Origin of the sequence: Anaerolentibacter hominis, assembly GCF_032380675.1 — a bacterium.
GTDB lineage: Bacteria > Bacillota > Clostridia > Lachnospirales > Lachnospiraceae > Anaerolentibacter > Anaerolentibacter hominis.
Window position 1 is genome coordinate 1 of sequence record NZ_JAWDIX010000001.1, and the last position, 57,671, is coordinate 57,671.

Annotated in this window: 36 protein-coding genes and 1 other annotated feature (1 of these 37 running past the window's edge); of the genes, 32 read left to right on the top strand and 4 right to left on the bottom strand. The window is 45.8% G+C overall.

The genetic code is table 11. The features are described from left to right. Positions 1-540 (top strand): hypothetical protein (locus ABCW47_RS00005; protein ID WP_343207809.1); only part of this gene is annotated, 540 nt, incomplete at its 5' end. Positions 541-655: 115 nt separating this feature from the next. Here the strand turns inward: ABCW47_RS00005 and ABCW47_RS00010 are convergent. Then, positions 656-1,198 carry an NADH peroxidase gene (locus ABCW47_RS00010; protein WP_343207810.1) on the bottom strand — a complete coding sequence of 181 codons (543 nt, stop codon included), beginning with the start codon at positions 1,196-1,198 and terminating at the stop codon, positions 656-658. Positions 1,199-1,373: 175 nt separating this feature from the next. After that, positions 1,374-1,769: a Fur family transcriptional regulator gene (locus ABCW47_RS00015; RefSeq protein WP_343207811.1), complete on the bottom strand. Its 396-nt coding sequence runs from the start codon at positions 1,767-1,769 to the stop codon at positions 1,374-1,376. A 327-nt stretch (positions 1,770-2,096) separates the two neighbouring features. Here ABCW47_RS00015 and ABCW47_RS00020 point away from each other — a divergent pair, with 327 nt between their 5' ends. The 8 genes from ABCW47_RS00020 to ABCW47_RS00055 all read left to right on the top strand — a co-directional run bounded on the left by ABCW47_RS00020 (position 2,097) and on the right by ABCW47_RS00055 (position 23,197). Then, a complete protein-coding gene (locus ABCW47_RS00020) occupies positions 2,097-2,753 on the top strand; it encodes a hypothetical protein (protein ID WP_343207812.1) in 657 nt (218 codons plus the stop codon). Further along, positions 2,726-3,295, top strand: a complete 570-nt coding sequence (gene lepB / locus ABCW47_RS00025) for a signal peptidase I (RefSeq protein WP_343207813.1) — start codon at positions 2,726-2,728, stop codon at positions 3,293-3,295. The genes ABCW47_RS00020 and lepB (ABCW47_RS00025) overlap by 28 nt, the downstream gene beginning before the upstream one ends. Before the next feature lie 984 nt (positions 3,296-4,279). Continuing rightward, the gene (locus tag ABCW47_RS00030) at positions 4,280-19,075 is read left to right on the top strand and encodes a GLUG motif-containing protein (RefSeq protein WP_343207814.1); all 14,796 of its coding nucleotides are present in this window, start codon (positions 4,280-4,282) and stop codon (positions 19,073-19,075) included. Positions 19,076-19,088: 13 nt separating this feature from the next. After that, positions 19,089-19,595, top strand: coding sequence for a hypothetical protein (locus ABCW47_RS00035; protein ID WP_343207815.1), 507 nt, complete (start codon positions 19,089-19,091; stop codon positions 19,593-19,595). Further along, a complete protein-coding gene (locus ABCW47_RS00040) occupies positions 19,585-20,175 on the top strand; it encodes a hypothetical protein (protein WP_343207816.1) in 591 nt (196 codons plus the stop codon). Before ABCW47_RS00035 ends, ABCW47_RS00040 begins: the two co-directional genes overlap by 11 nt. A 48-nt stretch (positions 20,176-20,223) precedes the next feature. Beyond that, positions 20,224-22,020 (top strand): hypothetical protein, encoded by a 1,797-nt coding sequence (locus ABCW47_RS00045; protein WP_343207817.1) that lies wholly within the window; start codon positions 20,224-20,226, stop codon positions 22,018-22,020. After that, positions 22,004-22,522: a hypothetical protein gene (locus ABCW47_RS00050; RefSeq protein WP_343207818.1), complete on the top strand. Its 519-nt coding sequence runs from the start codon at positions 22,004-22,006 to the stop codon at positions 22,520-22,522. Before ABCW47_RS00045 ends, ABCW47_RS00050 begins: the two co-directional genes overlap by 17 nt. A gap of 93 nt (positions 22,523-22,615) precedes the next feature. After that, positions 22,616-23,197, top strand: coding sequence for a hypothetical protein (locus ABCW47_RS00055; protein WP_343207819.1), 582 nt, complete (start codon positions 22,616-22,618; stop codon positions 23,195-23,197). Positions 23,198-23,312: 115 nt separating this feature from the next. Here ABCW47_RS00055 and ABCW47_RS00060 read toward each other — a convergent pair whose 3' ends face one another. After that, a complete protein-coding gene (locus tag ABCW47_RS00060) occupies positions 23,313-23,855 on the bottom strand; it encodes an NADH peroxidase (protein WP_343207810.1) in 543 nt (180 codons plus the stop codon). Positions 23,856-24,346: 491 nt separating this feature from the next. Here ABCW47_RS00060 and rpmG point away from each other — a divergent pair, with 491 nt between their 5' ends. The 7 genes from rpmG to rplL all read left to right on the top strand — a co-directional run bounded on the left by rpmG (position 24,347) and on the right by rplL (position 27,878). Next, positions 24,347-24,511: a 50S ribosomal protein L33 gene (gene rpmG, locus ABCW47_RS00065; protein ID WP_343207820.1), complete on the top strand. Its 165-nt coding sequence runs from the start codon at positions 24,347-24,349 to the stop codon at positions 24,509-24,511. 28 nt (positions 24,512-24,539) lie between these two features. Further along, positions 24,540-24,755: a preprotein translocase subunit SecE gene (secE, locus tag ABCW47_RS00070; protein WP_343207821.1), complete on the top strand. Its 216-nt coding sequence runs from the start codon at positions 24,540-24,542 to the stop codon at positions 24,753-24,755. A gap of 17 nt (positions 24,756-24,772) precedes the next feature. Further along, complete coding sequence (gene nusG / locus ABCW47_RS00075) at positions 24,773-25,288, top strand: transcription termination/antitermination protein NusG (protein ID WP_343207822.1); 516 nt, start codon at positions 24,773-24,775, stop codon at positions 25,286-25,288. Between the two features lie 123 nt (positions 25,289-25,411). Next, the gene (gene rplK / locus ABCW47_RS00080; RefSeq protein WP_343207823.1) at positions 25,412-25,837 is read left to right on the top strand and encodes a 50S ribosomal protein L11; all 426 of its coding nucleotides are present in this window, start codon (positions 25,412-25,414) and stop codon (positions 25,835-25,837) included. 166 nt (positions 25,838-26,003) lie between these two features. Continuing rightward, positions 26,004-26,693, top strand: coding sequence for a 50S ribosomal protein L1 (gene rplA / locus ABCW47_RS00085; RefSeq protein ID WP_343207824.1), 690 nt, complete (start codon positions 26,004-26,006; stop codon positions 26,691-26,693). A 50-nt stretch (positions 26,694-26,743) separates the two neighbouring features. Beyond that, positions 26,744-26,893 (top strand) — a sequence feature (ribosomal protein L10 leader region). A gap of 71 nt (positions 26,894-26,964) precedes the next feature. Then, a complete protein-coding gene (gene rplJ / locus ABCW47_RS00090; protein WP_343207825.1) occupies positions 26,965-27,459 on the top strand; it encodes a 50S ribosomal protein L10 in 495 nt (164 codons plus the stop codon). Positions 27,460-27,509: 50 nt separating this feature from the next. Beyond that, the gene (gene rplL, locus ABCW47_RS00095) at positions 27,510-27,878 is read left to right on the top strand and encodes a 50S ribosomal protein L7/L12 (protein WP_343207826.1); all 369 of its coding nucleotides are present in this window, start codon (positions 27,510-27,512) and stop codon (positions 27,876-27,878) included. Between the two features lie 336 nt (positions 27,879-28,214). Here the strand turns inward: rplL and ABCW47_RS00100 are convergent, their stop codons facing one another. Further along, on the bottom strand, positions 28,215-28,448 hold the full coding sequence (locus tag ABCW47_RS00100; protein ID WP_343207827.1) for a hypothetical protein: 234 nt from the start codon (positions 28,446-28,448) through the stop codon (positions 28,215-28,217). Between the two features lie 632 nt (positions 28,449-29,080). Here ABCW47_RS00100 and rpoB point away from each other — a divergent pair. The 16 genes from rpoB to ABCW47_RS00180 all read left to right on the top strand — a co-directional run. Beyond that, complete coding sequence (gene rpoB, locus ABCW47_RS00105) at positions 29,081-32,938, top strand: DNA-directed RNA polymerase subunit beta (protein WP_343207828.1); 3,858 nt, start codon at positions 29,081-29,083, stop codon at positions 32,936-32,938. A 16-nt stretch (positions 32,939-32,954) separates the two neighbouring features. Further along, entirely contained in the window at positions 32,955-36,578 is a 3,624-nt protein-coding gene (rpoC, locus tag ABCW47_RS00110) for a DNA-directed RNA polymerase subunit beta' (RefSeq protein WP_343207829.1), read from the top strand. A gap of 356 nt (positions 36,579-36,934) precedes the next feature. Further along, entirely contained in the window at positions 36,935-38,173 is a 1,239-nt protein-coding gene (locus ABCW47_RS00115) for an ABC transporter substrate-binding protein (RefSeq protein ID WP_343207830.1), read from the top strand. A gap of 202 nt (positions 38,174-38,375) precedes the next feature. Beyond that, the gene (locus ABCW47_RS00120; protein WP_343207831.1) at positions 38,376-39,251 is read left to right on the top strand and encodes a branched-chain amino acid ABC transporter permease; all 876 of its coding nucleotides are present in this window, start codon (positions 38,376-38,378) and stop codon (positions 39,249-39,251) included. Positions 39,252-39,262: 11 nt separating this feature from the next. Next, complete coding sequence (locus tag ABCW47_RS00125) at positions 39,263-40,276, top strand: branched-chain amino acid ABC transporter permease (RefSeq protein ID WP_343207832.1); 1,014 nt, start codon at positions 39,263-39,265, stop codon at positions 40,274-40,276. A 20-nt stretch (positions 40,277-40,296) separates the two neighbouring features. Beyond that, positions 40,297-41,061 carry an ABC transporter ATP-binding protein gene (locus tag ABCW47_RS00130; RefSeq protein ID WP_343207833.1) on the top strand — a complete coding sequence of 255 codons (765 nt, stop codon included), beginning with the start codon at positions 40,297-40,299 and terminating at the stop codon, positions 41,059-41,061. A 20-nt stretch (positions 41,062-41,081) separates the two neighbouring features. Continuing rightward, the gene (locus ABCW47_RS00135; RefSeq protein ID WP_343209561.1) at positions 41,082-41,789 is read left to right on the top strand and encodes an ABC transporter ATP-binding protein; all 708 of its coding nucleotides are present in this window, start codon (positions 41,082-41,084) and stop codon (positions 41,787-41,789) included. A 42-nt stretch (positions 41,790-41,831) separates the two neighbouring features. After that, positions 41,832-42,344 (top strand): L-2-amino-thiazoline-4-carboxylic acid hydrolase, encoded by a 513-nt coding sequence (locus tag ABCW47_RS00140; protein WP_343207834.1) that lies wholly within the window; start codon positions 41,832-41,834, stop codon positions 42,342-42,344. Positions 42,345-42,358: 14 nt separating this feature from the next. After that, the gene (locus ABCW47_RS00145) at positions 42,359-43,636 is read left to right on the top strand and encodes an L-cysteine desulfidase family protein (protein WP_343207835.1); all 1,278 of its coding nucleotides are present in this window, start codon (positions 42,359-42,361) and stop codon (positions 43,634-43,636) included. 150 nt (positions 43,637-43,786) lie between these two features. Beyond that, a complete protein-coding gene (locus ABCW47_RS00150) occupies positions 43,787-44,932 on the top strand; it encodes a hypothetical protein (protein WP_343207836.1) in 1,146 nt (381 codons plus the stop codon). A 121-nt stretch (positions 44,933-45,053) separates the two neighbouring features. Next, positions 45,054-45,941: a 2-hydroxy-3-oxopropionate reductase gene (gene garR, locus ABCW47_RS00155; protein WP_343207837.1), complete on the top strand. Its 888-nt coding sequence runs from the start codon at positions 45,054-45,056 to the stop codon at positions 45,939-45,941. A 122-nt stretch (positions 45,942-46,063) separates the two neighbouring features. Continuing rightward, on the top strand, positions 46,064-46,984 hold the full coding sequence (locus ABCW47_RS00160) for a ketopantoate reductase family protein (protein ID WP_343207838.1): 921 nt from the start codon (positions 46,064-46,066) through the stop codon (positions 46,982-46,984). 21 nt (positions 46,985-47,005) lie between these two features. After that, complete coding sequence (locus ABCW47_RS00165) at positions 47,006-48,256, top strand: glycerate kinase type-2 family protein (protein ID WP_343207839.1); 1,251 nt, start codon at positions 47,006-47,008, stop codon at positions 48,254-48,256. A gap of 423 nt (positions 48,257-48,679) precedes the next feature. After that, positions 48,680-49,306, top strand: a complete 627-nt coding sequence (locus ABCW47_RS00170) for a hypothetical protein (RefSeq protein WP_343207840.1) — start codon at positions 48,680-48,682, stop codon at positions 49,304-49,306. Beyond that, complete coding sequence (gene lepB / locus ABCW47_RS00175) at positions 49,303-49,893, top strand: signal peptidase I (protein ID WP_343207841.1); 591 nt, start codon at positions 49,303-49,305, stop codon at positions 49,891-49,893. The genes ABCW47_RS00170 and lepB (ABCW47_RS00175) overlap by 4 nt, the downstream gene beginning before the upstream one ends. Positions 49,894-49,985: 92 nt before the next feature. Beyond that, positions 49,986-57,671, top strand: the 5' portion of a protein-coding gene (locus ABCW47_RS00180; protein WP_343207842.1) for a GLUG motif-containing protein. 8,406 nt of this gene lie beyond the right edge of the window; only the first 7,686 of its 16,092 coding nucleotides appear in the window; it begins with the start codon at positions 49,986-49,988; its stop codon lies off the right edge, out of view.

Genomic DNA, 57,671 nt, shown 5'->3' on the forward strand with positions numbered 1-57,671 from the left:
ACCATGAGCATGGGAAGCACGGTATTCGCAAAGGATGTAACCGACAAGAGCACGACAGAAGTGACCAAGGATGGAACCAGCAATGACATGACGTTAAAGGGAACGGTAGGAGAGCCGGGAGCAGACTTAATCAGCGTGGTACTGCCATCCAGCATTAATTTCCAGATCGGGACAGATGATGCTGGTAAATTTAAGAACCTGATCACGTCAACGGGAACAATTACGAACAACTCTACAATCGGAGTAAAAATCGAGCTGGCAGAAGTAAAGGATAACGGAGGGCTGTTAGGCCTGGTAGACCTGGCACTGGCGCCGAAGGATGAGGATAGTGCAACCGTAATGACAACGTATAAGCTGTCTGCCCCACTGGCAACCCCGGTGGAGCTGGCAACGAACCTGGAAAAAGACGGAACCCTCAGCCTGAAAGTATTCGGACAGAAGAATGACGCGGATGGAGAGATTGCAGCGGGGGAATACAACGTAGTAACGACGTTAAAGGTAACTGCTGTGCCAAAGGCAGACCCGGCACCGGTAGAATAATCTACATAAGGAACCAGATCAAAATCAATAAAAACGAAACATTCTGTGCTTATTGTAAAAAGTGAAGGGAGCGTGAAAACGCTCCCTTCTGTAGCAATAGAGTAGATGAACTTAATTAGCCGAAATATCTCTTTAACAGACCAGCAAACGCTTTGCCGTGTCTAGCCTCGTCTCTTGCCATCTCATGAACGGTGTCATGGATCGCATCCAGGTTCGCTTCTTTGGCCCGTTTTGCCAGGTCGAATTTGCCGGCGGTAGCACCGTTCTCAGCGGCAACTCTCATCTCCAGGTTTTTCTTTGTGCTGTCGGTAACCACTTCACCGAGAAGCTCCGCAAATTTAGCGGCATGTTCCGCCTCTTCGTAGGCAGCTTTCTCCCAGTATAAACCGATCTCTGGATAGCCTTCTCTGTGAGCGACTCTGGCCATAGCCAGGTACATACCAACCTCAGAGCATTCACCTTCGAAGTTAGCTCTTAAATCTTTTTTGATATCATCGGAAACATCAGAAGCAACGCCGACGACATGTTCAGCAGCCCAGGTCATATCGGAAGACTGCTCTTCGAACTTGGAAGCAGGAGCTTTACAGATAGGGCAGAAGTCGGGAGCGGAATCCCCTTCATGAACGTAACCACAGACTTTACAAACAAACTTTTTCATAATACTTATCTCTCCTTTTATTTATGTATATAATAAAATATTTTTACTGTGCAGTAATAGTAATCATTACTGATATTTATATAATAACCAACTTATGCCAATTTGTCAATAGTTTCATAAAACTTTTTTCTAGACCGCTCTATATGGCCGCAGGCCACATGAGCGGTCTGTTTTTCTAATTCTCAGCGGTTTTACAGCAATTTCCGCAAATACCATAGAAATAAGTGGAATGTCCCTCGATTTTCCCATCAAATGATTTGGACGCCATCTCGTTGATCATGTCCATATCCGGCAAATCCAAATCCAATACCCTGTGACATTTATTACAGATGAAATGATAGTGGGGGGAAGCATTTCCGTCAAATCGGTCGCCCGACTCTCCGCAGGACAACTTCTGTATCTCTCCGGTGTCCGTCAGTAAATTAAGATTGCGGTATACCGTGCCAAGACTGATATTCGGATAAATCTCTCTAATGTGAGAATAAACCGTGTCTGCTGTCGGATGTTCTTTTGTACCGGCCAGGTAGGTCTTGATCGCCTCACGCTGTCGGCTGAACTTAAGTGCTGGCATATATCAATCCTCCTCTCTTATCAGTAATAGTTATTAATTTCATTATATGAAGGAGAGGGGAGAATGTCAAGTAAGAATTCTATTTAACGTAAAGTAAGATACTTTGCGACATTTCATAATGAAATACAAAAAATAGGCAGATTGGATGATAAAAATGGCTTAAAAATGAGGCGGTTAAACTCATTTAACCCCTCTGATTTAGTTTTATATCTGATAAAAAGAAATGTCGTATAAGTACAGGCAAATAAAAAGTTGAGACAGGCGTCGGCTAAGGAGAAGGCAGATGGTTGTCTTAGGCTGTTGTCTGGGAAAGAAGGGGGAATGGATATGGAGAAAAAGGAACTGGCAAGGATCACATTCCGGACGGGATTGATGGGCTACCGGAAAGAAGAAGTGATGGACTTTCTGTACGACCTTCTGGAACAGATGGAGGAAGAGAAAAAGGAGCATGAGAGAGAACTGAGGAAGAAAGAGGAAGTGCTTCTATTATATAAGGAAGGAAAAGAAAGCGCGGAGAAGATCTATGAGATGTTCCTGGAGCAGATGAAGAGGAATGAAAGCCTGTACGGGGAGACGAGGGAGCTAAGAAAAGAAGCGGAGATGCTGAGGGAGAGAAAGAAAGAGCTGGAAGCAGAGCTGTCCGGGTACCGGGAGAGGAAAGTGGAGCGAAGGACAGGAAGGGAAGTGCCTGTATCTGCCGGAAGAGGAATGAGCATCGAAGAGTTCGAGAGCAGGAGCGGAAGGCTGTTAGGAGAGGTATTTGAAGAGGCCAGAAGAGAGGCGGAGGAGATCCGGAGAGAAGGAAGAGAAGAGGCAGGGCGGATCAAACGGCAGGCGGAGGAAGAGAGAGAGGAACTGAAGAGACTGGTAAGAAGAAGCCGGGAGGAACTGAACCGAAGCGGGGAAGCATACGAGAGGCTGCTGAGTGAGATAGAGGAGCAAGAGAGAGAGGGCCGATGGGAAGAGAGAGGCTTGCAAGGCTGAAGAGGCTGGTAGAAGAGGAAAGAAGAGAGCTCGGGAAGAGAAGAAGAAGGAGAAGGAGAGCGGTTGTGCTGGCAGGAGCAGCGGCTGTGCTGGCGGTGCTCTACGTGCTGACGCTGGGAATCGGGATACGGATGGTATGGGGAGATTCGATGTACCCGTCGTACCAGGAGGGAGACGTGATCGTATACCGGAGAGGGAGAGAGATCGAGGTAGGAGAAGTAGCGGTGATCGAGACGGGGTATGGGAAGCTGCTGAAGAGAGTGGCAGGAAAGAGCGGAGATAAGATAGAGATCGAAGAAGGAAGCGGGAAGGTAAGAAGAAATGAGGTCACGCAGGAAGAGAAGTATGCGGTAGGAAAAGAGAAGAGTGAGAGCAGCATCGAGTACCCGTATGAAGTAGGGGAAGGAGAGGTGTTTGTGCTGGGGGATAACAGGGAGAGTTCTCTGGACAGCCGGAGCAGGGAGTTTGGAGTGATAAAGGAAGAGCAGATCAAGGGGAAAGTGGTCTATGTGTGGAGAAGAGTAAGGAATCGGATGGAGTAGGGAAAAGACAGAGGGAAGCTCTGAGAAGATAGAGACGGGAAAAGACAAGAAAAAGAAAAGGTGAGGGACATGAGAGAGAGAAGAAACCAGAAGAGAGCAGAGCGCAGATGGGGCTGGCTGGCGGGGCTGGCGGTGATGGTAGCAGCGGGGGTGCTGTTAATCAGCGGAGTAGGAAGGGTACTGGCGCTGCGGGAGAATGGAAGAGAAATCGGAAGTATCGGAGAGCTGGAGAGATACTTAAGCATAGAGAGTGAAGAGTATGAACCAGGGGGGAAGTATGTCCTGACGGCAGATCTGGACCTGACAGGAAGAGAGATCACGATAGGGGATAACGTGGAGCCGTTCGTGGGAGAGTTAGACGGAGCAGGCCATGAGATAAAAGGATTGAGCAGGCCGCTGTTCGGGAAAGTAGGGCAGGGGGCGAAGATAGAGAACCTGGTAGTAGAAGGAACGATAAGAGAAGGAGAGCTGTACGGAGCGGGAGAGGGATACATAGAAGGGTATGGACTGTTAGCGGCGCATATAGAGGGAGCGGAGATACGGAATATAGGAGCAGTAGGAGAGATCGAGATAGGGGATAGAGCCGAGAGAGAAGTGAGGGTAAGGAAGGGCAATGAAGAATTAATAGAGAAGAAGGAAGAACCGGGTAAGTCAGAGACAGGGAGTAATGAAGAGGGAACGAATAATAAGGAAGAAGGAATAACGAAGAAGGAAGAACCGAATCAACCGGAGCAGGAAGGTAACGGGGAGGGTATAAATAAGGAAGAGCCGAACATACCGGAAGATCCAGAGGCAACAGATTCGGCAAATCCGGAGACCGGGAGTAACGGAGAAGGAACGAATAAAAAGGAAGAAGGAATAACGAATAAGGAAGAACTGAGTAAGCCGGAGCCGGAGGGAAATCAACCGGAGCAGGGAAGCACCGGTGAGGAGTTAAGTAAGCCAGAAGGGACTGGAGAAGCTGATAAACCGGAGGAACCGGCAGTGGGTGAGCCGGAAGCAGTTGTGGACCCGGTTGCGAAGTTATTTGGGCCGGTGAAGGCGATGGCAGCGGAAGCAGATATCGTGAATACGGAGGAAGATACGTCTGGAACGGGGGAGGGGACCAATGTACCGGATACCACACCTACAACGCCGGATACCGGAGATACCGGAACAGTACCCCAGCCGGGAGAACCCGCGGAGGGAGAAGGGACAGGAACCCCGGATGTACCGGAGGTAAACCAGCCGGAAGGACCAACAGAAGGGCCAGCAACAGAACCAACCGACCCGGATGTACCGACGGAGCCGGAAGCACCGGTTGATCCGGCGCCGGATCAGAAGGAAGATACCACCCAGCCGGAAGAGACGGCAGGGGATGAATACATAAGAACGACGGCAGAGGAGGTCTGTGTGGGCGGCCTGATCGGCGTGAGTGAGGGAGAGAGCCTGATCCAGAACTGCTATGCATTCGTGAAGATCACGAAGAAGGGAAATGAGACCGCGGCGGCAACCGGCGGTTTTATTGGCGTGTTAAAAGAAGGAGGCCGGATCGAGAACAGCTATGCGACGGGAAGTGTGGAAGGAGCGGCTGTACTGGGCGGCTTTGCGGGAATCAATGAAGGGGGAATCGGAGCCTGCTATGTATCGAATACGTTAGGGGCAGGAGAAGAAAGAGGAGCCTTTGCCGGAAGATACGGAGAGAGAGCAAGTGCAAAGGAATGTACCTATGACTACCGGATGAGCTGCGGGGAGGATAAGCAGGCGCAGAGGAAGGGAACGGAAGAGCTGACGGGAATCCAGGACAGCCTATCCGGAGAATGGCATTATACGGAGGGAGCGTATCCGCAGCTGCCGTATTTTGCGTTAAACGAAAAGATAGAAATACAGAAGAAATCGAAGGCGAGCGCGATCGCGCTGCAGCTGGGAAGCGGAACGATAGAGGGAGTAGAAGGAGAGATTGAGTTAGTCCGGGAGATCGAGGGAGAAGCGATTGAATGGAGTGCGAGCGGGGATATTAGCCTGACGGAAGAGGGAAAGGCAGTTTTAAAGAGCAGCGCAGAAGAAGAGGGGATAAGTGCGCCCGAAGAAGGGATCGTTTACAGTGGAGTACTGCGTGCTGCGTTGGGGGCGGAGGAGAAGGACTTTAGTGTTAGTGCGCTGAGTGAAAGACTGGAAGAAGAACGTGTTATTAGAATTTACAATGCCGCTGACTGGAATAGGTATTTTAATGATAAAACTCCTTCCAGCGTATCTAAAATGACAATTGAACTGATGACCGATATAGACTTTGGCAGTATAACGACTTCGTATAATTCCAAAACATTACCCTTTATGGGTACCTTGAAAGGTAATGGGCATACAATTTCTAATTTACAAAACCCACTCTTTGGCTACATTAAGGATGCGACAATAAAGGATCTGAGAATGTATTGGGGCAGTAGAGTGATGTCTTCATCAACAGAGGCGCATTTTGGATATATTGCAAAAGAAATAATACCTGGTAAAGGTGAAACATTAATAGAAAATGTAAGATTACAGGATGGAAATCATCGGTTTACCGGTAAAGGAACTACATTTTATAGAGGCGGATTTATTGGCTATATACCAGGAAGTGCACAGAGCCCGGTTATTTTCCGCAATTGTGAATTAAATGAGTATGATACAGATGGAATCTCGAATTTGGGTGGATTTGTTGGACGAGGCTCCTATATTTCCTTTGAAAATTGCAAGGCTACAGGACATATTACTAAGGGAACTGGTAAATATGTAGGAGGATTTGCCGGATATCTGGAAAATAGTAATATAGAAAATTGTACTTCCGAAGGATTTTCTTATAACCTGGCACTATCCGGTACTGATTATGTAGGGGGCATGGTTGGTTATGGGAAAAATATTACTATTACGAATTCTACAGCTGGAATGAGGATAGATCCATCCAGAACAGGAAAATACCGGGGCGGCGTTGCGGGATACTTAATTGATTCTAAAGTAGATAAAACAAATGCGGCACAGAGTGGAAAAAATCAAGGTGAACTTCTTGTGCAGGGTGGTACCGGATATGTGGGTGGATTTACAGGCTATGCAGAAAGAAGCGAATTTTTTGAATGTAATGTCAACAAGGTCAAAATAACCAGTATTGGTTATTCTGTAGGAGGGTTTGCTGGTAATTTAAAAGACTGTACTGTTGTAGAAAATTGTTACGTGACAGCGAGAATCTCTATTATCACTTCAAATGATATACCGTCCGAAGTTGGTGGCTTTGTAGGATATAATCCAAAGACTAATATAAAAAATTGTTTTTCTCAGACCGAAATAGAAAACCCTGTAACGTATACACTTGGTGGATTTGTTGGCCTGAATGGAGGTAACATTGAAAGCTGTTATAGTAATAGCTTTATTACAGGTGAACTTAAAGTTATTGGATTAACAATAGGGGGTTTTTGTGGCAGCAATAGCAGTGGAATAATTAAGGATTGTTATTCCACTGGTTTGATAGAAAAGAATTTAGTGGATAGTTTATTACGTTTAGGAGGTTTTGTTGGATATGTGAGGTATTCTCAAAGCCAGACAATTGTTAATTGTTATTCAACTGTCAGGGTAGAAGATGGATATAGTTTTTTTGGATCGGAAACAGATTGTTCAGATTGTTTTGTGAATTGTTATTATGATAAACAAATAGCAGGAAATCTCCCGGAAGGCCCAACTGACATGAGTGGAGTTGAGGGAATAAATACAAGAGATTTTTTAAAGTCAGATATGAATGGATTTAACAACAGAGAAGAATGGCTGCATACAGAAGGATACTATCCAGAACTAACATATTTTAGTAATTCTGAAAACAGAGGCCTTCAAACGTTATCACAATTGTCGGTTCAACCTTTAATATTACCTGAAGGGGAAAGTTCAATAGATCTGACATTACAAAGTAAGATTACGTATTATCCGGATGAAACAGGAAGTTGGCGTTCTGATCCGGCAGAATCAATGAAATTTCAGAATGGAGTCTTGACGATTGCCGAAAACGAGGAAGGATTAATAAACTCGGCAAGGATTATTTACACAAACGAGGATGGTTACAATAAGTATTTTAAAATAAATTATTCCTCTCAATGTACAATTAAATCTCTTGAGGACTGGGAATTTTATCTGGGGGATGGTGTGCCCTCTGAAAACTTCAACAGATGTTATAATCTGGAATTTGAGGGTGGACAATGCGATTTCAGTACTTTGAAAAATAGTGTGGGAACGACAGATCATCCTTTTACAGGTATTATAAATGGGAATAATCAAAAGATTACTGGTCTGAACCGACCCCTATTCAATACAATGAGCGGGGGAACAATAAAGGACTTGGCGATTGAAACGAATATACAAAGTACCGGAGGGGAAACAATAGGAACTTTGGTTTCAGAGATTACGGGAGAGCGTAAAGGCGAGATTACGAATTGCAGGGTATCGGGATCGATAAATGGGAAAGGAATTACAGGAGGACTAATAGGAAATGCAAATCTTTCGAAAAATAGAGTGACGATTGACAACTGCAAGATTGATTTATCTCTTGCCGGCGGACAATATACTGGTGGAATTGTTGGATATGATCAAAATACAGTAGTCATAAAAAATAGTTCTTTTACCGGCCGGGTTAAGGGAGAAAGCTATACAGGTGGTTTGATTGGATATAGCTCAGATCACACTGATGTATCTGCCAAAATTGAGAATTCATTTGTTCATGGGAGTATAAAAGGCGGTAAAGAGTATACCGGTGGGCTTATAGGGTTCCTAAAAACCGGGTTAATTCTTAACTGTTATATGGATGGTGAGGTTTCAGGAACAGATTATGTCGGTGGTACCATCGGCTGTCAAAAAGGACTGTCTACTCCAAAGATATTAGCGCAGCAGGTATTTAGTAATGTTGTCGTTTCGGGAACAGACTATGTTGGTGGCTTTGCCGGTGCTACACAGGGAGTAATAAAAAATTGCTTTGCATCTGGCTCGGTACAAGGACGTTATATGGTGGGCGGCTTTGCCGGAAATGTATCAGACTTTGGTGCTTCTAACATGGCTAAATTAGAAAATTGTTATTCTTCCTGCTATGTCGAGGGGGATACTTATACAGGTGAATTTGCTGGAAGCCCCAGTATTAGCGCAAGCTGTTTTACCAATTGTTATTATGATATACAGATGTCAGGAATTAAGATAAGTGATACAACAACATCTGTCGAGTCGGGTAAAACAACGGCTGAAATGACATCTGCAAATATAGATGGACTTCCCGGTATCAGTGACCAGAATGATATTTGGATTCTTGAATCAAATCAGTATCCGCAGCTGAAGACATTTGCCGATAACAGCCAGACAAGAGATATCTCAAAGGCATCAACGACAGCAATTTTTCTGCCAGAGGGAGAAACCGTACGTACGTTAACCGGACCGATTGTAATCAGAACAAACGAAGGCACGTGGTATGGAGAGCCAGAGGGGGCTATCTTAATTTCGGGACAGTCGGCAGAGGTCATTTCATCCGGAAGAACGGAACTGCTCTATAAACTGGGAAATGCGAGCCGACGTTTTGTAATTAATGCCAGTGGAACGACGATCAGAATTACATCTTTCGAAGAATGGGATAAGTATCTGGGAAGCAATGCTACCAGTGCCAGCATGAAGGGTTCTTATTTACTGGATTTTTCAGGACAGACAGAGGACTTTTCTAAACTTAAGATTAGTGCTGGCTCTGAAGAAAATATTCCATTCAGCGGAAGTCTGGATGGAAATAACCAGATAATAACCGGGCTTACAGTACCTTTATTTAATTATATAAATGGGGGAGAGATTAAAAATCTGTCCCTGAGTGGCGTTAATATTCATTCAAACAGCGATGATTCGTTAGGCAGTCTGGTGAACACTATTATGCCCAGCAGAGTTTCTTCGATCATAAATTGCAAAGTAGAAGGACGGATCATACATGAAACCTCAGGAATGGCTACTGGAGGTCTGATCGGGAGTATTCAGGGAGTAAGTGGAAAAATAGTTCATCAAGTTGTGAATTGCAGCAGTAATACAGAGGTTAAGGGCGCAATAAATACTGGTGGACTGATAGGAGAAATTAGTTCAGGAGAAATAAAGAGTAGTTTCAGCGGTGGAAATATATCTGGAAACACCACAACCGGAGGATTTATAGGAAAGGCAGAAGAAACAACGATAAATAACAGCTTTTCCTTCTGCGCGGTAGAAGGAAGGGATAAAACCGGCGGTTTGATAGGAGAATATAATGGGGGCACGATCAGTGACAGCTATGCAACAGGATCAGTGTCAGGTTATCAGTATACCGGCGGCCTGGCTGGGCTCGTGGCATCAGGGACTATACAGGATACATACAGTGCAGGCACGGTTACTGGAAGTTTGGATACAGATCCAGTATGCGGAGGAAAGACAGGAGGTTCTTTTCCAAGATGTTATTTTGACAAAAAGATAACAGGCATGGATAACAGCATTGCCACATCCTATGGGAAAACAACACAGGAGATAGTCGAAGGAACTGGTTTAGCAGGAATTAGTGATGATGCTGTTAACTGGACACTCTCACCTGGCCATTATCCAAAACTAGTTGCTCTGAAATCATCGGAAGCTTCGGATATTTCAACATTTACAATTACATTTGCAAACTCTTCAGATACAGCTAATAATGTCACTTCAGATATTACGCTGTGGGACTCCGACGATAATTGGAGTATTACACCTTCTGGAAGTATGTCAATAGCCGGTGGGAAGGCTTTACCGGTAACAGGCGGTACAGCATATCTTCAGTACAGGAAATCTGGCATTGGCAGAGATTTTACGCTGAAAGTAACCGGAACAGTAATTATTATCAGTAATTATGCTGATTGGGATCAGTATCTGGGGACGAAGGCAACAAAGGCGTCCCTCGGCGGTAATTATCGTTTGTCATTTGGTGAGGATGGCTGTGATTTTGGCGCTATGCAGGAAAGCTGCGCGGCGAAACCGGAACGGGCATTTTATGGTTCTTTGGATGGAAATAAACAGGTAATTAAGAATCTTTCACAACCGTTGTTTGGTTATATTGCGGGAGGCAAAATCTCCAATTTAACTCTGGAAGGAACCGTGTATGGTTCAGGAGAACAGCCTCTTGGAATGCTGACTGGAATTATTCGGGGTTCCAATACTGTGATAGAAGAATGTCATGGTAAAGGTGCCGTTATATCAGACATAACTGGTAACGATGTGACGGGTGGTCTGATCGGACGGATCGAAGGGCTTAATCATACAGTGATTAACTGCTCATCGGAAACAGATGTTTCTGGTAATAACGTTGTTGGTGGATTAGTCGGAGAATTTAGCCACGGAACACTGGAGAATAGTTATGCTTCCGGAATAGTAGAAGGTAATTCTTATTTGGGAGGATTAATCGGATGCCAGGAAGAAGGAAGTAGTGTTAAAAATTGTTTTGCTTTCAGTGATGTTAAGGGTAACGCTTATCTTGGAGGACTAATAGGGCAGGGAAACAGTGGATCAGCGGAATATTGTTATGCAAGCGGCACAGTTTCGGGAAAACAGACAATCGGCGGATTTGCAGGCAGTAGTGCTCTTACCATAGCATCATGCTATTCTACAGTTAAAACAGTAGGAACAGACAAGACAGGTGCATTTCTGGGAGAGCAGCCTGGAGGAAGCGTTGATGGGTGCTGTTTTGATAAGCAGATCAGCTGTACAGAAAAGGCAGTCGGCAACTCTTCTGGTACTACATCAATACAGGCATTGCTGACCAAAGAAATGATCGGACCGGATGGTATGGGAAGTATGGGAGAAGCTTATGCTGGAGACTCATGGGCAAAGACAGATAAGCTGTATCCCCGCTTAAAGGTTTTAAAGGATAATGAAACAGCTGTTATATCAGCAGTCAGTCTGTTCCTTGCGGACAGCCTGGAGAACGGTTCATATGAGACATTAAATACGGTTAAAGAAACAATTGAAATTCCGTTAATGAGCGGAGATTATCAATTTATATGGAAAGAAAAGCAACGGCCGGAAAAAACAACAATAAACAGAAATGAGGTTAATTTTACCGAAGGGGGACGATACACGTTATCGGTTCAGCTTTCTACAGGAACCAGATCTAAAAATTTTGATTTAATGTTCATTGGGACTGTAGTTTATATTCATAATTTGCAGGAGTGGGAGCAATATTTAGGCTCGGGGGCAACAGAAGAAACCCTATGTGCAGACTATATCCTGGATTTTGAAAATAAGAAATGTGATTTTTCGGAGCTTGTAAAAAGTTCTGCAACGACATCGTTAACCTTTAAAGGTACCCTTGATGGTAAGGAACAGGTTATTTCTCATTTAGCGAGGCCTTTGTTTGATAAGATTCTGGACGGAACTGTTCAAAACTTAATTCTGGAAGGAGACATTACATGGACTACAGCAACCGGAATATCAAGTAACATGGGAATGCTGGCCGGTACGGCAGGGAATGAAACTGGTGTATTGAAGATAATAAACTGCCATGCCTCAGGGTCGATTAAGGTGTTTAAAGGAACAAACAATTACTGTTCTGCAGGCGGGCTTGTTGGTTCTGTAGAATGTGATACTTCAAGGTCAAATATCATTAAGGGCTGTACTGCAAATGTTAAGATAGACTCCGAAACAAACAGTAACAATGGCGGATTGTTAGGCAGTATATATGGGGGATTCGTTCAGAACTGCTTTGCTATTTCTAATATCTCGGGATACTATGCAGGCGGGCTTATAGGCTCTGCAGGAGAAACGAAGATAGATAACGTATATGCGACCGGAATATTAAAAGCTGAATATGCAGGCGGGCTAGGCTATGAGATGTATCGCTGCATCGTCAGTAATGCATATGCCAGCTGTCAGCTGCCAAACGCAATATACAGGAGTGGTTTTGTCTCTACATTAAGCGGAACTAGTACATTTAATAATTGTTATTATGATAAAGATATATCAGGTACCAAACAAGCGGTTTTCAATAATAGTAATACAGGCTCAAAGATAGAAATTATCGGATTAACTACGAAAGATCTTACTTGTGCAGATAATCCGGAGGTCGTATTTTCAGATGCTTCATTTTGGGACAGACAGGAGGGGATATATCCGCAATTGTCTTGTTTTTCCAGAAAAGAAAGTTTAGTTCAGCCTGCATCAGAGGTATCAGCGACAACTATTATATTATCGTCCGGTGATGAATACCATACGGTCAGACATCCCATACAATACCAAAAATTATCGTGTGATATTATAGATCCTTCGGGGACATTTACATTAACTGAAAATACTGGATCAATAAGAGAAGACATAATTGGCAAAAAAGTTTCCTCTATTCTTTTTTCAAAAGAGAAATATCAGAAGGAGATATCCATGACTGTAATTGGAGCCCCTATTATGATACATAATCTTGATGAGTGGGAGAGGTACTTGGGAGCGAGTGCTTCAGCCGAAACGCTGGATGGAGTCTACCAATTGGACTTTGCCGACAAAACTGCTGACTTCAGTGCTCTTTCAACAAGTGCGGGAACTGAGATGTTTCCTTTTACCGGAATATTGTTGGGTGATAATTATCGTATTGTAAATCTCAGCAAGCCACTTTTTGGAATAATATCAAGTGGGCAGATTTATGATCTTAGTCTGGAGGGAGATATACAGGTTACTCAGCATAACGTTGGAATGCTTGCAAAACAAATTATAACCACTAGTGAGAATCTGTATGGGGCGAAAATCTACAATTGTTCTGTGACAGGCAGCGTTGTTGCTCCCTTAAATAATAATACATATATGTACGGTTGCATCGGTGGAATGGTTGGATTTATCGGTAGCCAGAGTGCCGGTGGAATGGATGCAAAAACAACCTTTTTTGAAAGATGCTATGCAGATGTAGAGGTGAGTGCTTCTTCAGGCGGCGGCCTCGTCGGCGAGGCGATAAATACCGATTTTAATGAGTGTTATGTGAATGGACGGATCAACACTAGCGGAGGTCTGGGATCTGGAGGAATTGTAGGATATCTTCACCCAGGAACAATAAGAAATTCCTATGCGGTAGGATATGTTACAGGATATTTTAATGGAACAGGAGGACTGGTAGGATACCTGAGCAATAGTTCTAAACTCGAAAAATGGCTGGTTAATTGCTATTCGGCAATGAGGCCGATTGGAAAAGGTGACACGGGGGCTTTGGTTGGAAGATACAGTAATCCGGACCAGGTTGAGAACTGTTACTTTGACAGGCAGATAACTGGTCTGGAATTAGGAACAGGCAGTGGTCCTGCACGTGATAATATGATTCCTTTCACTACAAAGGAGCTGGCAAAAGGAAGTAGAAACAACCTTACCGGATTTATTGACAATCCTGTTTGGACAATAATAGATGGAAAATATCCACAGCTTACTTGGTTTGCTGAAAGTAAAGATGTGAAGACACGCAGCCAGTCGGAGACCTCTTCAGTACCCATTTTTCTTGAAGATGAGGGCGCTGAATATGTTAAAAATTCATTTGCCTATGAAAATCGTTCGGGAAATTGGAGTGTACAGGGAGAAGCCTTAACACTTGCTGATGGTATAGCTACACCGATGGAGACAGGACGGATTATATTGAACTACGTAAGTGACTCTGGATGTCGAAAAGATTATTTATTGGATCTAAAGGGTGAAGCTATACTAATTCGCAATCTTAAAGAATGGGAAAAATATCTGGGATCTGGTGCTGATGAAGAGTCCTTGCAGGGTGTTTACCAACTACGATTTGCGGAAGGAGTCTGTGATTTTTCCGAATTATCAGCCAGTTGTGGACTGGATGAAAAATATCCATTCAGAGGGACTCTGTTAGGTGAAAACCAAAAAATAACAGGCTTAAAAAAACCATTATTTCAGTTCATTACTGATGCAGAGATTCGGGATCTAAGCATAGAAGGACATATAGCAAGCAGCAATGGTTCGGGACTGTTGGTTGAAAAAATAGTTGACGGGGGTGCCTGTAAGATATTGAACTGCCATACTGATGGCTCCGTGACAGGATACACAGCGTCCGGCTTAATAGGAAAATTAACGGGAGCAGGTCATTTAATAAAAGAATGCTCGTCGTCGGCAACAATCAAGGGTTCATCTGTTTCTGCCGGAATACTAGGATATGCGCAGTCTTATAGTGGCTTCACCATGGAAAATTGTAAGGTGACCGGAACTATAATGGGTTTGGGTGGCTACAGCGGAGGATTAATTGCACTTTTAGATGGTGTCAAAGCTGAAATCAAAAACTGTTATGTAGAGGCGGATATATCCGGTACATCAAGTATAAACGGAGGCCTTGTTGGAGCTGGCACTAATACTGCCGGAGCTGCGACGATTGAAAATTGTTACCATATAGGTAACATCACCGGAAAATATGCGGGAGGCTTAGTCGGAAGAGATACATATAATATAAAAAATTCTTACCATGTTGGCGATATATCAGCAGTAGTTAGTGGTTATGCAGGAGGTTTGGCAGGATATTATACCGGTACGATGTCTAACTGTTTTTCGGTCGGCAAGGTTAGCGGAATATATGCAGGGGGGCTTTGCGGTTATCTGAAAGGCCAATCAACAGTAACGAACTGTTATACGACCTGTAATGTAGAGGGTATCAATACCACATCGTACCTGGGCGGTCTGATTGGTTTCAACAGCGATGGGAGTGGTACTTCACTAAATCGGGTATTTAACTGTTATGCAGCCGGTAAGATAGGACTATCCAAAACAGTGACAAATCCGAGCATATTAAATATGGGTGGCATCATTGGAAAATCCGAAAAAAGTATAAATCCCGAAAATTGGAACAACTGTTATTATGATATGCAACTGGCTGGTACATTAAAAGGAATTGGTGTTGGAAGTACAGAAGAAATAGCGAGCGCAGGCGCTAAACTGACAACTGAGTTAACTGGAACTGTTGCCGGAAATCTGGGACTAGAGGAAGATGTTTGGCTATTTAATGAACATTTGTACCCGCAGCTGAGGATATTCTCTGAGAACGAGAAGTCGGCTGTATTGTCGGAAATTTCCACTGTTGCTATCTATCTGGCTAATGATGAAACTTCAGAGGACTTTAAGAGTGGGTTTGAATATTATGTCGGTAACCCTGAAAACTGGAGCGAAACAATGGGAGTCATTGATTTTCTCAATGGCAGAGCATCTATCAAGCCGGAGTACACAGGACCACAGTATTCTTTTGATATTGTATACCGAAAAAATGGATTTTCACGAACATTTTGTCTGGAAAGTCAATTGAAAGAAGGTACGATTACCATAACGTCATTAGAATTATGGGAAATGTATTTGGGAAGCAATGCGACGAAGGCATCTCTGCAGGCAGACTATATATTAGATTTTCCTTCAGACAGCTGTGACTTTTCAAGTTTGAGCTGCAGTGCCGGATATATCTCGTCCAAAATTGGGGACTTCACTGGTACTCTGGATGGAAATTACCAAAAAATAATTGGACTAAAGGTGCCCCTTATATATTCACTTTCAGGGGCATCCGTCAAAAATTTATTGCTGGAAGGGACAGTGGCAGGTAAAGGGATGCTGTCGACAGCCTGTACAAATTCTACTTCAATTATCAACTGTCATGTGACAGGAGTCGTCTCCGACGTGACAAATGGAGTAGGAGGCTTGTTAGGATCGGCAACTAATTCGACTATTACGGGATGCTCTTCTAATACTTCGGTCACAACATCTTCAAATACTGCTGGAGGGCTGATTGGTACCGCCACAAATTGTATTGTTGATAGTTGTTATGCAAACGGAATAATTACAGGTCGCTATGAAGTCGGAGGATTGTTGGGAAATGCGTCTAAAGGCCGTGTGAATAATTGCTATGCGGTAGGACAGGCCAGAGGAGAAACGATGGTAGGAGGGCTCTGCGGTAAACTATCATCAGCGGATAGTGATTACAACTATGCTGTGGTACAGATATATGGCGATCTGACCAAATGCGGCGGGTTAGTTGGGGATGGCGCAATTTCCACAAAAAATGTATATGACAAGCAATTCTCGAATGTAATGAAAGATCTCGGAAATTTCTCAGTTACTATACGTGGGAAATTAACAAACGAAATGATAAACGATGGCCTAACAGACTTTGCGGCGAACGGAGATTACTGGATAATGACTCCTGGGGCTTATCCCCAGCTTAAGTTAATGAAGGAGAATTTATTTACTGAAGTTCAATCAGCATCCAGGGTATCTTCAACATGTATTTACCTGTCAGATGGAGAAACAGCCGAAACAGCTAAGAGCCCGATTTCTTATGATTTAACTTTGCCGGGAAATTGGGCAGGAGAACGTTTAGATAATATTAATCTGGAAAATGGAACTGCTGTTCTGACTGGAAAATATGCAACTTTATCTTATCAGGAGGAAGATTATACAAGGCGTTTTGCTCTGCAAAATCCAAATGCTGAAGAGAAGGTTATAGTAATTCATACTTTGGAGGAATGGGAAACGTATCTTGGAAAGGATGCAACGGAAGAAACATTAAAAGCAAGTTATCAACTGGATTTTACAGAAAGTGGAGGAAAGGCAGATTTCTCACAGTTGAAAGAAGGCGGGAGTCTGGTTAACTCACATGTATTTACGGGAACTTTAGATGGAAACGGACAGACGATAACCTCATTACAAGTGCCACTGTTCAAGTATATATTGGGAGGAACGATAAAGAATTTGTCTGCAGAAGGAAATATAACCAACACCGATATTAGCACTGCAACTAATACAATGTCGATGGTGACGGACTATGCGATTGGAGGTTCAACATTCCGGAATATCCATATATCAGGTTCTCTAAATAATGCTAATAGTAAATATGTGGGTGCGCTCATCGGATATTCGGCGGGAACAGATACTGATCACATGGTTCTAATAGACAATTGCTCCTCTGATGTAACAATAAACGGAACAGGTAGTAATATTGGCGGATTATGTGGTTATGTGATTAATACCAGTTTCAGTAATTCCTTTACTTGTGGAAGTATTACCTCAGACAAAGGATATATTGGCGGCATTGCAGGATACAGTTTGAAAAATAGTACCATAGACAATTGTTTTACGATGTGTTCTCTTGTAAATACGTCTGTCACTAGTTCAGATGGTGGCGGTGGGTTGGTTGGCTGTGTAAATGATACCTTGACAATAACAAATTGTTATTCGGCAGGCTATATACAGGGTCAAAGCGTTGGTGGAATTATTGGCAGGATATCAAGCAGCAGTTCCTTAAATTATACGAGTGTTCAAAACTGCTATACATCTGTTTGCGTTAACGGCGGTGGTGATTCCGGAAGCTTTATTGGGGCTGCTTCACAAGTTAACAGTAAGAGTGTTATTGTCAACTGTTATTCTGATTTACAAGTGAATGGATATAATAGGGGAAGTGCTAATACGAATATTTCGGATGCAGTATCTATGAAGTATACACAGGAGATGACAGGTACGGTACTCTCTGGTTTGACTGCCGAGAACGGTTGGATTATATCCGAAGGTTTGTACCCTAGGCTTGCAGTTTTTGGAGATACGCCTGAGTCTATTGTCAGTGCGATTCCTATATATCTTTATGCAAATACGGAAGATGACTGGGATAATGCAAATGGACTAACCCAGGACTTTACCGTACCTACAACCATTCAGGGAAAGAATGTTACCTGGACTTCCTCGGACGACTCCATCGCTGTGATAAATCCCAAGGGAGAATCGGTATTTAAAAACAAAACAGGAAGTTTTACGGTAAAGGCCACAAGAGACGGAGCCAGCCGGGAATTCCGGTTAAATGCCATTGTTCCGATCTACTCCACCATAGACTATGCCGTGACGTTACCGGCGGTGGAAACAGCAGATGCCGCATGGAGCCGGGCTGACCTGCTTGCAAATGGGGAAATAACCGGTATAGCAGACCGGACCTTCCCGCGTTATAGTGTGTCCTCTACGGACGCTGGATTTGAGCTGCCGCAAACCTATACGCTCACTGACACAGCTGCAGTTGCCGCCAATTACAGTACCTACGGTACCGTAAATGCCAACTCTAAGCTGGGCTTTGCCCTGGAGACGACCACCGGATCGGAGATTGACCTGTCCCAGGCCCTGAACAGCCCGATAACCGGGGTGATCGGGATTAAGCTTTACAATGCGGCGGCCTACAACTGCCCGGATGATCAGTATTTCCGGATTATCCTGGAGGTGCCGGATGACCGGTCGGTGGCCATCAACGTGACCATTCCGGGTATTCAGAATAAGCGTTTGGATATCACGGTGCCTGTACCAACGCAGATCAGTCTGCAGCCGGGTATCCGGAGCAAAGCTTATACCCAGGAATGGACGGCACAGAATAATACCGCCTATCCTCTTACCCTGACCCTTGCGGCAGCAGCGCCGGGAGAAGCGGCCGGAGAGGACGGGGTAAGCCTGAAGCTGATCACTCCGGAGATAGCCATCCGGCCGGGAGAAGAGCTGATCACGGAGGGTGTAAAACTTGGCTTGTCCTACACCGAAGGAGACGGAGAGGAAATGAAAGAGACCTGCCTGTACTACAATCCGGCGGAAGGGGCGGCACAGCCGCAGATGAAGTTTGGAGCAGGCAGGGCGCAGAACCTGAAATACTTCCTGGAATACAGCCCGTACTATACGGGGACAAAACGTCATTTCAGCTACCAGATCCGATACAATGCGGGAATACCCGAGGAGGATGTGGAAACAGGAGGATTTGAGGTAAAAGAACCGGCAGCGGAAGGAACGTCGCCGGCAGAATAAGGAGGCAGGAAGGTTGAACAGAAAGAAGGGAAGCCTTCTTGCAGCAGGAATCGGATGCGTTCTGATCCTGAGCATAGGAGCAGGAGTTTTAAGCGGCTGGATTCGGCTGCCGGGTAAGGTGCAGGAACAGCTGGACTTAAGGCGGGAGGCGGATGCCGTGGAAGGGGCGATCCGGGAAGAGGCGAGAGGGAAGAAAAGCTTCCGGATCGTATTAAACCAGGAACCGAGGATGAAGGAAGGGGAGAGGGAATGCCCGCTCTCGTATGAGAATCCGGAGGGAAATGAGTATGAAGCAAGAGTAAGCCTGTATGATAAGGATGGAGAACTGATGGGTCATACGGGAGTAATCAGTCCTGGGCAACAGGTAGAAAAGATAAAGCTGAGCCAAAAGCAGAAGGCGGGAGAATGGCCGGTTACGGTACAGATCGACCTGTTTGAGAAAGAAGAAAGCGCAGGGAAGCTGACGGTAGGGATTGTGCTGTATGTGGAAGAAGGAGGGAAAACAGAGATTGAAGAATAAAAGAGCAGGTCTGCTGCTGATTGCAGGCATGATGACATTCCTCCTTGGTACAGCAGGAGTAAGGGCATCGGAGAGCGGAACGACCTTAAACGGGACGATCGAGCCGATGCTGCTAAGCGTGACCCTGCCGGCAGAGGTACCCTTTGTGCTGGATACGAATAAGTCGGTGGATGTGACAACCGGGCAGACCCAGGCGATCAGCCCGACAGAGGCAAAGATCATCAATGATTCCGCCCTGCCGGTGAAGATCAGTGTGACCGGTGCGGCGGTCACAGACGGTCCGGCAGGGTTTTACCTGGCCGGCCGGCTGTCGGAGGTAAAGGCCGGAAGTGTGTTCCTGGCCCTTAGAAAGGCGGGAGAAACCTTTGAAAATGAGGAAGCCCTGGAAGCCTATGCCCTGCGGGTACCGGCGGAAGGGGAAGAATTGACCATCCCGGTGATGGAAGTAGGGGCAGAGAGGGAAGAAACCCTGTGTATCTATGGAAAGGGAGCGACCAATGCAAAGCTAGGGGTGTATGGATTCCACGTGGAGACGACCCTAAAGGTAGAGCTGGTGAGGGAGGAAGCCCCGTCAGAATAAGAACGACTTGAGAGAAGAAAAACCACGGAGGGGAAAGGCGGAAGGAAGATGAGGGGAAGGAGAATACTGATCAGTGCGATAGCAGCGGTGCTGCTGCTGGGAGGGATCTGTGGAAAAACAGCCGGGAGCCGGACCGTACGTGGAGCGGAGAGCACAAGCGGAGAGGTGGAACTGCGTGGAGAAGTGACGAATAAGAGCTACGTGGAGATCACGGTAAGGGAGACTACGGAAGAGGGGAAAGGGCTGTCCGGAGTCGTGATCAGCAGTGAGGGGAAGGAGATCGTACGGACGGGGGAGAGCGGAAAAGCAATCCTGTACGGGCAGCCGGGGACGGTATACGGGCTGAAGTTTGAGAAGGACGGATATGAGAGCCGGAGGATAAGCTATGAGTTTGTAAAGAGCGGCGGAGAAAAGCTGACGGTGGTGTTAAAAAAGAGCGGGAGCAGCGGAGGAGAGGGCGGGGGAGTGATCATCATCCCGACGCCGGATACCCCGATTGATCCGGATCAGCCGGATGTCCCGGATAACCCCGATAACCCGGACGATCCAGACAACCCGGATGGCCCAGATCATCCCACGGACCTGGACGATGAAACGGACCCGGGAGACGATGGGAACAACGATGGAACCGGGGAAGAGCCGGACGGAGAAGGAAACGATAAGGGAACCCCAGGTGGAAATGGAAATGGAAGCCGTCCGCCGGCGGGGGATATCCCAGCGGGAAACATAGACGGAGGGGAGATACCGGAGGAAGGGGTTTCGGAGGAATGGATCGGGCTGAAACCGGAAGAAGGGGAAGATACGGTCCGCCTGGACGGGGAGACCATCCGGAAGTCGGTGGAGAAGGAAGCAGGGATTAAGCTTACGCTGCCGTGGAAAGAGGGGAAGGAAGAGGAGATCGTGCTGACGGCGTTCCGGGAGGAAGAGCAGAAGAAGCTGCAGAACCATACGATCGAAGTATCGTACCAGGAAGGGATCGTGATCCGAGTCCCGTATGCGGAGACCACAACGGTAAAGGGATGGATTCCCCATAACCTGAGGGAACTGTCGAAGGAGAGAGAGCTGCCGGTAACGGTAGTATTTGAGAAAGAGAAAGAAGAACAGGGGAAGCTGGTGTTTGAGCCGGAGTTCTTCCGCGGGACGGACAGCGACAAGTTAGAGATCGGAGCGGAGTACAGCGGGGAAGGGACGAGCCTGGTGCTGGAGCCATGCCTGGACTGCCGGGAGGACGGAGAACTGGTGGTACCGAAGGAAGCCTTTAGGAAGGCGTCGAAGGAGAAGATCGGTCTGAGAGTACGGCTGTATAACCCGCAGATAGAAGAGGACCTGTGGTATGAGTGGATCTTTGCGGGGGAAGAGCTCGAAGAGGGAAAAGAGGAAGACCTGGACCTGTACATCCATCCGAACCCGGGAGAGGGGGAAGCGGTATGGAAGCAGATCCGCGGGAAGAAGGCGCAGGTACTGAGCTTTACCCATCACGGGGAACTGCCGGGGAAGGCGGTGCTGCGGATCAAGAACATGGCAGGATTCCGGGAGAAGGAGCAGGTAGGCTTTTATTACAGCAATCCGGAGAACGGGGAGCTGGAATGTATCAAGGAGGAAGTGAGCCAGGACGGGGAAGGGTATTATGAGGTGGAGCTTAAACACTGTTCCATCTATACGCTGATGCGGGAAGGAACGGGAGCATGGCCCTGGATGGCAGGAGGAGCGCTGATCCTGCTGCTTGTACTGGTACTGGTGATAGGAATAGAGAGAGCAAGAAGGAACAAGAGAAAGCTGACCCAGAGGAAGAGAGAAAGAGAGAAAAGAAAAAGGGAAGAAGAGACGGATGGCAGAGAAGAGTGAGAAAAGGAATAAAGCGGTAATCATAGCAGCGGTACTGGTGGTTGTGATCATCATAGCAGCGGCGGTCCTGTTCTACCTGAAGAAGCAGAGCCGGTATGACGATAAGCTGGAGGCGAACGCGGTGGTAGGGACGATGCCTGGGAAGAGTGAGGAAGAGATCGAGGCGGAGTTAAACCGTCAGGTGAGTGAGAAGATGATCGCGTTTACGCTGAACTCGAACCCGGTGTATGCGGACGGGAAGGCAAAGGGGAATATCTTATTTGAGAACCCGAAGTCGAACGGGAAGTATACGAGGCTGGAGGTATACCTGGATGAAAGCGGGGAACTGATCTATGAGACGGGGCTGCTGGAGCCGGGGAGTTATGTGCCGGAGGGAGAGTTAAAGAAAGAGCTGAAGGCAGGGGAGTATGCATGTACGGCATACATCCATGCGTACCGGATAAGTGATGAGAGCTACCTGGGGAAGGTATCGGCAGGGATCACGGTAACGGTAGAGAAGTGATAGAGAAGTAGGTCTGAAAGGAGACAAAACAAAGAGCTCCTTTTTGATAGAGAAGCAATAAGCAGAGAAAAAGAGACAGATGGAGGGAAAGGTATGAAGAAGAGAATGATAGCAATAGTGCTGGTACTGGCGCTTACCATGAGTATGGGAAGCACGGTATTCGCAAAGGATGTAACCGACAAGAGCACGACAGAAGTGACCAAGGATGGAACCAGCAGCGACATGACGTTAAAGGGAACGGTAGGAGAGCCGGGAGCAGACTTAATCAGCGTGGTACTGCCATCCAGCATTAATTTCCAGATCGGGACAGATGATGCTGGTAAATTTAAGAACCTGATCACGTCAACGGGAACAATTACGAACAACTCTACAATCGGAGTAAAAATCGAGCTGTCAGAAGTAAAGGACAACGGAGGGCTGTTAGGCCTGGTAGATCTGGCACTGGCGCCGAAGGATGAGGATAGTGCAACCGTAATGACAACGTATAAGCTGTCTGACCCGCTGACAACCCCGGTGGAGCTGGCAACGAACCTGGAAAAAGACGGAACCCTCAGCCTGAAAGTATTCGGACAGAAGAATGCCGCGGATGGAGAGATTGCAGCGGGGGAATACAACGTAGTAACGACGTTAAAGGTAACTGCTGTGCCAAAGGCAGACCCGGCACCGGTAGAATAATCTACATAAGGAACCAGATCAAAATCAATAAAAGCGAAACATTCTGTGCTTATTGTAAAAAGTGAAGGGAGCGTGAAAACGCTCCCTTCTGTAGCAATAGAGTAGATGAACTTAATTAGCCGAAATATCTCTTTAACAGACCAGCAAACGCTTTGCCGTGTCTAGCCTCGTCTCTTGCCATCTCATGAACGGTGTCATGGATCGCATCCAGGTTCGCTTCTTTGGCCCGTTTTGCCAGGTCGAATTTGCCGGCGGTAGCACCGTTCTCAGCGGCAACTCTCATCTCCAGGTTTTTCTTTGTGCTGTCGGTAACCACTTCACCGAGAAGCTCCGCAAATTTAGCGGCATGTTCCGCCTCTTCGTAGGCAGCTTTCTCCCAGTATAAACCGATCTCTGGATAACCTTCTCTGTGAGCAACTCTGGCCATAGCCAGGTACATACCAACCTCAGAACATTCACCTTCGAAGTTAGCTCTTAAATCTTTTTTGATATCATCGGAAACATCAGAAGCAACGCCGACGACATGTTCAGCAGCCCAGGTCATATCGGAAGACTGCTCTTCGAACTTGGAAGCAGGAGCTTTACAGATAGGACAGAAGTCGGGAGCGGAATCCCCTTCATGAACGTAACCACAGACTTTACAAACAAACTTTTTCATAATACTTATCTCTCCTTTTGATGTATAGTAGAATTTATAATATAAATGGATCAGAAGTAATAATAAAATAGTAATCATTACTGTTATTGATATGATAACCAGTAACTGGAATTTTGTCAATACTTATTTTGATTATTATTTATCCTGTTTATAATTGGATTAAGGTGTCAAAACGGTGCTTTGTCCTGGCTTTATACCAAATGGATATATAAACAAGCTTACCTATCCATATATGGTATGAGCCTAGCACCAAAGAGCTTTTGATATTCTAATCTAAATGGCAAAAAAGTATGAGACCGGTGAAACAAATGAGGGTCGGAAACGGTATTCTTTCTATATATATAGGGCACAGGAAATGCATTATTTTAAGATATTCCGCAGACGGCCAAATATGCTTGACATCCATGCCGGACCGTGATATATTGAACTAGCGTGGGAAAAGGTCTTTTTTTTATGCCTAAAATTAGGAAATAGTAATCGAAATCGAACAGATGGAGGTGTCGAACATGCGCGTAAAGATTACATTGGCATGTACGGAGTGTAAACAACGTAATTATAACATGACAAAAGAAAAGAAAAACCATCCTGAAAGAATGGAAACTAAGAAATACTGTAAATTCTGCAAGGCACACACATTGCATAAGGAAACTAAATAATTAGTCTTCATAAAAAGGAAGTGAAAAAATGGCAGATACTACTGCAAACACAACGGAAAAAAGTAAAAAGAAGAGTTGGTTCAAGGGTATGAAATCTGAGTTCAAGAAGATTTCCTGGCCGGCAAAAGATATGGTTTTAAAACAATCCGCTGCTGTTATCGTTATCACTATCGTTTTGGGTCTGATTATTTCAGTATTGGATACTGTGCTTGGATACGGAGTCAATTTCTTAATCGGATTATAAGGAGTAGGTGATTTTGTATGGCAGATACGCATTGGTACGTAGTGCATACCTATTCCGGATATGAGAATAAGGTAAAAGCGAATATAGAAAAGACGATTGAAAACAGAAAGCTGCAGGATCAGATCCTGGAAGTTTCAGTTCCGATGCAGGATGTTGTGGAAGAAAAAAATGGTGTCAAGCAACTGGTTCAGAAGAAGATGTTTCCTGCCTATGTTTTGATTAACATGGAGTTAAACGATGACACCTGGTATGTTGTGCGCAACACCAGAGGTGTGACCGGATTCGTCGGACCGGGCTCCAAGCCGGTGCCGCTGACAGAAGAAGAGCTGGTAAGTATGGGCCTTCGCATGGAAGCTGCTGAACCGCTCTATCACATTGGAGATACCGTAGCTGTAACTTCCGGCGTCTGGGAAGACACGGTTGGTGTTATTAAGACGATCAATCAGGCTAAACAGAGTGTTACTATTACGATCGATATGTTTGGCCGTGAAACTCCGGTAGAATTAAATTTCGAGGAGATCAGACAAATGTAAGGCAAACGCCTTGCGATATATTCCCGCCGGGTTTATGGACCCGAGGGGGAACAAATCATCCGGGCAGCCGGATGGTGGGAGGGAAATCCCCGTAAAAACCACATTATTAGGAGGTAGACTATCATGGCAAAGAAAGTCACAGGTTATATTAAGTTACAGATCCCTGCTGGAAAGGCAACACCGGCACCACCAGTTGGTCCCGCTCTTGGTCAGCACGGAGTAAACATTGTACAGTTTACAAAAGATTTTAATGCAAGAACAGCAAATCAGGACGGAATGATTATTCCGGTTGTTATTACTGTTTATCAGGACAGAAGCTTCAGCTTTATCACGAAGACTCCGCCTGCTGCTGTATTATTAAAGAAAGCCTGCAATATTAAGTCGGGTTCCGGCGTGCCGAATAAAACAAAGGTTGCATCTGTTTCCAAGGCTGACCTTCAGAAGATCGCGGAGATTAAGATGCCTGACCTGAATGCAGCTTCTATCGAAGCGGCTATGAGCATGATCGCAGGAACTGCACGTAGTATGGGAATCACAGTGGAGGATTAATTCCTGCACTTACTCAATAAATCAGAATTAGGCAGAAAAAGAGATTTTTTTCCGATAGGGAATCATCCCGTGAACGTTTTTGTGGGAGGGTATACACAATGAACCGGCCCCACGCAGGATAAACCGGCGTGTTTGCTCCCGATATTACCACTAGGAGGTTAATGAAATGAAAAGAGGAAAGAAATATGCAGAGGCTGTTAAGGCAATCGACAAAGCGATGCTTTATGATCCGGCGGATGCAGTTAAATTAGTAAAACAGACAGCAGTTGCAAAGTTTGATGAAACGGTAGAAGCTCACATTCGTCTGGGTGTGGATGGCCGTCATGCAGATCAGCAGGTACGTGGTGCGGTTGTACTGCCTCATGGAACAGGTAAGACCGTTCGTGTTCTTGTATTCGCGAAGGGCGATAAAGTAGCAGAGGCAGAAGCTGCAGGTGCTGATTTTGTGGGAGGCGATGAGCTGATCCCGAGAATTCAGAATGAAGGCTGGCTGGATTTTGATGTAGTCGTTGCAACTCCTGACATGATGGGTGTTGTAGGCCGCCTGGGCCGTGTACTTGGACCGAAAGGTTTAATGCCAAACCCGAAGGCCGGTACTGTTACCATGGATGTTACAAAGGCTGTTAACGATATTAAAGCCGGTAAGATTGAATATAGACTGGATAAGACTAACATTATCCACGTTCCGGTTGGAAAAGCTTCTTTCACAGAAGAGCAGCTGAACGATAACTTCTCAACCCTGATGGATGCTATTGTTAAGGCAAAACCGTCAGCAGCAAAGGGTCAGTATTTAAGAAGTATTACACTTGCTTCTACAATGGGTCCTGGCGTGAAAATAAATCCGGTTAAATTCTAAGGATTGCTTGACAATAAATAAAATATTATGTTATAATCCATTCGTTTTGAATGAGTTATATAGAACTGCCGAAGACAGTAGGTGCCGGTGTGAATGTTCACACAGCAAGGCATAAGAAGACAACGCCTACCGAGGAGTAAATCAATCGAAAGATGATTCAATCCCGTCTGTCTTTGCAGACGGGATTTTTTTCGCTAAACGAAATATTCTTGTTTTTGGCGGTATACCTGCCCGGTTACGGACAGAAAAATCGAAAAGGAGGTATATCAGAATGGCAAAGGTTGAATTGAAAAAACCGGTTGTTGACGAGATCAAAGGCCAGGTTGAGAATGCAACAGCTGCTGTGTTGGTTGACTACCGCGGTCTGACCGTAGAAGAAGATACCAAACTTCGTAAGCAGCTGAGAGAAGCTGGTGTCGTATACAAGGTATATAAAAACACTATGCTTCATCTCGCATTTGAAGGAACGGTTTTTGAAGCTCTGGACAAAGATCTGGATGGCCCGACCGCAGTGGCATTTGGTATCGAGGATGCTACCGCTCCTGCCAGAATTCTGAATAAAGCATCAAAAGAGATGCCGAATCTGGAATTCAAAGCAGCAGTAGTTGAAGGCGTTTACTATGATGCAGCAGGTGTGAAGCAGGTTGCGGACATTCCTTCAAGGGACGTGCTTATTTCCAAACTGCTTGGAAGCTTACAGTCACCGATTACGAATATGGCACGCGTACTGAAACAGATCGCGGAGAAACAGGGAGAAGTTGCATAATTGATGCAGCGTAATTGAAGTTAATTAGATAAAATATGGAGGTATTGGAAATGACTACTCAGGAATTTATTGAGGCTATTAAAGGTTTAAGCGTATTAGAATTAAATGATTTAGTAAAAGCATGCGAAGAAGAATTTGGTGTTTCCGCAGCAGCAGGCGTTGTTGTTGCAGGTCCTGCAGCAGGCGGCGAAGGTGCAGCTGAGGAGAAATCTGAATTTGATGTTGAGCTGACAGAAGTTGGCGCAAGCAAAGTTAAAGTTATCAAAGTGGTTCGTGAGATCACAGGTCTTGGCCTGAAAGAAGCAAAAGACTTAGTTGACAGCGCTCCGAAGGTAATCAAAGAAGCTGCTGCGAAAGAAGAAGCAGAAGAAATTAAGACAAAACTGGAAGCAGAAGGCGCTAAAGTTACTCTTAAATAATTGTAATACTGTAATAAAAGCGGACATCCGAGAGGGTGTCCGCTTTATCGTTGTATAGGAGCCGAATAGAGAACAAAGCGAATAAGCCCACAGCTAACAGAACAAAGCGGGCAAGCCCACAGTGACTTCCCTAACCCCTCAATCTTTGAGGGGCTTGCACGCTTTGCGCGCCGAGCGTAGTCAGCTTCGCTGACGTTCTCCTCTTCCGCGAGTGCGCATACGCAATTGCGCATAGAATATTTTTTATTACATCGGAAAGTTCTCCAAACTTTCCGATGTAATAAAAAAGGAGCACTCATTACTGAGTGCTCTGTGTTCTCGTTCGTATATCAGAAATTACTCTGCAACATTCTCGCCGATGCCATCAATCTGTTTGTGAAAATTCTCGTTTTCGCTGACAACCAGAACAGGCTGGCTGAAATCCAAAGCATACATACCGATGTAGCTTTTTGCATCGATGATAATCTGGCTGTCCAGACTGTGGAATGCCACATCATCCGGGCAATGTGTTGCAAGACGCTGTACTTCCTGTAATTCGTTGATAGTTTTAAATAATTTCTTTGTAATCATGATTGTTTCACCTATCCTTTTTTTATTCTCAAACTCTTTTTCTCTTTACGCCTGCATTATAGCAGGAATAATATTGTAATTCAAGAACATATTTACAGAAATTACCGTAAAAAATGTACAAACTGTACAATAACAGAGCGGAAAGAGAAAAAGATTATTTGGTTCTTTTTATAAATGTGCATGTATCCGCTTCACATCAATTGGAACAGAGGAGAATCAGCCGCCTGTCGTCATGATGCCCCGCAGCTACACTTTAGTATAAGCGCATACATTAAATTTGATTCTGTTTTTTTCAAGGGGCTCCCCCGCGGGCTCCAATTTGTATCGGCGCTGATAACCGATGTATGTAAAAACGGCCGGCTTCCCGGCCGAACCTCATGCGCAATCTGCTTTCTGATAAACTTTCCCTGTAAAAGACTCCTGTAGAAAGAAAAAACACCCAAAGGTGCTTGACTTATTGACAACTGTATGATAAGATGAAAAATGCACTATTGTGGTGTAATAGGCTATTTTGCAGATATATTTGTATTATATCATAAAACTGTAAGATTGCAAAGAAATTTTGAAATTCATTCGGAATTTTGTAGAAAAAACACATGTCTACTATAATAAGATCAAGGGGTGAAACATTGATGGTAAAAGACAGGATACATCCAATCAAGGTCGGAAACAATGTGAGAATGAGCTACTCCAGACAGAAGGAAGTTCTGGAAATGCCCAATTTGATTGAAGTTCAGACCGATTCCTACAAATGGTTCCTGGAAGAAGGCCTGAATGAGGTGTTTGATGATATCTCACCGATTGAGGACTATAATGGCCACCTTAGTTTGGAATTCGTTGATTTCGTGTTGTGCGAGGACGATGTAAAGTATTCCATTGAAGAGTGTAAGGAACGGGATGCAACCTACGCGGCTCCGCTGAAGGTAAAGGTGAGACTGCACAACCGGGAAACAGATGAAATCAATGAACACGATATTTTCATGGGCGATTTGCCTTTGATGACGAAAACCGGTACTTTTATTATCAATGGTGCAGAGCGTGTTATCGTCAGCCAGTTAGTTCGTTCCCCCGGAATATATTACGCAATTGGACATGATAAGATAGGCAAGACATTATATTCCTGTACGGTTATCCCCAACCGTGGCGCATGGCTGGAATACGAGACGGATTCCAACGATGTATTTTATGTACGTGTGGACAGAAACAGAAAAGTTCCGATTACGGTACTGATCCGTGCTCTTGGAGTGGGTACCAATACGGAGATTCTGGAATTATTTGGCGAAGAACCGAAATTAGTTGCCAGCTTTTCCAAAGATGCATCCGAGACCTATCAGGATGGTCTGTTAGAGCTGTATAAAAAACTGCGTCCAGGTGAGCCGCTTTCTATTGAGAGTGCGGAGAACCTGCTTCACGGTATGTTTTTTGACCCCAGAAGATATGATCTGGCGAAAGTCGGCCGGTATAAATTTAATAAAAAGCTGATGCTGAAAAACCGGGTTGCCGGGTTTGCACTGTCAGAAGACGTTGTTGATTTCACAACAGGTGAAATCATTGCTGAAAAAGGCACGATGATTACGGAGGAGCTGGCGGATACGATCCAGAATGCGGCTGTTCCGGCCATTATTGTAAAAGCGGAAGACAGAGATGTGAAAGTCCTCTCCAATATGATGGTGGATTTGAACGCCTTTGTGGACGTGGATAAGAAATCTCTGGGAGTGAGCGGACTGGTTTACTATCCGGTTCTGGCTGCTATTCTGGAGGAACATCAGGATATAGAAGAGATTAAGGAAGCAATCCGCAAGAATATTCATGAATTGATTCCGAAGCATATTACCAAGGAAGATATCTTTGCTTCCATTAATTATAACATTCATCTGGAGTACGGCATCGGAAACGATGACGATATCGACCATCTGGGCAACCGTAGAATCCGTTCTGTGGGCGAACTGCTGCAGAACCAGTACCGCATCGGCCTTTCCAGAATGGAGCGTGTGGTCAGAGAACGTATGACGACTCAGGATATGGAGGGTATTTCTCCCCAGTCACTGATTAACATTAAGCCGGTTACGGCAGCGGTAAAGGAGTTCTTCGGAAGTTCCCAGCTGTCCCAGTTCATGGATCAGAATAACCCGCTGGGTGAGCTGACTCACAAGAGACGTCTTTCCGCATTGGGCCCGGGCGGTCTTTCCAGAGAGAGAGCCGGATTTGAGGTGCGTGATGTTCACTACTCCCATTACGGAAGAATGTGTCCGATCGAGACGCCTGAGGGACCGAACATCGGTCTGATTAACTCTCTTGCTTCCTTTGCGAGAATTAATGAATATGGATTTATTGAAGCACCTTACCGTAAGGTGGATAAGACCGATCCGAAGAATCCGCGGGTTACGGATGAGGTTGTGTATCTGACGGCAGACGAAGAAGATAAATTTGTGGTTGCACAGGCGAATGAGAAGCTGGATGACAATGGATATTTTGTCAGCAATAATGTATCCGGCCGTTACCGCGAGGAAACCAGTGAGTTCCAGAAGAACAAGATTGACCTGATGGACGTTTCTCCGCGAATGGTATTCTCTGTAGCTACAGCGATGATTCCTTTCCTGGAAAATGATGATGCGAACCGTGCGCTGATGGGTTCCAACATGCAGCGTCAGGCCGTGCCGCTTCTGATCACGGAGGCTCCGATTGTAGGAACCGGTATGGAAGCCAAGGCTGCACTGGATTCCGGTAACTGTGTAGTAGCACAGGCGGACGGTGTGGTAGAGCGTTCCGCGGCGAATGAAATTATGATCCGCCAGGATGACGGACAGATGGTGACTTACCGTCTGGAGAAGTTTGCCAGAAGCAACCAGGGAACCAGCATGAACCAGAGGCCGATCGTCCGCAGAGGCGACCGCGTCAGCAGGGGAACTATTATTGCCGACGGACCATCCACGTGCGCAGGCGAAATCGCCCTGGGTAAGAACCCGCTGATCGGATTCATGACATGGGAAGGCTATAACTACGAGGATGCTGTATTATTAAGCGAAAGACTGGTGCAGGAAGATGTTTATACTTCCGTGCACATTAATGAATATGAAGCGGAAGCCAGAGATACTAAGCTGGGCTCCGAGGAAATCACCAGAGATGTTCCGGGTGTCGGTGAGGATGCCTTAAAGAACCTGGATGAGAGAGGTATTATCCGTATCGGTGCCGAAGTGCGCGCCGGGGATATTCTGGTGGGCAAGGTAACGCCTAAGGGTGAGACGGAGCTGACAGCAGAAGAGAGATTGCTGCGTGCTATTTTCGGCGAGAAGGCCAGAGAAGTCAGAGACACTTCCCTGCGTGTTCCTCACGGAGAATTCGGTATCATTGTAGATGCCAAAGTATTTACCAGAGAAAACGGAGATGAGCTTCCTCCGGGAGTGAATCAGACCGTGCGCATTTATATTGCCCAGAAGAGAAAGATCCAGGTAGGCGATAAAATGGCGGGACGTCATGGTAACAAGGGTGTTGTTTCCCGTGTGCTTCCTGTGGAAGATATGCCATTCCTTCCCAACGGCAGACCGCTGGATATCGTTCTGAATCCGTTAGGCGTGCCCTCTCGTATGAATATCGGGCAGGTTCTGGAGATTCATCTGAGTCTGGCTGCCAAGGTACTTGGCTTTAATGTGGCAACACCGGTATTTGACGGTGCGAACGAGTACGATATTATGGATACTCTGGAACTGGCGAACGATTATGTCAACTCGTCTTTGGAAGAGTTTGAAGAGAAATATAAAGATATCCTGGACCCTGAGATTATGAAATTCCTGCTGGAGAACCAGGATTACAGGAAGCAGTGGTCAGGCGTACCGATTAACAAAGATGGCAAGGTGCACTTGAGAGACGGCCGTACAGGAGAATACTTCGACAGCCCGGTTACCGTTGGTTTCATGCATTATCTGAAACTCCACCACCTGGTAGACGATAAGATTCATGCCCGTTCTACCGGACCTTACTCCCTAGTAACACAGCAGCCTCTGGGCGGTAAAGCTCAGTTCGGCGGCCAGCGTTTCGGTGAGATGGAGGTTTGGGCTCTGGAAGCATACGGCGCGGCATACACCCTGCAGGAGATCCTGACTGTGAAGTCGGATGATGTGGTGGGACGTGTGAAGACCTATGAAGCGATCATCAAGGGTGAGAACATCTCCAAACCGGGTATTCCGGAATCCTTCAAGGTACTGTTAAAAGAGCTGCAGTCCCTGGCGCTGGATGTGACGGTTCTGGATGAAAATGGAAATGAAGTCGTAATGACGGAAAATATTGACTATGGTGAAGATGATTTCTCACCGCTGATGGGTGAAGAGAAATTTAAATCTGACCATGAATCCTTCGAAAATGCCGGATTCCGCGAGAGCAGTGTGGATGAGTTAAATTCCGACGATATCTTCAGCACATTTGAGGCGGAAGAGGAAGAAGACGCGGAGCTGGATGATAACTTTGCAGACGTCGAAAGTTTCGGCGAGGAATAAGAAGGGAGAGCGTTCAATGCAGGAAACAAGTAATGTAAATCAGGAATTGACCTATGACGCAATCAAAATTGGACTTGCTTCACCGGAAAAAATAAGAGAGTGGTCCAGAGGGGAAGTAAAAAAACCTGAGACCATTAACTATAGAACCCTGAAACCTGAGAAGGACGGACTTTTCTGTGAGAAAATATTCGGGCCGAGCAAAGACTGGGAATGTCACTGCGGCAAGTATAAGAAGATCCGTTATAAAGGTGTGGTTTGTGACCGCTGCGGTGTTGAAGTAACCAAGGCGAGCGTGCGCCGTGAGAGAATGGGCCATATTGAGCTGGCTGCTCCGGTGTCGCATATCTGGTACTTCAAGGGAATCCCCAGCCGTATGGGACTGATCCTGGATCTGTCCCCGAGAACTCTGGAGAAAGTATTGTATTTTGCTTCTTATATCGTACTTGATCCGGGCGATACCAACCTTCAGTATAAGCAGGTGCTGTCCGAGAAGGATTTCCGGGATGCTTATGATGAGTTCGGTGATACCTTCCGTGTCGGCATGGGCGCTGAGGCGATTCAGGAGCTTTTGTGCGCGATTGATCTGGAGAGGGAATCTCTGGAATTAAAGACGGGTCTTAAGGATTCTACGGGACAGAAACGTGCCCGGATTATCAAGAGACTGGAAGTTGTGGAGGCATTCCGCGAGTCCGGGAACAGACCGGAATGGATGATCTTGAGTGTTATCCCGGTTATTCCGCCGGATCTGCGTCCGATGGTACAGCTGGACGGCGGACGTTTTGCCACGTCTGATATGAATGATCTGTACCGTCGTATTATTAATAGAAACAACCGTTTGAAACGGCTTCTGGAGCTGGGTGCTCCGGATATTATTGTCAGAAATGAGAAGAGAATGCTTCAGGAAGCGGTAGACGCCCTGATTGACAACGGCAGAAGAGGCCGTCCGGTAACCGGGCCAGGTAACCGTGCATTGAAATCTCTCTCTGATATGTTAAAGGGTAAACAGGGCCGTTTCCGTCAGAACCTGCTGGGCAAGCGTGTGGATTACTCCGGACGTTCCGTTATCGTTGTAGGTCCTGAGCTTAAGATTTATCAGTGCGGACTGCCGAAAGAGATGGCGATCGAGCTGTTTAAACCTTTTGTTATGAAAGAGCTGGTATCTCAGGGTACCGCTCACAATATAAAATCAGCGAAGAAGATGGTAGAACGGCTTCAGCCGGAAGTGTGGGATGTGCTGGAAGAAGTAATCCGCGAGCATCCGGTTATGTTAAACCGTGCTCCTACACTGCACAGGCTGGGTATCCAGGCCTTTGAGCCGATCCTGGTTGAGGGTAAGGCGATCAAGCTGCATCCGCTGGTATGTACGGCGTTCAATGCCGATTTCGATGGCGACCAGATGGCCGTGCATCTTCCGCTGTCTGTGGAAGCACAGGCGGAATGCCGATTCCTTCTGCTGTCTCCGAATAACTTGCTGAAACCTTCCGACGGCGGTCCGGTGGCGGTTCCGTCTCAGGATATGGTTCTGGGTATTTATTATCTGACGCTGATGAAGCCGGGTGATAAAGGAGAAGGCCACTTCTATAAGAATATAAATGAAGCGATTCTGGCCTATGAGAATGGGTTTATTACTCTTCATGCACAGATTAAAGTCAGAAGAGAAGGCGTGAACGCAGAGGGACAGAGAGAATCCAGAATTATTGAGTCTACTCTGGGACGTTTCCTGTTCAATGAGATCATCAGTCAGGATCTGGGCTTTGTAGACAGAAGCAATCCGGATAATTATCTGAAGCTGGAGATTGACTTCCATGTTGGCAAGAAACAGTTAAAGCAGATTCTGGAAAAATGTATCAATACCCATGGTGCGACCAAGACCGCGGAGACTCTGGATGCGATTAAATCACTGGGTTACAAGTATTCTACTCGTGCGGCGATGACAGTATCCATTTCCGACATGACCGTTCCGGATGAGAAAAAACAGATTCTTTCCGATGCGGAGGATACGGTTGAGCTGATCTCCAAGAACTTCCGCCGCGGCCTTATGACCGAGGAGGAGCGTTATAAAGCAGTAATAGAGACCTGGAAGGAAGCCGATGACAAGATTACAGAGGCGCTGCTGACAGGACTTGATAAATACAATAATATTTACATGATGGCAGATTCCGGAGCCCGTGGTTCCGATAAGCAGATCAAGCAGCTGGCGGGTATGCGTGGATTGATGGCGGATACATCAGGCCGTACGATCGAACTGCCGATCAAGTCCAACTTCCGTGAGGGGCTGGACGTACTGGAATACTTTATTTCCGCCCACGGCGCCAGAAAAGGTTTGTCCGATACAGCGCTGCGTACAGCCGATTCCGGATATCTGACCAGACGTCTGGTGGATGTATCGCAGGATCTGATCATCCGTGAAGTGGACTGCTGTGAGGGCAAGGACGAGATTCCGGGGATGGTTATCAAAGCGTTCACGGATGGGCGTGAGGTGATTGAAAGTCTGGAAGAGCGTATTACAGGACGTTATGCGTGTGAGACCCTTTGCGATGCCGACGGCGAGATTATAGTCAAAGCGAACCATATGATTACTCCGAAACGGGCTGCCAGAATTGTGGCAACCGGTGTGACCACCGTTAAGATCCGTACCATCCTTACCTGCAGATCCCACATCGGTATCTGTGCGAAATGCTATGGGGCCAATATGGCAACCGGCGAGGCAGTTCAGGTGGGCGAGGCAGTAGGAATTATCGCGGCTCAGTCGATTGGTGAACCCGGTACACAGCTTACCATGCGTACGTTCCACACCGGCGGTGTGGCCGGTGACGATATCACACAGGGTCTTCCCCGTGTCGAGGAGCTGTTTGAGGCCAGAAAGCCGAAAGGACTTGCGATCATATCTGAGTTTGCGGGAACCATAACCATAAATGACACGAAGAAAAAACGTGAAGTAATTGTTAATAATAATGAAACAGGAGAGTCCAAGACTTATCTGATTCCTTATGGTTCCAGAATTAAAGTGACCGACGGACAGATCATTGAGGCCGGTGACGAGCTGACAGAAGGTAGTGTCAATCCTCATGATATCTTAAAGATCAAGGGTGTGCGTGCCGTACAGGATTACATGATCCAGGAGGTTCAGAGAGTTTACCGCCTTCAGGGTGTTGAGATTAATGATAAGCATATCGAGGTTATCGTACGTCAGATGTTAAAGAAGATCCGTGTGGAGAATAATGGAGATTCCGAATTCCTTCCGGGGACCCTGGTGGATTCACTGGAGTTTGAGGATGTGAATGAAGAACTGGAGGCCAAGGGGCTGGAGCAGGCGGACGGCAAACAGGTGATGCTGGGTATCACAAAGGCATCTCTTGCTACGAATTCCTTCCTGTCGGCGGCGTCCTTCCAGGAGACTACAAAGGTTCTGACAGAGGCGGCGATAAAAGGTAAAGTAGACCCGCTGATCGGGCTGAAAGAAAATGTAATTATTGGTAAATTGATTCCGGCCGGTACCGGTATGAAACGTTATCGGAATGTAAAACTGGACAGTGACATCAATGATTCTTATAACCTTGTTCATGATGAGGGTCTTAATCTGGATGAAGAGCCGGATGAGATTACAGAAGCTCTGGACTTTGTATTTGAAGAAAAATAGCAGTAAATATGCGGGATTCGGTCCGAATGGACCGGGTCCCTTTTTGCATTTTGGGATACATTAATAGAAACAGCAGGACGATAAAATGGGCTAAAATTGTCTCTTAATATAAAAAAGTACCAAATTTATTATCTGAATTGGAGAGGAAATAAAATTAGTTTTTACATATTGAATAACTTTTATAAAAATGTTGAAAAAAATTTGTCGATTTGTTATAATAAGGATTGTCAAGTTAAGAACGGGTTATGAATCATCTAAGGTTTAAGAAAATTAAGTTCTGCAGCCCCATATTTATCTTTGCGGAGCTTGAGGATGACTCGGAGGATTTGGCGAAACTTAATTCAGGAGGAGAGACTATGAAAACAAAGTTTACAAAACTTGTAGGATTGCTGCTGGTTTTAACCCTGGTATGCAGTTCTCTTGTTGGCTGCGGCAAGAAGGATGACGGCGCTGCTGACGACAACAAAGGTGATACTAACAATGAAGCTCAGACACCTGCCGGTGATGACAAAGAAGCTGATAACGGCGGTGAAGCAGCAGACAACCTGAAAATTGCATTGGTTGGACCTATGACAGGTGACAACGCTCAGTACGGCAAACAGTTCGAGCGTGGTGTAAAAGAATACCTGGAAGTATACAATGCAAAGGGCGGCACACAGGTAACTGTGGATATCTTCGATGATAAGAACGATGCAAAAGAAGCAGTAAGTATTGCGAATAAGATCCTTTCCGACGGTGGCTACATGGCTATTATCGGGCCGTTCAGTTCTACATGTGCTCTGGCTATGGCAGAGGTTACTGATGAAGAGAAGTTAATCACAATTTCTCCTTCTTGTTCACATGTTGACTATGTTAAATTGTATGACTATACATTCCGTCTTTCCCATGTTAACGCATTGGAAGGTGAATGTGCAGCTCAGTACATAAAAGATACATGGGGCAGCACCAAAGTTGCCGGTATCTACACCAACAATGACTGGGGCATCGGCGTTGACGAGGCTTATGTTGCAAAATGTAAAGAACTGGGAATGGAAGTTGTTGCCAATGAGTCCTTTATCCAGGGCCAGACAAAAGACTTCTCCGCAGCTCTTACCAAATTAAAACAGGCCGGAGCAGAAGCTGTTTATTACATGGGTCAGTATACAGAAGCAGGCGGACTGCTGAAACAGATCAAGGATATGGGTATGGATATTCATACTATCATCACTACTTCTTCTTATAAGATTGAGACTCTTCAGCTGGCAGGCGACGCAGCAAAGGATGTTGTATTCCTGAATGGTTTCTTTGAAGATCCGGATGATAAAGAATTCCAGGATTTCAAACAGTTGCTGAAAGACAAATATGATGTAGCTGTAGATAACTTCGTACTGCGTGCTTATGATGCAGCCGACTGGTTAATGCAGGCTTATGACAAGTGTAAATCTACTGATCCTGACACCTTAAAACAGGCTTTATGTGATGTTGGTGCAGCTGGATTTGAAGGTATCGGCGGCGACTTTACTCTGAACGAAGAGCGTAATGTAATCCGTGAATTCTATCAGTTCCAGTGGAATGGTAAATCTGGCGATGAGCTTGGTTTCGAGATCATGCAGTAATTACATCAAATTAAATATTAAAATGACGAAATAAGTTTTTTCAAAATCCTCAAGAAGTCTTTTCTGCGACCTGGAAACAGGTCGCAGAACAATTATATAGGGAGCAATGAGGGGGGAAAGCTGCCTCCGGTTGCGGATGCGTGATCCGGAAATCGAAGGCAGGACAAGATGGAAAAACGAATAGAGGAAAGCAGGTGAAAGGGTGTTTCTACAGCAGGTTATTAATGGATTGACAATCGGAAGCTCTTACGCGCTCGTAGCGGTTGGTTATTCCATGGTTTTCGGCGTGTTGAGGCTGACGAACTTCGCCCATATGTCCGTATTCATGCTGGGTGGATACATAGCGGCTGTTGCTTTGCAGGGAGGTCTGGGCCTTCCGCTGGCAGTTATATTGTCTATCGCGGGCTGTGGTATCTTCGGCGTACTGGTTGACCGGTGTGCGCTGATGCCGATGAGAAAAAGAGGGGCTGCCAGAATATCTTATATGATTTGTACGATCGGTATTTCTACCTTTCTGCAGAACCTGATTATGATTGTTTTCGGTTCAGAGGCTATCCCATTCAAGGAGGTCTTTACGAGAGGACAGTTTACAATCGGCAATGCGGTTGTCAGTTATCTTCAGATCTTTACTATGGCATTGACACTGCTCCTGATGGCGGGGATGTCACTTCTGGTTTACAAAACGAAGATGGGTTCTTCTATGAGAGCAATCTCTCAGAATGAGGTTGCTGCGAAATTGATGGGCGTAAATACAGACCGTGTTATTACCTTTACATTCTTCCTGGGCAGCGCGCTTGCGGCTGTGGCAGGTATCATGTTCGGTATGTACTACTACAGTGTTGACCTCCAGATGGGCTTTACAGTTGGTATGAAGACATTTGCTTCTGCTGTACTGGGCGGTATCGGAAGTCTTCCGGGCGCGGTTGTGGGCGGTTTCTCCATTGGTGTAATGGAAGCCCTGTTCGCCGGATATGTCAGCTCCGGTTTCAAGGATGCTGTTGGTTTTATTGTCTTAATTATTGTTCTTATTATTAAACCTTCCGGTTTGATGGGACAAAAGAACGTGAGCAAGGTATAGGAGGAGAAGAAATGCAAAAGCATAAAGGTTTAAATCCGAAAATTCGTATCGGAATTTTTGTGGTACTGATTGCATTGGTTGTTCTCTTCCCGTTCTATGCACCGGATCAGTACCTCGTACGTGTGGCAACGCTTTGTGTCATGTATTCTGCGCTGGCACTTAGTCTTAACTTGATTACCGGATTTATGGGCCAGGTATCCCTGGGGCATGCAGCCTTCATGGGAATCGGCGCATATACTTCCGCCATATTGTCCAGCCGCTTTGAGTGGCCGTTTCTGTTAACTATGATCTGTGCACTTGTGGTAGCGGGAATCTTTGGTATGCTGTTAGGTTTCCCGGCGCTGAAATTAAGCGGTACCTACCTGGCAATCGTTACATTAGGTTTCTGTGAAGTGGTTCGTCTGGTTGAATTAAACTGGGTTTCCCTCACACGTGGGCCGATGGGTATGACAGGTATTGCAAAACCGGTTATTTTCGGAATCCAGATCAAGAACAACACCGGTTATTATATACTGGCTTTAATTCTGCTTGTTATTGTAATGGCAATTGTAATGAATATCGTTAACTCCCATGTGGGACGTGGCATCATGTCCGTGCGTGAGGATGAGATCGCTGCAGCGGCTATGGGCGTAAACCTTCGTAACTATAAGGTTATGACGTTTACCATTTCATCTGCTCTCGCCGGTATGATGGGTGCGTTCTACGCACACTATATGAGATTTATTGATCCTTCGGCGTTTAACTTTGACCAGTCCACCGGTATGCTGAGTATGGTTATCCTCGGTGGTATGGGCGGCGTTCCGGGCAGCATCCTGGGTGCGGTTATTCTTTCGATTCTGCCTGAGGCCCTGCGTGATCTTTCCAATCTGCGTATGCTGATCTACGGTCTGGTTATCGCGGTCATGATGATTTTCCGTCCACAGGGTATTCTGGGCCGGAAGACATTCTCTGATTTCCTTGGAATCCGCAAGAAATATGCGATTTCAGATGAAGAGGCTGCAAAACTGTTAGAGGAAGACAACTAAATGATGGGAGGAAATGAAATATGAGTGCAATGCTAGAATTAGTGGACGTTACCCAGCGTTTTGGTGGTCTTGTTGCAGTTTCAAAGCTGAACATCAAGGTGGAAGAGAACTTGATTACCGGCCTGATCGGACCGAACGGTGCCGGCAAGACAACGACTTTCAATGTAATTACCGGTGTCTATAATCCGACCGAAGGCAAGGTATTCTTTGAGGGAAAAGAAATTACCGGTAAACCAATTCACGAGGTAACGAAGTGTGGAATGGCTAGAACATTCCAGAATATTCGTTTGTTTAAATCATTGTCCGTTCTGGAGAATGTAAAGATAGGTATGCACATCCGGGCAAAATCAGATTTGTTCAGCGCGATGTTCCGTCTGCCAAGAAGAAATAAGGCGGAGAAGGAAATCAACAAAGAATGTATGAAATTGCTGGCGCTGACCGGACTTGCAGGAAATGCGGATGATCGGGCAGACAGCCTGCCCTACGGTGCACAGAGGCGTCTGGAAATCGTACGTGCCATGGCAACCGGTGCAAGGCTTTTGCTGCTGGATGAGCCTGCTGCAGGTATGAACGAGCAGGAGACAGCAGAATTGACGGCATTTATCCGGGAGCTTAAGAATGATGGCTACACGGTATTGCTGATTGAGCATGATATGAAACTGGTTATGAATCTCTGTGATTATATCTATGTACAGAACCAGGGTGAACTGATTGCTTCCGGTACTCCGGCTGAGATACAGTCAAACAAAGCGGTTATCGATGCTTATCTTGGCGAGGAGGTGTAGGAATGGGCGATAAAAAAGAGATCTTAAAAGTTGAGAACTTAAAGGTTAACTACGGTGCAATCCGTGCCCTGAAGGGTATAAACTTATCTGTCCGGGAAGGACAGATCGTAACCCTGATCGGTGCCAACGGTGCAGGAAAAAGTACTACGATGAATACGATTTCCGGTATTGTACATGCAGCGGAAGGTAAAATAACCTTTGACGGCAAGGATTTGACCAATAAGGCTACCGATTATATTGTAAAAAGCCGTGTCATCCTGTCTCCGGAGGGACGTCAGGTATTCCCGCAGATGACGGTTCTTGAGAATCTGATGATGGGAGCATTGACTGTTACCGATAAAAAGATGGTGGACGAGACACTGACAACAGTATATGATCTGTTCCCGATTTTGAAGGACAGGCAGAAACAGGCGGCCGGAACTCTTTCCGGCGGTGAGCAGCAGATGCTGGCGGTAGGAAGAGCCATGATGGCAGATCCAAAGCTTCTTATGCTGGATGAGCCTTCTCTGGGTTTGGCACCGCTGATTGTCAAAGATATTTTCGAGCTGATTAAAAAGATTAATAAGATGGGCACAACCATCCTTCTGGTAGAACAGAATGCGAAGATGGCGTTGTCTATTTCAGACTATGGATATGTTTTGGAAACTGGTAATATTGCTATGGAAGGCAAAGCTTCTGATCTGATGAATGATCCGAAGGTTATCGATGCTTTCCTTGGCGGTATCTAATAACCATATTTCACAATAACGAAGAGAAAAGGAGAAAAAATTATGTCTAAAGTTAAAAATGTCCCGAAGATTACGGATGATCCTCAGGTTAATATTAGAAGATCCGATATCGAGCAGAGAGCAGAATGGTTCTGGTTCATGAACGATGAAGCTGAAAAACGCGGCATCGACTGGGAAGAGTACTGCAGACCGGCTATCCGCCGTGTAGGCTGCTTCCGTGGTGAGGAATCCATGGCGAATTTCAAAGATCGCGGAGACCTTCAGGAACTGTTGAATATGTTCAGAAATAATGAACTGGGAACAAAGACATTCGAGAAAGAGTATGTAAAAGACACTCCGGAAGAGATCATCATTGACCATCACTATTGTCCGTTAGTAGCTGCTTGGCAGAAACTGACCGATGATGATGATCTGCTCTACAAATGCTGTGATGTTGCTATGGAAGGCGACAGAGGTATCTTCAGCCTTGTAGAAGATGCAGAGTTCTTCCTGGACAGCACGATTGCCGATGGCAGTGATGTCTGTAGACTGAGATTGCGCAAGAAAAACAAATAAGGAGAATGTTATAAATGCTTAGTAAGGATGACTGTAGCAAGTTCGCTGCGATAATGAGAGAAGAGATGCTCACTGCTCTGGGCTGTACGGAGCCAATTGCAATTGCTTTTGCTGCTGCAAAGGCAAAAGAAGTGCTTGGAGAAATTCCGGACCGCATGGTAGTGGAATGCAGTGGAAATATTGTTAAAAATGCAAAGGCAGTTATTGTTCCTATGACAATCGACCTGCGCGGTATGGCTGCTGCGGCTTTAGTTGGCGCGGTAGGCGGAAGCTCAGATCTGAAACTGGAAGTTCTGACAACAGTAACAGACGATGATCTGAAATTAACGAAAGAGCTTCTGGATAAAGGCATCTGTGAAGTAAAGGTACTGGATTCCCTTGCAAAATTACATATCATTGTAAGCTGCTTTAAGGATGATAAGAGTTCTAAAGTAGAGATTATGCATACGCACGACGGAATTGTTCACATCGAGAAAAACGGCGAAGTGATCTATGATATCCCTCATTCTGCGGAAGAGCTGGACGAAGGCATGACCGATCGTTCCTGCCTGACGGTAGAAAAGATCCTGGAGTATGCCGATACCGCTGATTTATCAGAGGTGGAAGATCTGCTGGAGAAACAGATTGAGTGCAATTCAGCGATTGCCAAAGAAGGACTTACCAATGACTGGGGTGCAGCTGTTGGCAAGACTTTGATCGAGACTTATGGAAATGACGTGAAGATCCGTGCAAAAGCTGCTGCGGCAGCTGGCTCTGATGCGCGTATGAATGGTTGTGAGATGCCTGTTGTAATCAACTCTGGAAGCGGGAATCAGGGTATTACCGTATCTGTTCCTGTTATCGAGTATGCAAAGGAACTGGGCGTATCCAAAAAGAAACTTCATCAGGCGCTGGTAGTATCCAATCTGATCGGAATTCACCAGAAGGCTAAAGTCGGCCGTCTGAGCGCATTCTGCGGTGCAGTCAGTGCCGGTACGGCAGCTGCCTGCGGCATCGCTTATCTTCAGGGTGCGGATGCTAAGATCATTGGTCAGATCATTGTAAATGCTCTCGGCAATGTAGGCGGAATCGTATGTGATGGGGCGAAATCCTCCTGTGCTGCGAAGATTGCTTCCTCTGTTGAAGCTGGTTTGATCGGATATGAGATGGCAAAGAAGGGAAGAGGTTTCCTTCCTGGAGAAGGCCTTGTAAAGAGTGATGTGGAGAAGACAATCGACAGCTTCTGCCGTATGGCAAAAGATGGCATGCAGGTTACCGATGAAGAAATTCTGCACATCATGGTAGAAGACTAAAAAACATAGTAATGTCTGAATCCGGACCGGTATCCGGTCTGGCATGACGGCAGGATAAGATAAGGGGATTCCAATTTTGATTGGGTCCCCTTTCTTTTCAATCGAAAATAATGCAGGCAGGAACGGGTGTCTGCGAAAGGAGGAGACTGCATGAAAAGAAGAGAGGACCTGAAGATTTTTTTGATCGGGGTAGGATATCTGGCCTATTATATTACGCCTTGTTACCGGGCAATTCTGAGAGATAATATCGGCAGTCAGATGATAGGAATAAAAGGAAGTGAAAGAGGGTTAAAGGAGCGGCAGGAGCTGTTTCCGTTTCCTCTTCAGGTGCAGAATACGAGGGCTGCACTGGATGAAATGAAACCGGACCTGATACTCCTCGCACCGAAGCCGGATCAGATACCCGGTATCATGGAAGAAGTATTGATCCCTTATTATGAAGATTGCAGAAAGGCAGGGGAGATTCTTCCGGATCTGTATTCGTTTGCGCCGGACCCTCAGGTGTCCTATTTTTATGATAAGCTGGGCGGAGATGTGAACGAAGCTAATCTGCTTCCCAATATGGTAAATGAACTTCACGGTATTAATGTGGCACCTGTAGGAGTCTCTTTTATTTCTTTTGATGAACGGAGAGAATGGCCGGAAGAAAATAAAAAACTGGCTCTGGATTTTCTGAAACCAACTGCTACCGTGATTGAGGTGCCTGCAAAATATGCGGTACCTTTTCTGGCCCTGAAGGTTGCCAGCCATACGACTTATGAGATGTGCTTTATTCTCCAGGATGTGCTGAAAGAAAAGGGGATTGAGGTGCCATTGGCAGCTCTGGCCAGTGCTATGAGGACGTATCATCGAGAGAATTTCAAAGATATTGATCCAGCGCTGTATCCATGTTCGGAGGATGATGCACCGGAAGAAATCAGGGTATTTATCTGCGAGATGGTTCAGGGCTGGTACCGTGGTATCGTACGCTATGCGGTTTCCATTGGGATGGATGAATGGATTGCCAGACGGATGGCCGGAGGCACGATGGAACTTCATTTGATGACGATCCAGATGGAACCCAGGGAAGTACTGGATCAGAATGTGGCAAATCACGCCACAAAAGGCGGCGTGCTGGAGAAGGCGATCATTACGTTTGATGAAATTGGATATCAGTATCTGACGGAGGTCTTCCGGCACTTTATGGAGGGATATCCGGATTCGGATTTTGATGTTAAAATAGAGCAGCTTGCGTTTGATGTAACGAAAGCGGTTTCGGATCATGGCATGACACTTGGCAAACTGAACCAGAAGTGATTTGTACAAATCTATATGGTGCATTTTTACAGGACATATGCTATGATTATTATATGGCGGGCCTTGTCAGACAAGTGGACGCTAAATCAACAGACAGCTTTGGAAAGGAAGGTTTTGTAAGATGAAAATTGGTTTTATTGGCTTGGGAATTATGGGGAAACCCATGAGTAAAAATCTTTTAAAAGCAGGTTATGAGCTGATTGTTAATGATATTAATCAGGCAGCGGTAGAAGAACTGGTTGCAGCAGGTGCGAAGTCTGCAGCGACGGCAGCTGAGGCAGCAGCTCAGTCTGATCTGGTTATTACGATGGTTCCGAATTCTCCTCAGGTAAAACAGGTGGTGCTGGGGGAAAATGGCGTTTTGGAAGGCGCGAAAGAGGGATTAATTCTGGTAGATATGAGTTCAATAGCTCCTCTGGCATCCAAAGAAGTGGAAGCAGAGTGCGCTAAGAAGGGTGTCAAGATGCTGGATGCTCCTGTATCCGGCGGGGAGCCGAAGGCTGTGGACGGAACTTTGTCTATTATGGTTGGCGGTGACAAGGCGGTATTTGAGAGCGTGAAGGATATTCTTCTGGTGATGGGCGCCAGTGCCGTATATTGCGGTGAAATTGGTGCCGGCAACACAACGAAACTGGCTAATCAGGTTGTTGTAGCGCTGAATATTGCGGCTGTTGCAGAAGCATTTACTCTGGCAAAAAAGGCAGGCGTAGATCCGGATCTGGTATATCAGGCTATCCGCGGCGGACTGGCTGGTTCTACGGTTATGGATGCGAAAGGAACAATGATGCTGGAAGACAATTTCAAACCTGGATTCCGCATTGATCTGCATATTAAGGATCTGAATAACGCACTGGAGACCGGCCATGGCGTGGGTTCTCCGCTGCCGCTGACTGCAGCTGTTATGGAGATGATGCAGACTCTGCATGCAGACGGATTCGGCAACGATGATCACAGCGCTCTGGCAAAATATTATGCAAAGGTATCCGGTGAGAAAATCTCCGATAAATAAGTAAAGTTTAATAAACGGCATTATGCCATAAGGGAACCTTCTCCAAGGATTAATTGTGTGAAGGTTCCTTGTTTATACTAAGACGGTTCGCGAAGCGTGCCGGCGTTTGAGGAGGATTGGGTATGAAATATTTGGTTTTAGGAGCCGGAGGCACCGGCGGCTGTATTGCTGCTTATCTGGCGGAAGGCGGAATGGATGTTACCATGATAGCCAGGGGAGCGCATCTGGAAGCAATGAGGGCAAATGGATTTCTGGTAAAGGGTACCAGAATGGGCGATCTCTGTCTGCGCGAAGACAAATTGAAGCTTGCGACAACAGAAGATTATGAGGAAAAGGCAGATGTGATTCTGCTCTGCGTGAAGAGCTATTCTGTGGAAGAGCTGGTGCCGTTTATGAGAAAAGCTACCCATGAAAAGAGTCTGATCATACCGATTCTGAACGTAGTGAATACGGGTGAAGTGCTGGCAAAGTGGCTGCCTGAACGGACAGTGCTCAGCGGATGTATCTATATCGCATCCTATATCAGCGCACCAGGAGTGGTGGAGCAGCTGACTCCGTCTTTCCGTGTTGTTTACGGGGACCGGGAGGGGACCGCCGACAAAGAGATGATGGAGGCGGTGGCGCAGGATATGCGCAGCTGCAACATGGATATAGTAGTAGCTGAAAATATTGCACAGGCCGCTTTCGATAAATTCTTATTCTTATCACCCTATGCGGCAGCCGGGGCTTATCTGGACGTACTCTCTTCTGAATTTCAGAAGGAAGGAGAAGCAAGGGATTTGTTCGTTGCTCTGTTAAAAGAGGTGGTTGGGATCTCCAAAGCGCTGGGCTATGACTATGGAAAGGATATGGTCGCTGCTAAGACAGACCACCTGAAGGTTTTAAATCCCACCTCCACGGCGTCTATGGTGAAGGATGTGAAGAAGGGCGGAAAGAGTGAGATTGACGGCCTTGTGTTTGAAGTTGTGAGAATGGGAAGAAAACTGGGTGTACCCTGTCCGAATTATGAAAAGGTTGCCGCCCATTTCGGCTACACTCTTTAAAGAAACAGGAAAGGTATGAAAATGATGAGTATTAGAGAGGATGCAGACAGGATTATCAGGCAGTCGATCCGGGAAATGCTTCCCAATGAAGCGGTGGAACGGGCTCTGAAACAGAAAAATCTGGAGGGTAACGTTGTTGTAGTCGCTGTAGGAAAAGCCGGATGGACGATGGGAAATACAGCAAAGACGGTTCTGGGTGATCAGGTTAAGAAGGGAGTTATCGTAACGAAGTATGAACACTCTCAGGGTGATATAGAGGGATTTACCATTATAGAAGCGGGGCATCCGGTCCCGGATGAAAACTCTGTGCTGGGGACTGAGAAAGCCATAGAGGCGGTGAGCGGGCTAACGGAACAGGATACAGTTGTATTCTTGATTTCCGGGGGTGGCTCTGCGCTCTTTGAACGTCCTCTTGAAGGCATTACCCTGGATGACATTCAGGATGTAACGAAACAGCTGCTGCGCTGCGGTGCTGATATCGTGGAGATTAATACTATAAGAAAGCATCTGTCGGCGGTTAAGGCAGGGCGATTTGCAAAGCTCTGTGCACCGGCGAAGGTTTATGCTATTGTGCTTTCTGATGTATTGGGTGACCGGCTGGATTCCATTGCTTCCGGACCTGCCTATCCGGACAGCTCTACCTGTGAGGAAGCCCTTGCTATCGTGAAGAAATATGGCCTGACCTTTGATGAGCGCATCATTAGCAGGCTTGGACAGGAGACTCCGAAAGAGCTGGATAATGTGGAAACGGTGATTACAGGAAGCGTTAGCGAACTCTGCCGTGCGGCCGCGAAAGAGGCGGAGGTATTAGGCTATACACCCTATATACTCACCTCCACGCTGGACTGTGAGGCAAAGGAAGCCGGAAAGATGCTTTCCTCCATTGCCAGAGAGATAAAGAGCAATCCGGGCTGTGCATTTAAAGCTCCCTGTGCGGTTATTATGGGCGGCGAAACAGTAGTGCGCATCACCGGTGAAGGTCTGGGCGGCAGAAACCAGGAGCTGGCCCTGTCGGCTGCGGACGGAATTGCAGATCTGGGTGATACAGTGGTATTCTCCATTGGTTCCGATGGAACGGACGGGCCAACCGATGCGGCGGGGGGTATGGTGGATGGCGCTACGAGGAAACGACTTTCGGAGAAGAACCTGCAGATCGGCGAGGTGCTTGCGCAGAATGACTCTTATCGGGCGTTAAAGGAAGCGGGTGATTTGATTATAACCGGGCCTACGGGCACGAATGTGAACGATGTAGCGGTACTGTTAATAAAATAATATTTGTTATTGTAAAAAGATCCTGTAACAACAGGGTCTTTTTTTATTGTGTTTAAATTGTGTGATTTGTGAGTATATTTGGCCGCTGACACGCGCATCAGTTTCTGAAATATTCCTTTAAATAGGGGATTTTGAGCCTTTTTTGCCAGTGAATTGCTGCTTAACCATAAAGTAAGATACTTTACGACAGTTTTTCGGGACAAATTGACAGAAAATAATAAAAGATGTCGAAAAATACGGTGCGGAGGTTGAAGTGGAAATGTCCATTTTGTTGCCTTCTGTTTTGTTTATTTCATCTGAAATTCAGAGAGGGTTTTACGGCATACTATGAAACACATAGGCTAAACAAAAGACAGGCGTCTGCCATGGGGAGTGCAGATGGTTGTCTTACGCTGTTGTCTGGGAAGGAAGGGAGAAAATAGCATGGAGAAAAAGGAAATAGGCAGAATTACCTTTCGGACAAACCTGTTCGGCTATCGAAAAGAAGAAGTGATGGATTTTCTCTATGACCTTCTGGAGCAGATGGAAGAAGAGCGGAAGGAATATGAAAGAGAATTAAAAAATAAAGACGAGGTACTTGCCCTCTACAAAGAGGGGAAAGAAAGTGCGGAAAAAATATATGCGTTATTTGTGGAACAGATGAAAAGAAATGAAAACCTGTATGGGGATAACCGGGAACTCCGGAAAGAAGCAGAAATGCTGAGGGAAAGGAAGAAGGAGCTGGAGGCAGAACTGATAGCATACCGGGACCGAGAGGAAGAACGGAACATTATCGGGAAGCTGCCTGAAAGAAGGCATATTGGACTGGAAGAGTTTGAGAGCAGGAGCGGCAGACTCCTGAGAGAAGTATTTGAAGAAGCGAAACGGGAAGCAGAGGAAATCCGAAGAGAAGGAAGAGAAGAGGCAAGACAGATTCGAACACAGGCGGAGGAAGACAGAGAGGAACTGAAACGACTGGTGAGAAGAAGCCGGGAAGAGTTAACCAGGAGCGGTGCGGAGTACGAGAGGTTGTTAAGGCAGATAGAGGAGAAGGAAAGACAGGTAAGATGAGAGAAAACCGGATAACAAGTGTATCGGTAGAGAGACTGAAAAAGCTGGTAGAAGAAGAGCGAAAAGGTTTAGGAAAAAGGCGTAGAAGGAAACAGCTTGTAAGTTTGGGGATCGTGCTGTTTGCGGCTATTTTCCTTATCGTGCTGTTCCGGGAAGTAATCGGGATGCGGATGGTATGGGGAGAATCCATGTATCCATCCTATCAGGCGGGAGATATGATCGTGTACCGCCGTACCAGGGAAAAGATCCGGATAGGAGATGTAGTAGTGATAGAGACCGATGAAGGGGAGCTGCTAAAGAGAATAGCGGGGCTGCCCGGAGATATCGTGGAAATAGAAGAAGGAAGCGGGCGGGTGAGACGGAATGAAATCACCCAGGAGGAACTGTATGCGATAAGAAAAGAGAAGAGCGAGAGCAGTATTGAATACCCGTATGAAGTGGGAGAAGGGGAAATCTTTGTGCTGGGGGATAACAGAGAGTATTCGATGGACAGCCGGAATAAGGAGATGGGGAACATCCGGCTGGAACAGATCAAGGGGAAGGTTATCCTTGTCATAAGAAAGATAAGGGATGGCAGGAACGAGTAAGAGCATGAAGATGCGTCTGACTGGAACAGAAAAGGTACCCCGGAGAGGGGAAAGAAATAGAGATAAACAAAGATGGAAAAGGTGAGGGACAGATGAGAGAGATAAGAATCCGGAAGAGAGCAGACCGAAGATGGAGCTGGGTGGCAGGAATCGTGGTTATGATAGCAGCCAGCGTACTGTTAATCAGCGGGGTGGGGCATGTTCTGGCGCTGCGGGAGAGTGGAAGAGAAATCGGAAGTATCGGAGAGCTGGAGAGATACTTAAGTATAGAGAGTGAAGAGTATGAACCAGGGGGAAAGTATGTCCTGACGGCAGATCTGGACGTGACAGGAAGAGAGATCACGATAGGGGATAATGTGGAGCCGTTCGTGGGAGAATTAGACGGAGCAGGCCATGAGATAAAAGGATTGAGCAGGCCGCTGTTCGGGAAAATAGGGCAGGGGGCGAAGATAGAGAACCTGGTAGTAGAAGGGACGATAAGAGAAGGAGAGCTGTACGGAGCAGGAGAGGGATACACAGAAGGGTATGGACTGTTAGCGGCGCATATAGAGGGAGCGGAGATACGGAATGTAGGTGCAGTAGGAGAGATCGAGATAGGGGATAGAGTAGAGAGAGAAGTAAGGGTAAGGAAGGGCAATGAAGAAGGAATAAGTAATAATGAAGAGGGAAAAGGGAATAATGAAGAACCGGGTAAGCCTGAGACAGGGAGTAATGAAGAGGGAGTAACTGAACCGAAGCCGGAAGAGAATGGAGAGAATGTAAATAACGAAGAAGGAAAAGGGAATAATGAAGAACTGAGTAAACCAGAGACGGAAGGGAACGGGGAGGATGTAAATAAGGAAGAGGGAACAGATAAAAAGGAAGAAGGAATAACGAATAAGGAAGAACCGAATCGACCAGAGCAGGAAGGCAACGGGGAAGGAACGAATAAAAAGGAAGAAGGAATAACGAATAAGGAAGAACTGAGTAAGCCGGAGCCGGAGGGAAATCAACCGGAGCAGGGAAGCAACAGGGAAGAGTTAAGTAAGCCGGAAGGGACTGGAGCAGAAGAGAAACCGGAGGAACCGGCAGTGGGTGAGCCGGAAGCAGTTGTGGACCCGGTTGCAAAGTTATTTGGGCCGGTGAAGGCGATGGCAGCGGAAGCGGATATCGTAAGTCCGGAGGAAGATACGTCTGAAACCGGGGAGGGGACCAATGTACCGGATACCACACCTACAACGCCGGATACCGGAGCAGTACCCCAGCCGGGAGAACCCGCGGAGGGAGAAGGGACAGGAACCCCGGATGTACCGGAGGTAAGCCAGCCGGAAGGGCCAACAGAAGGGCCGGCGACAGATCCGACTGTCCCGGATGTACCGACGGAGCCGGAAGCACCGGTTGATCCGGCGCCGGATCAGAAGGAAGATACCACCCAGCCGGAAGAGACGGCAGGGGATGAATACATAAGAACGACAGCAGAGGAGGTCTATGCGGGCGGCCTGATCGGAGTGAGTGAGGGAGAGAGCCTGATCCAGAACTGCTATGCGTTCGTGAAGATCACGAAGAAGGGAAATGAGACCGCGGCGGCAGCCGGCGGTTTTATTGGCGCGTTAAAAGAAGGAGGCCGGATCGAGAACAGCTATGCGACGGGAAGTGTGGAAGGAGCGGCTGTACTGGGCGGCTTTGCGGGAATCAATGAAGGGGGAATCGGAGCCTGCTATGTATCGAATACGTTAGGGGCAGGAGAAGAAAGAGGAGCCTTTGTCGGGCGATATGGAGAGAGCGCAAGTGCAAAGGAATGTGCGTATGACTACCGGATGAGCTGCGGGGAGGATAAGCAGGCGCAGAGGAAGGGAACGGAAGAGCTGACGGGAATCCAGGACAGCCTTTCGGGAGAGTGGCACTATACGGAGGGAGCGTATCCGCAGCTGCCTTATTTTGCGTTAAATGAGAAGACAGAAATACAGAAGAAATCGAAGGCGAGCGCGATTGCGCTGCGGCTGGGAAGCGGAACGATAGAGGGAGTAGAAGGAGAGATCGAATTAATCCAGGAGATCGAGGGAGAAGCGGTTGAGTGGAGTGTGAGCGGGGATATTAGCCTGACGGAAGAGGGAAAGGCAGTTTTAAAGAGCAGCGCAGAAGAAGAGGGGACAAGTGCGCCCGAAGAAGGGATCGTTTACAGTGGAGTACTGCGCGCTGTGCTGGGGACGGAGGAGAAAGTCTTCAGTGTAAGTACAGAAAAGGTCCTGATAAAAGATGAGACAACAGTCATAGAGATATACTCTCTGGAAGATTGGAATAACTTTTTCGATAATATCGTATCTACTACAGTATTAAACCAGAATATCGAAATTATGAATGATTTGGATTTCAGTGGTCTGGGGAAATCTGCCTGTTCAAATGTGAATGTATCGTATAGAGGAATTGTAGAAGGTAATGGATATCAGATTACCGGTTTAAGGGTGCCCTTATTTGAATCGTTAGAAGATGCAACAATACAGAATCTGACAATTTCTGGAACAGTATCATCTTCTTCTGATCATGTCGGCCTGCTGGCAAGGCGGGTTGTCCCAGGGGCAAGTGATATGTATACCGAGATAATCAACTGCCATGCTGAAGGAACGGTGAAATATCTTGGCAGTACGGATACCTGCTACACAGGAGGAATGATAGGATTCATTGAAAGTACTGTTGATGGAGACGGTGTCATCATAAAAAATTGTTCTGCTAATGTTGACGTATCAGGCTATTTTTGTATCGGAGGATTTGTTGGAAAAGGAGACCGAATTACCTTTGAAGATTGTCAAAGCTATGGCAGCGTTTACAGTCCAGTTGGCAGCAAAAAACCAAGTGTAGGTAAGGCGGGAGGAATTGCCGGAGATTTATCCAATAGTAATTTATCAAGATGTAAGATTGATATTCCATATATGGAAGGGCGTTTGGATATCGGTGGTGTAGCAGGGTATGCCTTGAATTGTGCTCTCGATGAGGTGACAGGTTCCGCAGTTATTGAAATATTAACGGATACCAGTTTGGGTGGTAATAACATCGGCGGCATTCTGGGTACAGGGAAAGGGATAACTATAAGCAATAGTAACTTTACAGGTAAAATACATGTTAACTTTGGAGATTTGTATAAACGGGCTTTTAATATTGGCGGTTTGTGCGGAACTGTTTCCGGAGATTTTTATATGGATAATTGTTTTACAAATAATTGCGTTTTGGAGGTAGACAGTGATGCTGGAGGTTTGATTGGACGGATAGATCAAGGGAGTGGATCTATCTTGAACTGCTACGTGGAAAATGTCTACATAACAGGATTAAATGACATCGGAGGTCTGATTGGAGCCGGTACTTTAAAGAATGGAACAATTAGAAATTGTTTTACTTCAGGAGTAGATTTAGCTGCAGGCGGGGGTAGCATTGGAGGATTTGCGGGGATACTAACACTTAATAATAGTGAGATTGATTCCTGCTACTCAAGCGGCCGTATAAAAAGAGGTGACCAGACGGGAGGATTCATTGGTGAGATTTCAGGGAATGAAGAAGCGATTATACGCAATTGTTATACAGATGTAAGCGTAAATTCAATACAGGCTGGGCAATCAAGTGGATTCATTTTTGTGTTTTGGACAGTTGGTTCATATGTTCGGTTTGAAAATTGTCTGGCCAATGGAGCTCTTATAAGAGGAAATACAGTGAGTAATCCGAGTACGAATGGATTTATACGATGGTCTAGGAACTCTGAGAAAAACTGCTATTATAACGAAGAGTTAACAGGAATAACAGATTCAGATGATACAGATGACATAATAGGTATTTCAACAGCAAATTTACTGTCGGGAACCCCCATCCAGGGATTTGAGGATGAGTCCGTATGGTTATGGGAAGCCGGACGATATCCGCAGCTGACCGTTTTTGCAAAATCAGATCAGGAAAATATACGGAAACAATCCGAGGTTTCCTCTATTCCAGCTGTATATTTTACAAATGAAAATACTCCCGCTGCTGTCTCAGATGAGCTCTTATTTAATACTCAGATAAATGGGACATGGGAAATAGAAGACAATGTACTTTATATAGATAATAATAAGTTGAAAATTGATGAAAGTCTGAGCGGGCAAGAACGTGATGTTAATCTGGATTTTATAACAGAAAGTGGTTATAAGAAGCTAATGATACTTCATGTAGATGCTCCGCTGATAATCCGTTCATTAGAAGACTGGGACCGATACCTGGGGACTGGTGCTACAGAGGAGTCTTTAAAACAAAACTACAAGTTACAATTTGAGAATCAGACATGTGATTTTTCAAATTTGCAGGGAGACGGTGTATTTAAGGGGAAACTATATGGCAATAATCAAACAATTACCGGGTTAAGCAGGCCTTTATTTTTAAGCGGAGAAGATGTCGCGGTTATTGACTTAAATCTGGAGGGCAATATAACTGGATCAGGCTGGGCTGGACTCCTTTTTGGAAAGGTATATTTTAAATCATCTTATAACGGGGATAAATTATTACAGGTAATCAAGAATTGTCATGCATCAGGATCGGTAAGTTGTAATACGAACTTAAGCACATATGATACGGATGGAGCAGGCGGTCTGATAGGATATGTGCGTAATGAGGCATATGATAAAGGGCTGATTATTAACTGTTCTTCAAACGTAAATGTTAGCGGAACCAAGAATGTTGGAGGCCTGATCGGATATCTGTATGCATACTCCTCTAGTGTTAAAGTCAAAGATTGTTATAGTACAGGAAAAGTATGGGGCCAGACCGCTGTGGGCGGGTTAATTGGTAATACATATAATTTTGCTTTACCTGATGAAGATAGAGGTATTACGAATTGTTTTGCCATGACAGATGTAGAGGGGATTGAAGCAGTAGGCGGATTGCTTGGCCAAATAAGATACAGCAGAGCCGTAGATTGCTATGCGTCTGGTACCGTGATGGGAAATAGTAAAACCGGTGGATTATTTGGAAGTGTTGGTACATATGGCGGAGCTTTTAAGAATTGTTATAGTTCTGTAACGGTTTCCGGCAAGGAATATACAGGCTCTGTCATCGGTTTTTCGTCAAGTGATACTTATGAGAACTGCTATTATGATAAACAGATGGCAGGGGTGTTAAACAGCAGTGGAAATAATAGTGAAGTAGTAGATTTGACGGGGATTTCCGGGTACAGCACACAGTCAATGACCGGCGAAAATGCAAAAGGGATGGGGCTTGATGAAAAGTACTGGAGTTTTTCAGTGGGTCATTATCCCCAACTGAATATATTTGACGGCAGGACTCCTTCGGATCTGTCGTCCATAGCTATTTATCTAACAGAAGGAGAAACGGTAATTGACCCAGTTGGAGCAATACAGATTGACAGTGCTGCCGGGAACTGGTCCTCTGCACCGGACGATGCATTTACGGTAAACGGATCAACGGTTACATGTAATAATAAATATGAAAAGGCACTGCTGTCCTGTTCGTTTGATGGTTTTAGTCGAAGTTTTCTGTTTGGCTCTTCGAGTGGAGAAGATATTGTTTACACGATTTATTCTATAGAAGATTGGAACCGTTATTTAGGGATTGGGGCAACTCCGAGGACTTTGTCGGCAAATTATCAGCTGGCGGAAGGCGGGAATTATGATTTTTCATCCTTAACGATAGGCACAGGAACTGAGTATGGTGGATTTACGGGTACCCTCGATGGTAAAAATCAAACGATAACGGGCCTTCAGGTACCATTATTTAATGTACTTGAAAATGCTACAATAAATGATTTAAATGTGGAAGGTAATCTGATTATTGCGAAAGGCGAAAGAACAGGATTATTAGCTAGCATGATGGCAGGGGGAGAGGTGAACAATTGTCATGCCAAGGGAGAAATAACGTGTGAAGATGATGTATGGGGTTATAATCCAAAAGGAACCGGAGGCTTGATTGGGGTATCCATCGGAACAACCAATGTAAGAAACAAGGTACTATATTGTTCAGCTAATGTGGATATTGTTCTTGAAGAAAATGCGGCAATCTATGGAACTGGTGGCTTGATTGGAAAGTGCGACTATACGAATATCAGTTATTCCTATGCTTCAGGGAATTGGCTAGGATATTATGAGACTGGTGGCTTGATCGGAAACTGTTCCAACTCAACAATTACACAGTGTTTTTCTAATGGAAGCGTTGAAGTTAGAAATTCAACTCCCTATGCAGGCGGCCTGATTGGAAACTTATCTTCTTCTACGATAACAAACTGTTATTCTACTGCTGCGGTGGCAGCACTTAATCGGGCAGGCGGATTGATTGGAAACGCAGAGTCGGCGTGTACTATTTCGGGATGCTTTGCTGCCGGTACGATAAAAGAAGCAACTAACAATCCGAATAGTAATACGGTAGGCGGTTTAATCGGTAAGGCAGCTGGTACAACGTTAACTAATTGTTACTACGATTTGCAGATGACGGGTATGGAGCAGGTTTCAGCTGGTCTGAAAGCATTATCGACAGAAGAAATGTGTCAGGCAAGTATTGGCGGAATTACAACAAATTCGACAGTATGGGAACGCACTGCGGGATATTACCCACAGCTGAAATATTTTAAGAATAAAAATGTGAAAGCATCTGAGATTTCGTCTATTCCTTTAAAATTCGCCAATTCTGGGGCAAAAGCAAGCCGTGTAGAAGGAGATATAGATCTTTCAGCAGGAGAATTTGCGGGTTGGTCTTTTGAACCGGAAACACAGATAACAGTGAATGAACTGCAAAAAACTGCAACTCCAATATGGAGTGGTGAACTGGTTGTCCGATATAAACAGTCGGGTTTTGAGAAACGATTTTTACTGACATTGAAAGCAGGGAACAGAATAATTCGCAATTTGGCAGATTGGAATTATTATTTAGGCCCGGATGCTTCGGAAGAATCTCTGGGAGGCGACTATCAATTGTCCGCTGACGGGGACTTTGACTTCTCTACGGTTGAACAAAGTTCCGGTGTATTTACAGGAGAATTAGAAGGAAACGGACAAAAGATATACGGTTTAAAGATTCCTTTATTTAAAGAGATATCCGGCGCAGTATTCCGTAATCTGAATCTGGAAGGAAAAATTGAAGGGACGCAACAGTATACAGGTATTTTAGCGGGGCGAGATATAAATGAAGGAACAGAACTGAAAAACTGCCATGTAGAGGGCGAGGTAAATACTAGTTTTCCTGAGGACAGCAATTATTATATGGGTACCGTCGGCGGTTTCATTGGCTATACAGTGAAAGCCAGTTTTATGAATTGCAGTGCGCAGGTGAAACTAACAGCATCGGAGAATCCGGGAGGAAGTGCTTATATTGGAGGATTGGCTGGATACGGGGATTCAATAGAGGCGGCAGATTGTGATGTAAAATCAACAATCATTAATATGGACGACAGCCGATGTATCGGCGGCATGTTCGGTAAAGTTATCGGTACGATTACAAATTGTACCTCAAATAGTGATATACAAAGCAAATCAGGCGCGGGTGGACTAATTGGAGAAGTTAGTTATAGTTCAACTGCAACAACAAGAATTACTGGCTGCTCCTTTGACGGCGCAATTTCAGCGGTATCCTGTGCGGGAGGTCTAATCGGATATGCCTCTAACAGTTTGACGATTGATCAATGTTCAGGGACTGGTTCTATCCAGGGGGGCACCTCTGTCGGAGGTTTTATTGGATATGCCAGTTATTCGACGAATGTTAGCAATGGCTATTTTGTGGGAAAGATAAAGGGCAGATCAGAAGTGGGAGGCTTAGTAGGCCGTGCCAATAATACGATA

What these genes read in the sequence shown, in the direction of transcription:
- rplK (WP_343207823.1), top strand. Translation starts at nt 25,412, where the DNA reads ATGGCAAAGAAAGTCACAGGTTATATTAAGTTACAGATCCCTGCTGGA.
- ABCW47_RS00140 (WP_343207834.1), top strand. Translation starts at nt 41,832, where the DNA reads ATGTCTAAAGTTAAAAATGTCCCGAAGATTACGGATGATCCTCAGGTT.
- ABCW47_RS00055 (WP_343207819.1), top strand. Translation starts at nt 22,616, where the DNA reads ATGAAGAAGAGAATGATAGCAATAGTGCTGGTACTGGCGCTTACCATG.
- rplL (WP_343207826.1), top strand. Translation starts at nt 27,510, where the DNA reads ATGACTACTCAGGAATTTATTGAGGCTATTAAAGGTTTAAGCGTATTA.
- rpmG (WP_343207820.1), top strand. Translation starts at nt 24,347, where the DNA reads ATGGAGGTGTCGAACATGCGCGTAAAGATTACATTGGCATGTACGGAG.
- ABCW47_RS00015 (WP_343207811.1), bottom strand. Translation starts at nt 1,769, where the DNA reads ATGCCAGCACTTAAGTTCAGCCGACAGCGTGAGGCGATCAAGACCTAC.
- ABCW47_RS00050 (WP_343207818.1), top strand. Translation starts at nt 22,004, where the DNA reads ATGGCAGAGAAGAGTGAGAAAAGGAATAAAGCGGTAATCATAGCAGCG.
- ABCW47_RS00010 (WP_343207810.1), bottom strand. Translation starts at nt 1,198, where the DNA reads ATGAAAAAGTTTGTTTGTAAAGTCTGTGGTTACGTTCATGAAGGGGAT.
- ABCW47_RS00145 (WP_343207835.1), top strand. Translation starts at nt 42,359, where the DNA reads ATGCTTAGTAAGGATGACTGTAGCAAGTTCGCTGCGATAATGAGAGAA.
- ABCW47_RS00165 (WP_343207839.1), top strand. Translation starts at nt 47,006, where the DNA reads ATGATGAGTATTAGAGAGGATGCAGACAGGATTATCAGGCAGTCGATC.
- ABCW47_RS00130 (WP_343207833.1), top strand. Translation starts at nt 40,297, where the DNA reads ATGAGTGCAATGCTAGAATTAGTGGACGTTACCCAGCGTTTTGGTGGT.
- nusG (WP_343207822.1), top strand. Translation starts at nt 24,773, where the DNA reads ATGGCAGATACGCATTGGTACGTAGTGCATACCTATTCCGGATATGAG.
- rplJ (WP_343207825.1), top strand. Translation starts at nt 26,965, where the DNA reads ATGGCAAAGGTTGAATTGAAAAAACCGGTTGTTGACGAGATCAAAGGC.
- ABCW47_RS00045 (WP_343207817.1), top strand. Translation starts at nt 20,224, where the DNA reads ATGAGGGGAAGGAGAATACTGATCAGTGCGATAGCAGCGGTGCTGCTG.
- rpoC (WP_343207829.1), top strand. Translation starts at nt 32,955, where the DNA reads ATGCAGGAAACAAGTAATGTAAATCAGGAATTGACCTATGACGCAATC.
- rpoB (WP_343207828.1), top strand. Translation starts at nt 29,081, where the DNA reads ATGGTAAAAGACAGGATACATCCAATCAAGGTCGGAAACAATGTGAGA.
- ABCW47_RS00100 (WP_343207827.1), bottom strand. Translation starts at nt 28,448, where the DNA reads ATGATTACAAAGAAATTATTTAAAACTATCAACGAATTACAGGAAGTA.
- ABCW47_RS00150 (WP_343207836.1), top strand. Translation starts at nt 43,787, where the DNA reads ATGAAAAGAAGAGAGGACCTGAAGATTTTTTTGATCGGGGTAGGATAT.
- rplA (WP_343207824.1), top strand. Translation starts at nt 26,004, where the DNA reads ATGAAAAGAGGAAAGAAATATGCAGAGGCTGTTAAGGCAATCGACAAA.
- ABCW47_RS00115 (WP_343207830.1), top strand. Translation starts at nt 36,935, where the DNA reads ATGAAAACAAAGTTTACAAAACTTGTAGGATTGCTGCTGGTTTTAACC.
- ABCW47_RS00160 (WP_343207838.1), top strand. Translation starts at nt 46,064, where the DNA reads ATGAAATATTTGGTTTTAGGAGCCGGAGGCACCGGCGGCTGTATTGCT.
- lepB (WP_343207813.1), top strand. Translation starts at nt 2,726, where the DNA reads ATGGGAAGAGAGAGGCTTGCAAGGCTGAAGAGGCTGGTAGAAGAGGAA.
- ABCW47_RS00170 (WP_343207840.1), top strand. Translation starts at nt 48,680, where the DNA reads ATGGAGAAAAAGGAAATAGGCAGAATTACCTTTCGGACAAACCTGTTC.
- ABCW47_RS00060 (WP_343207810.1), bottom strand. Translation starts at nt 23,855, where the DNA reads ATGAAAAAGTTTGTTTGTAAAGTCTGTGGTTACGTTCATGAAGGGGAT.
- ABCW47_RS00020 (WP_343207812.1), top strand. Translation starts at nt 2,097, where the DNA reads ATGGAGAAAAAGGAACTGGCAAGGATCACATTCCGGACGGGATTGATG.
- lepB (WP_343207841.1), top strand. Translation starts at nt 49,303, where the DNA reads ATGAGAGAAAACCGGATAACAAGTGTATCGGTAGAGAGACTGAAAAAG.
- ABCW47_RS00125 (WP_343207832.1), top strand. Translation starts at nt 39,263, where the DNA reads ATGCAAAAGCATAAAGGTTTAAATCCGAAAATTCGTATCGGAATTTTT.
- secE (WP_343207821.1), top strand. Translation starts at nt 24,540, where the DNA reads ATGGCAGATACTACTGCAAACACAACGGAAAAAAGTAAAAAGAAGAGT.
- garR (WP_343207837.1), top strand. Translation starts at nt 45,054, where the DNA reads ATGAAAATTGGTTTTATTGGCTTGGGAATTATGGGGAAACCCATGAGT.